Annotated in this window: 58 protein-coding genes and 1 tRNA gene (2 of these 59 only partly in view); 21 read left to right on the top strand and 38 right to left on the bottom strand. The window is 67.2% G+C overall.

Going from position 1 to position 54,035, the window contains the following annotated elements:
• Positions 1–775 carry the 5' portion of a cryptochrome/photolyase family protein gene (locus ACZK1G_RS08235; protein WP_101765283.1) on the bottom strand. 641 nt of this gene lie to the left of the window's left edge, so 775 of the gene's 1,416 nt are visible here — the first part of the coding sequence; its start codon is at positions 773–775; the stop codon falls past the left edge of the window.
• Positions 776–884: 109 nt separating this feature from the next.
• Here ACZK1G_RS08235 and ACZK1G_RS08230 point away from each other — a divergent pair, with 109 nt between their 5' ends.
• The gene (locus ACZK1G_RS08230) at positions 885–1,469 is read left to right on the top strand and encodes an SMI1/KNR4 family protein (RefSeq protein ID WP_101765282.1); all 585 of its coding nucleotides are present in this window, start codon (positions 885–887) and stop codon (positions 1,467–1,469) included.
• Positions 1,470–1,488: 19 nt separating this feature from the next.
• Here ACZK1G_RS08230 and ACZK1G_RS08225 read toward each other — a convergent pair whose 3' ends face one another.
• Genes ACZK1G_RS08225 through ACZK1G_RS08210 form a run of 4 tightly spaced genes read right to left on the bottom strand, consistent with a single transcriptional unit; the run spans position 1,489 to position 7,106 of the window.
• Positions 1,489–2,103, bottom strand: coding sequence for an inorganic diphosphatase (locus ACZK1G_RS08225; protein ID WP_101765281.1), 615 nt, complete (start codon positions 2,101–2,103; stop codon positions 1,489–1,491).
• 10 nt (positions 2,104–2,113) lie between these two features.
• On the bottom strand, positions 2,114–3,481 hold the full coding sequence (locus ACZK1G_RS08220; protein WP_101765280.1) for a purple acid phosphatase family protein: 1,368 nt from the start codon (positions 3,479–3,481) through the stop codon (positions 2,114–2,116).
• Positions 3,478–4,593, bottom strand: coding sequence for an NHL repeat-containing protein (locus ACZK1G_RS08215; RefSeq protein ID WP_101765279.1), 1,116 nt, complete (start codon positions 4,591–4,593; stop codon positions 3,478–3,480). Before ACZK1G_RS08215 ends, ACZK1G_RS08220 begins: the two co-directional genes overlap by 4 nt.
• A complete protein-coding gene (locus tag ACZK1G_RS08210; protein WP_236251813.1) occupies positions 4,593–7,106 on the bottom strand; it encodes a TonB-dependent receptor in 2,514 nt (837 codons plus the stop codon). Before ACZK1G_RS08210 ends, ACZK1G_RS08215 begins: the two co-directional genes overlap by 1 nt.
• Before the next feature lie 217 nt (positions 7,107–7,323).
• On the opposite strand from ACZK1G_RS08210, the gene upp reads away from it, so the two are divergent.
• Positions 7,324–7,956: a uracil phosphoribosyltransferase gene (gene upp / locus ACZK1G_RS08205; RefSeq protein ID WP_005409099.1), complete on the top strand. Its 633-nt coding sequence runs from the start codon at positions 7,324–7,326 to the stop codon at positions 7,954–7,956.
• A gap of 109 nt (positions 7,957–8,065) precedes the next feature.
• On the opposite strand, the gene ACZK1G_RS08200 is transcribed toward upp, so the two are convergent.
• Positions 8,066–8,545 carry an SRPBCC family protein gene (locus ACZK1G_RS08200; RefSeq protein ID WP_049445461.1) on the bottom strand — a complete coding sequence of 160 codons (480 nt, stop codon included), beginning with the start codon at positions 8,543–8,545 and terminating at the stop codon, positions 8,066–8,068.
• Complete coding sequence (locus ACZK1G_RS08195) at positions 8,526–8,885, bottom strand: ArsR/SmtB family transcription factor (RefSeq protein WP_101766392.1); 360 nt, start codon at positions 8,883–8,885, stop codon at positions 8,526–8,528. Before ACZK1G_RS08195 ends, ACZK1G_RS08200 begins: the two co-directional genes overlap by 20 nt.
• Before the next feature lie 127 nt (positions 8,886–9,012).
• On the opposite strand from ACZK1G_RS08195, the gene ACZK1G_RS08190 reads away from it, so the two are divergent.
• Entirely contained in the window at positions 9,013–9,306 is a 294-nt protein-coding gene (locus tag ACZK1G_RS08190; RefSeq protein WP_049445544.1) for a PsiF family protein, read from the top strand.
• A gap of 83 nt (positions 9,307–9,389) precedes the next feature.
• On the opposite strand, the gene ACZK1G_RS08185 is transcribed toward ACZK1G_RS08190, so the two are convergent.
• The 6 genes from ACZK1G_RS08185 to rsmD form a co-directional block, all read right to left on the bottom strand.
• The gene (locus tag ACZK1G_RS08185) at positions 9,390–10,277 is read right to left on the bottom strand and encodes an MBL fold metallo-hydrolase (protein ID WP_101765277.1); all 888 of its coding nucleotides are present in this window, start codon (positions 10,275–10,277) and stop codon (positions 9,390–9,392) included.
• A gap of 120 nt (positions 10,278–10,397) precedes the next feature.
• Positions 10,398–12,128: a gamma-glutamyltransferase gene (gene ggt / locus ACZK1G_RS08180; RefSeq protein WP_101765276.1), complete on the bottom strand. Its 1,731-nt coding sequence runs from the start codon at positions 12,126–12,128 to the stop codon at positions 10,398–10,400.
• Positions 12,125–12,406, bottom strand: coding sequence for a YfhL family 4Fe-4S dicluster ferredoxin (locus ACZK1G_RS08175; RefSeq protein ID WP_004153175.1), 282 nt, complete (start codon positions 12,404–12,406; stop codon positions 12,125–12,127). Before ACZK1G_RS08175 ends, ggt begins: the two co-directional genes overlap by 4 nt.
• Positions 12,407–12,538: 132 nt before the next feature.
• The gene (locus ACZK1G_RS08170; RefSeq protein WP_004153167.1) at positions 12,539–13,030 is read right to left on the bottom strand and encodes a hypothetical protein; all 492 of its coding nucleotides are present in this window, start codon (positions 13,028–13,030) and stop codon (positions 12,539–12,541) included.
• A gap of 60 nt (positions 13,031–13,090) precedes the next feature.
• Entirely contained in the window at positions 13,091–13,600 is a 510-nt protein-coding gene (gene coaD / locus ACZK1G_RS08165) for a pantetheine-phosphate adenylyltransferase (protein ID WP_014036814.1), read from the bottom strand.
• Between the two features lie 26 nt (positions 13,601–13,626).
• A complete protein-coding gene (gene rsmD, locus ACZK1G_RS08160; RefSeq protein ID WP_101765275.1) occupies positions 13,627–14,205 on the bottom strand; it encodes a 16S rRNA (guanine(966)-N(2))-methyltransferase RsmD in 579 nt (192 codons plus the stop codon).
• A 602-nt stretch (positions 14,206–14,807) separates the two neighbouring features.
• Between rsmD and htpG the strand changes: the two genes are divergently transcribed.
• Positions 14,808–16,700, top strand: a complete 1,893-nt coding sequence (gene htpG, locus ACZK1G_RS08155; RefSeq protein ID WP_101765274.1) for a molecular chaperone HtpG — start codon at positions 14,808–14,810, stop codon at positions 16,698–16,700.
• Positions 16,701–16,839: 139 nt separating this feature from the next.
• Here the strand turns inward: htpG and ACZK1G_RS08150 are convergent, their stop codons facing one another.
• Positions 16,840–17,139 (bottom strand): hypothetical protein, encoded by a 300-nt coding sequence (locus tag ACZK1G_RS08150; RefSeq protein WP_049445474.1) that lies wholly within the window; start codon positions 17,137–17,139, stop codon positions 16,840–16,842.
• 129 nt (positions 17,140–17,268) lie between these two features.
• On the opposite strand from ACZK1G_RS08150, the gene ftsY reads away from it, so the two are divergent.
• The 3 genes from ftsY to ACZK1G_RS08135 all read left to right on the top strand — a co-directional run bounded on the left by ftsY (position 17,269) and on the right by ACZK1G_RS08135 (position 20,088).
• On the top strand, positions 17,269–18,606 hold the full coding sequence (gene ftsY, locus ACZK1G_RS08145; RefSeq protein WP_049445476.1) for a signal recognition particle-docking protein FtsY: 1,338 nt from the start codon (positions 17,269–17,271) through the stop codon (positions 18,604–18,606).
• An 82-nt stretch (positions 18,607–18,688) separates the two neighbouring features.
• The gene (mutY, locus tag ACZK1G_RS08140; RefSeq protein WP_101765273.1) at positions 18,689–19,813 is read left to right on the top strand and encodes an A/G-specific adenine glycosylase; all 1,125 of its coding nucleotides are present in this window, start codon (positions 18,689–18,691) and stop codon (positions 19,811–19,813) included.
• A 5-nt stretch (positions 19,814–19,818) separates the two neighbouring features.
• The gene (locus tag ACZK1G_RS08135) at positions 19,819–20,088 is read left to right on the top strand and encodes an oxidative damage protection protein (RefSeq protein WP_004153160.1); all 270 of its coding nucleotides are present in this window, start codon (positions 19,819–19,821) and stop codon (positions 20,086–20,088) included.
• Between the two features lie 74 nt (positions 20,089–20,162).
• Here the strand turns inward: ACZK1G_RS08135 and ACZK1G_RS08130 are convergent, their stop codons facing one another.
• From ACZK1G_RS08130 to ACZK1G_RS08085, 10 genes are all read right to left on the bottom strand, one after another.
• The gene (locus ACZK1G_RS08130; RefSeq protein WP_101765272.1) at positions 20,163–20,615 is read right to left on the bottom strand and encodes a DUF6491 family protein; all 453 of its coding nucleotides are present in this window, start codon (positions 20,613–20,615) and stop codon (positions 20,163–20,165) included.
• Positions 20,616–20,722: 107 nt separating this feature from the next.
• Entirely contained in the window at positions 20,723–21,436 is a 714-nt protein-coding gene (gene lolD, locus ACZK1G_RS08125; protein ID WP_014036806.1) for a lipoprotein-releasing ABC transporter ATP-binding protein LolD, read from the bottom strand.
• Entirely contained in the window at positions 21,429–22,670 is a 1,242-nt protein-coding gene (locus ACZK1G_RS08120; RefSeq protein ID WP_014036805.1) for a lipoprotein-releasing ABC transporter permease subunit, read from the bottom strand. Before ACZK1G_RS08120 ends, lolD begins: the two co-directional genes overlap by 8 nt.
• Positions 22,671–22,693: 23 nt before the next feature.
• Entirely contained in the window at positions 22,694–23,143 is a 450-nt protein-coding gene (locus tag ACZK1G_RS08115) for a hypothetical protein (protein WP_049445481.1), read from the bottom strand.
• Positions 23,094–23,342, bottom strand: a complete 249-nt coding sequence (locus tag ACZK1G_RS08110; RefSeq protein WP_005409080.1) for an FAD assembly factor SdhE — start codon at positions 23,340–23,342, stop codon at positions 23,094–23,096. Before ACZK1G_RS08110 ends, ACZK1G_RS08115 begins: the two co-directional genes overlap by 50 nt.
• Before the next feature lie 98 nt (positions 23,343–23,440).
• Positions 23,441–24,226 (bottom strand): succinate dehydrogenase iron-sulfur subunit, encoded by a 786-nt coding sequence (locus ACZK1G_RS08105; RefSeq protein WP_005409079.1) that lies wholly within the window; start codon positions 24,224–24,226, stop codon positions 23,441–23,443.
• A gap of 66 nt (positions 24,227–24,292) precedes the next feature.
• Positions 24,293–26,083 (bottom strand): succinate dehydrogenase flavoprotein subunit, encoded by a 1,791-nt coding sequence (sdhA, locus tag ACZK1G_RS08100; protein WP_049445482.1) that lies wholly within the window; start codon positions 26,081–26,083, stop codon positions 24,293–24,295.
• Between the two features lie 31 nt (positions 26,084–26,114).
• Positions 26,115–26,501, bottom strand: a complete 387-nt coding sequence (sdhD, locus tag ACZK1G_RS08095; protein WP_049400952.1) for a succinate dehydrogenase, hydrophobic membrane anchor protein — start codon at positions 26,499–26,501, stop codon at positions 26,115–26,117.
• Positions 26,498–26,890 carry a succinate dehydrogenase, cytochrome b556 subunit gene (sdhC, locus tag ACZK1G_RS08090; RefSeq protein ID WP_024958620.1) on the bottom strand — a complete coding sequence of 131 codons (393 nt, stop codon included), beginning with the start codon at positions 26,888–26,890 and terminating at the stop codon, positions 26,498–26,500. Before sdhC ends, sdhD begins: the two co-directional genes overlap by 4 nt.
• 56 nt (positions 26,891–26,946) lie before the next feature.
• Complete coding sequence (locus tag ACZK1G_RS08085; protein ID WP_005409075.1) at positions 26,947–27,117, bottom strand: DUF1674 domain-containing protein; 171 nt, start codon at positions 27,115–27,117, stop codon at positions 26,947–26,949.
• A 39-nt stretch (positions 27,118–27,156) separates the two neighbouring features.
• Here ACZK1G_RS08085 and ygfZ point away from each other — a divergent pair, with 39 nt between their 5' ends.
• Positions 27,157–28,032, top strand: coding sequence for a CAF17-like 4Fe-4S cluster assembly/insertion protein YgfZ (gene ygfZ / locus ACZK1G_RS08080; protein ID WP_101765271.1), 876 nt, complete (start codon positions 27,157–27,159; stop codon positions 28,030–28,032).
• A 156-nt stretch (positions 28,033–28,188) separates the two neighbouring features.
• Here ygfZ and ACZK1G_RS08075 read toward each other — a convergent pair whose 3' ends face one another.
• The gene (locus ACZK1G_RS08075; RefSeq protein WP_014036801.1) at positions 28,189–29,271 is read right to left on the bottom strand and encodes an ABC transporter ATP-binding protein; all 1,083 of its coding nucleotides are present in this window, start codon (positions 29,269–29,271) and stop codon (positions 28,189–28,191) included.
• A gap of 352 nt (positions 29,272–29,623) precedes the next feature.
• Here ACZK1G_RS08075 and zwf point away from each other — a divergent pair, with 352 nt between their 5' ends.
• From zwf to eda, 5 genes are all read left to right on the top strand, one after another.
• Positions 29,624–31,060 (top strand): glucose-6-phosphate dehydrogenase, encoded by a 1,437-nt coding sequence (gene zwf, locus ACZK1G_RS08070; protein WP_049445486.1) that lies wholly within the window; start codon positions 29,624–29,626, stop codon positions 31,058–31,060.
• Positions 31,057–32,064 (top strand): glucokinase, encoded by a 1,008-nt coding sequence (gene glk / locus ACZK1G_RS08065; RefSeq protein WP_049445488.1) that lies wholly within the window; start codon positions 31,057–31,059, stop codon positions 32,062–32,064. The genes zwf and glk overlap by 4 nt, the downstream gene beginning before the upstream one ends.
• The gene (pgl, locus tag ACZK1G_RS08060) at positions 32,061–32,786 is read left to right on the top strand and encodes a 6-phosphogluconolactonase (RefSeq protein WP_049445490.1); all 726 of its coding nucleotides are present in this window, start codon (positions 32,061–32,063) and stop codon (positions 32,784–32,786) included. The genes glk and pgl overlap by 4 nt, the downstream gene beginning before the upstream one ends.
• A gap of 58 nt (positions 32,787–32,844) precedes the next feature.
• Complete coding sequence (gene edd / locus ACZK1G_RS08055) at positions 32,845–34,761, top strand: phosphogluconate dehydratase (protein ID WP_101765270.1); 1,917 nt, start codon at positions 32,845–32,847, stop codon at positions 34,759–34,761.
• A 238-nt stretch (positions 34,762–34,999) separates the two neighbouring features.
• Complete coding sequence (gene eda, locus ACZK1G_RS08050; RefSeq protein WP_049460644.1) at positions 35,000–35,659, top strand: bifunctional 4-hydroxy-2-oxoglutarate aldolase/2-dehydro-3-deoxy-phosphogluconate aldolase; 660 nt, start codon at positions 35,000–35,002, stop codon at positions 35,657–35,659.
• 327 nt (positions 35,660–35,986) lie between these two features.
• Here the strand turns inward: eda and ACZK1G_RS08045 are convergent, their stop codons facing one another.
• From ACZK1G_RS08045 to ispG, 3 genes are all read right to left on the bottom strand, one after another.
• Positions 35,987–36,634 carry a response regulator gene (locus ACZK1G_RS08045; RefSeq protein WP_478448158.1) on the bottom strand — a complete coding sequence of 216 codons (648 nt, stop codon included), beginning with the start codon at positions 36,632–36,634 and terminating at the stop codon, positions 35,987–35,989.
• A 201-nt stretch (positions 36,635–36,835) separates the two neighbouring features.
• A complete protein-coding gene (locus ACZK1G_RS08040; protein ID WP_101765269.1) occupies positions 36,836–37,585 on the bottom strand; it encodes a phosphatase PAP2 family protein in 750 nt (249 codons plus the stop codon).
• A complete protein-coding gene (gene ispG / locus ACZK1G_RS08035; RefSeq protein WP_087922229.1) occupies positions 37,566–38,831 on the bottom strand; it encodes a flavodoxin-dependent (E)-4-hydroxy-3-methylbut-2-enyl-diphosphate synthase in 1,266 nt (421 codons plus the stop codon). The genes ACZK1G_RS08040 and ispG overlap by 20 nt, the downstream gene beginning before the upstream one ends.
• Positions 38,832–38,945: 114 nt before the next feature.
• Here ispG and ACZK1G_RS08030 point away from each other — a divergent pair, with 114 nt between their 5' ends.
• Together ACZK1G_RS08030 and ACZK1G_RS08025 are read left to right on the top strand one after the other, a co-directional pair.
• Positions 38,946–40,172, top strand: a complete 1,227-nt coding sequence (locus tag ACZK1G_RS08030; protein WP_049447253.1) for an ATP-binding protein — start codon at positions 38,946–38,948, stop codon at positions 40,170–40,172.
• The gene (locus ACZK1G_RS08025; RefSeq protein WP_049447255.1) at positions 40,169–40,738 is read left to right on the top strand and encodes a response regulator transcription factor; all 570 of its coding nucleotides are present in this window, start codon (positions 40,169–40,171) and stop codon (positions 40,736–40,738) included. The genes ACZK1G_RS08030 and ACZK1G_RS08025 overlap by 4 nt, the downstream gene beginning before the upstream one ends.
• Before the next feature lie 129 nt (positions 40,739–40,867).
• On the opposite strand, the gene pgi is transcribed toward ACZK1G_RS08025, so the two are convergent.
• From pgi to pcnB, 7 genes are all read right to left on the bottom strand, one after another.
• On the bottom strand, positions 40,868–42,382 hold the full coding sequence (gene pgi, locus ACZK1G_RS08020) for a glucose-6-phosphate isomerase (RefSeq protein ID WP_101765268.1): 1,515 nt from the start codon (positions 42,380–42,382) through the stop codon (positions 40,868–40,870).
• Positions 42,379–42,759 carry an aspartate 1-decarboxylase gene (gene panD / locus ACZK1G_RS08015; protein WP_006432456.1) on the bottom strand — a complete coding sequence of 127 codons (381 nt, stop codon included), beginning with the start codon at positions 42,757–42,759 and terminating at the stop codon, positions 42,379–42,381. The genes pgi and panD overlap by 4 nt, the downstream gene beginning before the upstream one ends.
• Positions 42,760–42,846: 87 nt before the next feature.
• Complete coding sequence (locus ACZK1G_RS08010; protein ID WP_049447199.1) at positions 42,847–43,344, bottom strand: hypothetical protein; 498 nt, start codon at positions 43,342–43,344, stop codon at positions 42,847–42,849.
• Between the two features lie 65 nt (positions 43,345–43,409).
• Complete coding sequence (gene panC, locus ACZK1G_RS08005; RefSeq protein WP_049447197.1) at positions 43,410–44,249, bottom strand: pantoate--beta-alanine ligase; 840 nt, start codon at positions 44,247–44,249, stop codon at positions 43,410–43,412.
• A complete protein-coding gene (panB, locus tag ACZK1G_RS08000) occupies positions 44,246–45,061 on the bottom strand; it encodes a 3-methyl-2-oxobutanoate hydroxymethyltransferase (protein WP_004153072.1) in 816 nt (271 codons plus the stop codon). Before panB ends, panC begins: the two co-directional genes overlap by 4 nt.
• Before the next feature lie 34 nt (positions 45,062–45,095).
• Positions 45,096–45,581 carry a 2-amino-4-hydroxy-6-hydroxymethyldihydropteridine diphosphokinase gene (gene folK, locus ACZK1G_RS07995; protein ID WP_014036788.1) on the bottom strand — a complete coding sequence of 162 codons (486 nt, stop codon included), beginning with the start codon at positions 45,579–45,581 and terminating at the stop codon, positions 45,096–45,098.
• Between the two features lie 3 nt (positions 45,582–45,584).
• Positions 45,585–46,964: a polynucleotide adenylyltransferase PcnB gene (pcnB, locus tag ACZK1G_RS07990; protein WP_101765267.1), complete on the bottom strand. Its 1,380-nt coding sequence runs from the start codon at positions 46,962–46,964 to the stop codon at positions 45,585–45,587.
• Positions 46,965–47,016: 52 nt separating this feature from the next.
• Between pcnB and ACZK1G_RS07985 the strand changes: the two genes are divergently transcribed.
• A tRNA-Glu gene (locus tag ACZK1G_RS07985) sits at positions 47,017–47,091 on the top strand.
• 460 nt (positions 47,092–47,551) lie between these two features.
• Here ACZK1G_RS07985 and ACZK1G_RS07980 read toward each other — a convergent pair.
• Positions 47,552–48,976 (bottom strand): sugar porter family MFS transporter, encoded by a 1,425-nt coding sequence (locus ACZK1G_RS07980; RefSeq protein ID WP_049447193.1) that lies wholly within the window; start codon positions 48,974–48,976, stop codon positions 47,552–47,554.
• Between the two features lie 190 nt (positions 48,977–49,166).
• Between ACZK1G_RS07980 and fdxA the strand changes: the two genes are divergently transcribed.
• Complete coding sequence (gene fdxA, locus ACZK1G_RS07975) at positions 49,167–49,490, top strand: ferredoxin FdxA (protein ID WP_005409054.1); 324 nt, start codon at positions 49,167–49,169, stop codon at positions 49,488–49,490.
• A 119-nt stretch (positions 49,491–49,609) separates the two neighbouring features.
• Here fdxA and ACZK1G_RS07970 read toward each other — a convergent pair whose 3' ends face one another.
• Positions 49,610–50,125, bottom strand: a complete 516-nt coding sequence (locus ACZK1G_RS07970) for a hypothetical protein (protein ID WP_006432432.1) — start codon at positions 50,123–50,125, stop codon at positions 49,610–49,612.
• 32 nt (positions 50,126–50,157) lie between these two features.
• Complete coding sequence (gene dapA, locus ACZK1G_RS07965) at positions 50,158–51,051, bottom strand: 4-hydroxy-tetrahydrodipicolinate synthase (RefSeq protein ID WP_049447188.1); 894 nt, start codon at positions 51,049–51,051, stop codon at positions 50,158–50,160.
• 163 nt (positions 51,052–51,214) lie between these two features.
• Here dapA and ACZK1G_RS07960 point away from each other — a divergent pair, with 163 nt between their 5' ends.
• From ACZK1G_RS07960 to ACZK1G_RS07945, 4 genes are all read left to right on the top strand, one after another.
• Positions 51,215–51,775 (top strand): glycine cleavage system transcriptional repressor, encoded by a 561-nt coding sequence (locus tag ACZK1G_RS07960; RefSeq protein WP_005409051.1) that lies wholly within the window; start codon positions 51,215–51,217, stop codon positions 51,773–51,775.
• Positions 51,776–51,867: 92 nt separating this feature from the next.
• On the top strand, positions 51,868–52,347 hold the full coding sequence (locus tag ACZK1G_RS07955; protein ID WP_049447186.1) for a peroxiredoxin: 480 nt from the start codon (positions 51,868–51,870) through the stop codon (positions 52,345–52,347).
• Between the two features lie 84 nt (positions 52,348–52,431).
• Positions 52,432–53,832, top strand: a complete 1,401-nt coding sequence (locus ACZK1G_RS07950) for a PhoH family protein (RefSeq protein WP_010484287.1) — start codon at positions 52,432–52,434, stop codon at positions 53,830–53,832.
• Positions 53,829–54,035: the 5' end (the start) of a hypothetical protein gene (locus tag ACZK1G_RS07945; RefSeq protein ID WP_049447183.1), read on the top strand. 300 nt of this gene lie beyond the right edge of the window; the window shows 207 of its 507 coding nt (coding positions 1–207); it begins with the start codon at positions 53,829–53,831; the stop codon falls past the right edge of the window. Before ACZK1G_RS07950 ends, ACZK1G_RS07945 begins: the two co-directional genes overlap by 4 nt.

Raw genomic sequence — 54,035 nt, 5'->3', positions numbered from 1 at the left:
GCAGCCCCTCCAGCGCATGGGCGATGCGCCACGGCGCGATCTCGCCGAAATGCAGGTGCGGCGACAGCCGCGAGGTGCCCACGCGATCCGGCAGGTCGCGCTGTTCGCGGTAGCCACGCAATGCACCGTCCTCGAACACGGACAGTGCCTCCAGCGCACCGGCCTCGCCCGGCTGCCAGTGCTCCCAGAAGCCGGTATCCCAGTCCAGCGTCGGTGCCAGCTGGAGATCATCCAGTGCGAGGCTGTCGACCGTGTGTGGCGTCAGTGCCTGCGGCGCGGCCTGCAGCGCCGGCAGGCGCCAATGACTGAGTACGTTGCGCCAGTACGGCGTGAACACCTTGTACGGCTGGCCCTGCTGGGTCGCGATGTCCCAGGGCTCGAACAGCAGGCTGCCATTGCAGCTCTGCGCGTCGATGCCCTGCTCGCGCAGCGTACGCTTGATGGTCGCGTCGCGTGGCTGGGTGGCCGGTTCGTACTTGCGGTTCCAGTACACCGCCTCGGCGCCGGTCTGCTCGATCAGCAACTGCAGGATCGGCAGGCTGTCACCGCTGCGCAGCACCAACGACGAACCACGCGCGCGCAGGTCCGCATCCAATCCGCCCAGTGAACGGTGGCGCCACGCATCGGAGGCCGCACCGGGCACCCACTCGCCTTCCTCGTGCGGCGCATGGATGTAGACCGGCACCACGTCGTGGCCCGCATCCAGCGCGGCCTGCAGGGCCGGATTGTCCTGCAGCCGCAGATCACGGCGGAACCATACCAACGCTACCGACACGTGCACCGCCTTCGTTGTGGAAGGCGCACATCATAGCCAGCGGCGGTGAAGGAGATGCGCGCAGACGCCGTCTGCTAGACTGCACGGCCGCTACCCGTTGGGCTCTGACATGGATGATCTGCACGCCTCATTCGCCCGCTTCGGGCTGCTGCATGCCCAGCACGAGCGTGACTGGCAGGGCCCGTTCCCGCTGCCCCCGGCACTGGCGTGCTTCTACGCGCAGGTCGGGCCGCTGGGCGAAGAGATCAATGCCAGAGTTGGCCGCGCCGGCATCACCGTTCCCGGCCTTGATGTCTGGATACCGCCACTGCAACGCCTGTGGAGCCAGCAGGCCGGCTATCGATGGCACGGCATCAGCGGCGAACGGATCAACGACTGGCCATCGAACTGGCTGGTGATTGCCGATCGCGGCGCTGATCCGTTCATCCTCGACCTGGACGACGGCCGTGTACTGTTCAGCCACCACGGTGCCGGCCTGCTGGATGCCGGCGAGATCACTACCGATGTGCCGACCTTGATGGCGGCTCTGGCTGCTGCAGGCACGGTGTACCTCGATGCCGGCGATGACCTCTACAACGACGATGACGATGGCGGCATCCGTCCTGAATACCAGGAGGCAGCCGTACAGGCGGTGGCCCGGGTACTGGGCGACCGCATGCAGGCCGAGTCGTTCATCGAGACGTTGCTGGACTGAATCCACGCATGCCGTGGATCTACTTTTCGAAGCGCTTCATCGCTTCGATGATCAGCGTGCGCGCCTCGGCAGCATTGCCCCAGCCGTTGAGCTGCACCGGGTTGCGACCGGTCGGCAGGTCCTTGTAGACCCGGAAGAACGCCTCGATGCGCTGGCGCTCGACCTCCGGCAGATCCGCCAGGTCACGGATGCTGGCGTAGGTCGGGTCGACCTTGTCGGTCGGCACACCGATGATCTTCTCGTCGTGCTCGCCGCCATCGATCATCTTCAGGTAACCGATCGGCCGGAAGCGCACGATCACGCCGGGATGCAGCGGCTCGCGGGTCAGCACCAGCGCATCCAATGGATCGTTGTCACCGGCCAGAGTACGCGGCATCGAGCCGTAGTTGGCCGGATAGGCCACCGGCATCGACTGGAAGCGATCCACGTGGACCAGGCCGTCTTCCTTGATCTCGTACTTGGTGAAGCTGCCGGCCGGAATCTCCACCGCCAGATTCACCTCCTGCGGGGCCTGCTTCGGCTGGGCGACCAGGAACGGATGCAGCACGGTATCGGCGGCCGTCACCGCACCGGCCAGCAACAGCAGCGCGGCGCCGATGGCAGCGAGAGGAAGGATGCGTCGGAGCGTGGTCATTGGCATCTCGTCATTCCCAGCAGCGGTCGGCGCGACCCTTGGCGGTCTGCGCACGCGGGCAGTCGCGCGGTGCGATGCGGCCTTCGGTCAGTTCCGTGCGTTGCTTTGCGCCCTTGGCATCGCGGCGCAGTTCGAAGGCGTCGTACAGACGCCCGGTCACGGTGCGCGCTTCGTAGCGCAGGTGCTGCGGATCGATGTTCAGCACCTGGAACAGCTGGGTGTCCTCGGCTACCGGATCCATCGTCTTCCGTGCCTCGTCGGAAAGGCGGTACTGCTTCGGCCCGGCCACGGTCACCACGTACTGCGGCGTCGCAGCCTGCCCTTCGCCACGACGGCCATAGGTGTGATCGTGGCCCTGCAGCACCAGATCGACGTTGTGGCGGCGCACCACCGGCAGCAGCACGTCACGCAGCGCGGCGTTCTCGCGCCTTTCGCGCGGCGAGTAGAACGGCTGGTGCAGCAGCACGATGGTCCATGGCTGCGGGTTGCCGGTCAGGACCGTGTCCAGCCACTGTGCCTGCGCCTTGGCCGTGCCGAGGTCGAGTGCCGAGGTACCATCGACCACGGCCACGCGCACGCCCTGTGCATCGAACCAGTAGCTGGTCTGCTGCGCGGCGGTGGCGCCATTGCCCGGCAGCGCGAAGGTCACCGGCCAGTGCCGGCCCAGCACGCGACGCTCCTGCGGGGTGTCCTCGAATTCCTCGAAGTACTCATGGTTGCCGATCGCGGGGGCCACCAGCGTTTCCTGCGCCAGCCAGCCGGTGGCGGCAAACCACTCGCCCCATTCGCTGTCGTCCATGTTGTCGCCGCCACTGACCAGGTCACCGGCGAACAGGCTCATGCGCGCCTGCGGCGCAGCCTTCTGCGCGGCACGCACCACGCGGCTGACATGGCTGACGTTCTTGTTCTGGGTATCGCCGAAGTACAGCAGGGTCAGCGGCTGGTCGGCGCCGGCCAGCGTGCGCAGCTGGTTCCAGGCGCTCCAGCTGCCATTGCCCTGCACGCGATAGACGTACTGGGTGTCCGGCTGCAGGCCATCGATGTCGGCACGGTGATGGTGCGACAGCCCGTTCTCGGTCTGCAGCGCACGCGTCGTCGCACGCACCTGGCGGATGCCCTCGATGGCCGGCGAATCTGCGGCCAGCGCGATCTCCAGCAGCGGCGCCTGCACGCTGCCATCGGTACGCCAGGCCACGGCGAAACCGTGGCTGGGATCAGCCGAGGGCGAGGCGACGATGCGGTCCGGCACCGACGTCGCTGCGTAGTGGCGGCTACCCGCCGGCACCTGGGTATTCGGTTCGGCCGCCGCGAACGACAGCGACGGCAGCGCCAGCAGCAGGCCCAGCGCCAGCGCGCGCATCACGCACTGCCGGCTCATGCGCCACACTCCAGCGGCAGCGCGAGCTGCTTGGCGATGCTCTCCCAGTCGAAGGCCACCACGCCCTGGTCGTCATGCACCGCATACAGCGCACCGTGCGGGAAGCGCGCGCTGGGCTGCTGCATCATCCAGATGCCATCGGTGTTGGCCACGGTGTTGCCCTGGAACGCGCCGACCGGCTTCAGCGTGTGCCGGTCGAACAGGTGGAACACGCTGCGCTGCTTGCCCTGCTCGGTGGTGATCCACCAGCCGTCCTTGCCGCAGGTGCGCAGGGTCACGCCTTCGGCCTGTGCCTTGAACACGTCGCGGCCGAAGGTAGTGCCAGTGAAGCGTCCGGCCAGGGTGTAGACCTTGAACTCGCTGGCGTAGCTCTCGTCCTCTTCGGCAATCAGCAGCCGGTCGTTCTCGGGGTCGCCCCAGATCGACTCGACCACTCGCAGCGCACCGGCTTCGGTGGTATCGCCGATGCTGGCCACCAGCTTCGCCTCGACCTTGGCGCCATCGCGGGTCACGTGGTACTGGCGCACGCGCTTGTCCAGCTCGGCCAGCGGCGGCAGGATGTCACGCCCCTGCGCATCCTCGCCGTTGTCCCAGGAGTCGGTGACGTAGACGCTGTAGCCATCGGCACGGCGGTCGACCCACAGCCCGTACGGCTTGCGCAGGTCGTCCGCAGCGAACGTCGCCAGCGGCGTGAAGTCCGGCAGGCTCAGCACCTGCACGCGGTGATTGTCGCGCTCCACGATCCACAGCAGGTCGTCGGTCACCGCGATGCCGTTTGGGCGGTCGAACTGCCCCGGTGCGGTGCCGCTGCTGCCGACGTCACGCAGGTGCTGGCCGGTGCTGCCGTCGTAGACCACCAGCTTGTCGGTGGCCTTGGCGGTGGCGATCAGCCACAGCGTGCCGTCCGGCGCGCGCCAGGCCGCCGGCGAGTCGATGTTGTCGGCCGGGGTCATCGGGGAAAGGAAGGCCTCGGCGATGGTGGTCACCACGCGCCCGCCGCTGGCGGCCGGCGCGACCGCTCCCGCAACCGGATCGGTGCCGGTGGCCGGCGTGCAGCCGGCGACCAGCGTGGCCGCCAGCGCGGCGGCCAGGACAGTGACGCCACGCCCCATCACAGCGCCACCTTCAGGCCCAGCGCATAGGTGCGGCCGTACTCTTCCATCTGCAGGGTGCGCGAACGCGTGCCCTGGTACAGCTCAAGCGGCTTGTCCAGCAGGTTCTGCGCTTCGAAGTACACGCTCACGCGCGGGGTGAACTTGTAATCCAGCGAGAAATCGAGCTGGGTGTTGGGTGCCACATAGATGTCGAATGCGCGCCCCTTGCCGATGCTGTCCAGGTACTCGCTGCGGTACACCGCCGCCAGGCGCGTGCTTACACCATATTTTTCATAGCCGATGTGCGCGCTGTAGACATGCTTGGAGGCACGCGGCAGGGTGAAGTCCTCGCCCTCCCGATCCTTGATGCCGGCATCGAATTTGGTATCCAGCCAGGTGCCACTGGCACCGACCAGCAGGCCATCCAGGCCGTCCGGCAGGAAGGCCAGCTGCTGCTGCCAGTTGAATTCCGCACCACGCACGGTGGCCTTGCGGCCATTGATCGGCTGGGTCACGTCGAAACCACCGTAGGCCGGATCATTGGTACGCACGGTTTCCACGATGTAGCCATCGATCGACTTGTGGAACAGGCCCAGCGAAACGATGCCGCTGCTGCCGATGTACTTCTCCACCGACAGGTCGATGTTCTTCGACTCGTACGGATCGAGTTCCGGATTGCCCAGGCGCACTTCCTCGTCACCCCGGCTGTAACCCACGCGCGGCGAGACGTCGCCGAAGGACGGGCGCGATACGGTCTTGTTGGCCGAGGCGCGCAGCACCCAGTCATCGGCCGCGTCATAGCGCAGGTGCAGGCCCGGCAGCACGTTGGTGTAGCTGCTGTTGGCCACGCGCGGGGTGACGGTGAAGCTGCGGCCGTTGGCGGCCACGTCCACCTGGTTGCCGACCGCCTTGAAGCGGGTGTTCTCCACGCGCACGCCGCCGATGATGCGCAGTGCGCCCACGTCCCAGGTACCCATGGCATAGCTGGCGAAGATGTCCTCGCTGGCCACGTAATCCTCTTCCAGCGACGTCATTGCATTGCCGCCGACGTCCTGCGGGCGGGCACTGTATTGGCTGCCGCTGGCCGCCCAGAACGCGCGCATCGCGGCCGAGTCCATGCCATCGCCCATGTTGCCGTGGCGATGCTCCGGCGAGGAAGTGGTCCAGCTCGACAGCGCCACCTTCGGGCCGACACGCAGTTCGCGCTCATCCACATTCACGTCGCGGTCGCGCCAGCGGCCCAGCAGGCCGAACTTGATGCTGCTGCTGTCGCCGTCGAAGCGCACGTTGACCTGTGCGCTGTGTTCCTTGTCGTTCACCTGCTTGGGCGAGAGCACGAAGCGGTCGAACGCGTAGTTGCTATTGTCCAGCCACTGCGGGTTGTCGAAGCTATAGCTCGGCAGGCGGCTGCTCTGGTCCAGGGTGCCGTTGAAGACCTTGCCGTTGAGCTTGAAGCGCGCTTCCATCTCGTCGTTCACGCGCTCTTCGGTACGGGTGTAGCCGATCCGGTAATCGACCACGGCGTTGGTCAGCTTGTTCTCGCCACCGAGGCTGGCCGCAAACGTGTTTTCCTTCTTGGTGCGGTAGCGCATGCGCTTGTCGATAGAATCCTTCGGCATGCCGTCCAGGCGGTACTGGTCGGTGCCGGTCTTGACCATCTTCGCGTCGTCGAAGTTGAAAATCACGCGCTGGCGGGTCTCCGCATCATCGAACTGGCTGTACAGCGTGCGCAGGTAGTACTTGCTGTCTTCGTTGGGACGCCAGTCGAGGTTGAGGTTGGCACCGATGCGCTTGCGCTCGATCTCGTACTTGCGGTGCTGCAGGTTGATCGCAGTCACGTCACCGGGGGCGGCATCGTCCTCGCCGTCGTACTCCACTTCGGTGTTGTCCGACTCGAACTTCCGCTTCTGGTAGTTCACGCCCAGCGCCACGCCGAAGGTGTCGTTGAACACCTCGCTGTAATTGAAGGCCGCCTTGGGACTGGTCTCGCCGGACAGCTGCTGGTAGCTGCCCTCGATCTTGCCGCGCAGGCTGCGACCGTCACGGTCGAAGGCCGACGCCGATTCCACCAGCACGGCGCCACCGATGGCATCACCCGGCATGTCCGGGGTCGGCGACTTGACCACGCGCAGGCGCTCGGTGGAGTCGGAAGGAATCACGTCCAGCGGCGCGGCACGGCTGGAATCTTCCGGCGTGCCGATGGCGATGCCGTCCACGCTGACACTGTTGAGATTGGCATCCAGGCCACGAATGACCACGAAGCGGCCTTCGCCCTGGTCGCGGGTCACGCTGACGCCCGGCAGGCGCTGCAGTGATTCGGCCACGTTCTTGTCCGGGTACTGGCCCAGGGCATCGGAGGACACCGCATCCTCGATGGCATCGCTGCTGCGCTTGAGGTCGACCGCGCGGATCTGCGATTCGAGCTGGGCACGCACTTCAATGCGATCCAGGTCGACCGCGTCGGCCGCCACGGCGCCGGTGGCGGCTACCGCCTGTTGCCCGGCGGCCTGCAGCGGGGCTGCGGCCCCCATCGCCAGGGTCAGGGTGATGGCAACGGCCAACGGAGTCTTGATATGCACTGGGAATCCCCATTCCTGTTAAGAATGGGTCTGCACGGTATGTCCGCAAGGTTGCATGGCCGTGACATGCATCTGCACATTTCATGTACGGCGGCTCGGGGCCCGGTTTGGGGTTCGACACGCCAATCCGGCAAAATGGCGTCCTCTCTCCTTTTCCCCCTTCCCGACCATGAAGATCGTCGAAGTGCGCCACCCGCTGGTGCAGCACAAGATCGGCCTGATGCGCAATGCCGCGCTCAGCACCAAGGATTTCCGCGAACTGGCCAACGAGCTGGGTACGCTGCTGGCCTACGAGGCCACCGCCGACCTGGACACCGAGCCGCACACCCTGCCCGGCTGGGCCGGCCCGGTCACGGTGCAGCGCATTGCCGGCGCCAAGATCACCGTGGTGCCGATCCTGCGTGCCGGCCTGGGCATGCTCAGCGGCGTGCTGTCGCTGATCCCCGCCGCCCGCGTCAGCGTGGTCGGCCTGCAGCGCGATGAGGAAACCCTGCAGCCGGTGCCCTACTTCGAGCGCCTGACCGGCCGCCTGGAAGAGCGCGACGCGCTGATCCTGGACCCGATGCTGGCCACCGGCGGCACCCTGATCGCCACCATCGACATGCTCAAGCGTGCCGGCGCACGCCGCATCAAGGGCATCTTCCTGGTGGCCGCGCCGGAAGGCATCGAAGCGGTCAAGGCCGTGCACCCGGACGTGGAGATCTACACCGCGGCCATCGATGCCCAGCTCAACGACAAGGGTTACATCCTGCCGGGCCTGGGCGACGCCGGTGACCGCATCTTCGGTACCCGCGTCGGTTGAACCGGCGAGCCGGGGTCAGAGCCCTTTCTGTGAAAGGGATCCGACCCCCGCGATGTTGGGGTCAGAGCCCTTTCTGCGAAAGGGATCTGACCCCATCCCGCATTCCGGCCTACAGCCCGGCTGCGAAGGTTTCCAGCTGGCCGATGACGGTGTTCCAGCCGTCGAAGAAGCCCAGCTGCTCATGCTGGTCACGCAGGGCCTTGTCCGGGTGCATCACCCGCGCCGTGTAGCGGCAGCCCTGCCCCTCGTCCTCCATGGTGATGATGGCGGTGAAGCCCAGCCAGGGTGACTGCGGCCGCCAGCCTGCGCCCAGCATCGAGGTGAACACCAGGCGCTGCTGCGGCACGATCTCCAGGAAGCTGCCCGGATTGTCACTGCTGCCGCCATCCGGGCCCTGCATGAAGGTGTGGAAGGCCCCGCCGGGGCGCAGGTCGAATGCGCGCACCTCGGTGGTCCACGGCTCCGGGCACCACCACTGGCGCAGCAGTTCCGGGTCGGTCCACGCCCGCCACAAGGCAGCGCGCGGTGCGTTCAACACACGGCTGATGACCAGATCGGTATCGGGGTTGTTACCTGCGTCTACGGCCACGGGCCTGCTCCTGTCGGTGAAGGGTTTCGACGAAATCGACCATGCGGTCGGCGCGCGCCTCCCACACGGCACGCTGTTCGGCCAGCCACTGCTCGGCCTGGCCCAGCCGCGCCGGCACCAGTTCGCAGGTGCGTATGCGCCCCTGCTTGTGGCTGCGCACCACGCCGCTGCGTTCCAGCACGGCCAGATGTTTCATCAGCGAGGGCAAGGCCATCTGGAAAGGCTCGGCCAGCACCGACACCGTGCGTGGCCCCTGCCCCAGCGCGGCCACGATCGCGCAACGGGTCGGGTCGGCCAGTGCGTGGAAGACGTCCTGGATGGCGGGATCATACTTACCCATATGGCTAAGTAATACGCCGATCTGAATGCCGATGCAAGCAGGCGCGACTGGGCAATGATTTTTCACGTGGTCTTGCCATGCGGAAGCGAATGCTCCGCGCACCCGCCACCGCTTGGAGCACCCTGAGATGAAAGCCTCATTCCTGCTGGCCGCCGCCCTGCTGGTCGGCCTGCCCCTGGCTGCCAACGCCACCACCCCGCAGCAGCAGCGCATGGCCGAATGCTCGGCCAAGAACAAGGGCTTGAAGGGTGATGCCTACAAGACCGCGCAGAGTTCCTGCCTCAGCGGCCACGCTGCCGACTCCAAGCCGGCCAATGCGCAGCAGGAACGCATGCGCAAGTGCAACGCCGACGCGGGCGCCAAGAAGCTGGCCGGTGATGCGCGCAAGACCTTCATGAGCAGCTGCCTGAAGGCGTCTTGACGTCTGTCTCTTGCAGGGCGCCATCCACGCATGGCGTGGATCTGCCGCGTCAGTGGAAGGCCGGGCATTGCCCGGCCTTTTCATTACCCCAGGGCGCGCGCCTTCAGCTCGCCCTGCTCGTGCAGGGTCACGAAACGCCCCTTGTCATCGCGCCCGAGCTGCGCCAGCGCGACCTGCGGGTCATGGGTGAAGAACAGCCGTACGTTGCGCGCCAGCTTGTCTTCAAGGAACTGCCGCTTCTCGTCGATCAGCAGTTCGGCGTTGCGGTCGTAACCCATGGTGATCGGCACGTGCACCCATGAACGCCCCGGAATCAGGTCGGCACAGAACACCACGCCACCGTGCGCACCCTCGCCTGCATGCGCGTGACCGACGATCTCGGCCAGCATCAGTCCCGGCGTATGCCCGTCGCTGTAGCTGAAGCGCACGCTGCGGCCGAGGATCTTCGAGTACTCCCCGTCCACCACTTCCAGCCGGCCACTGGCCTGCAGCAGGCCAGGCAGCTCCGGAATGAAGCTGGCCCGGTCACGCGGGTGCGGATGCACAGCGCGCTGCCAATGCTGTGCGCCGACCACATAGGTTGCGTTGGGGAACAGCAACTCGGGCTCACGCCCTTCGCTCCACGCCGCCAGCAGTCCGCCGGCGTGATCGAAGTGCAGGTGGCTGAGCACCACGACATCGATGTCCTCATGCTCGAAACCCGCTTCGCGCAACGAATCGATCAGCACGTGCTGGCTTTCCTGCACGCCGTAGCGCTCACGCATGCGCGGGTCGAAGAATGCACCGATGCCGGTTTCAAACAGCACCGTCTTGCCTTCCAGCGGGCTTGCAAGCAGCGCACGGCAGGCCAGCTCGATGCGATTGAGCTCGTCCGGTGCCGCCCATTTTTCCCATAACGCACGCGGTGCGTTGCCGAACATCGCACCGCCATCAAGGCGCTGCGAGTTTCCACGAATAGACCAGAGTTTCATGCGCCGATTATCGGCGCCGGCTCGTTAAATAATCGCTAGAAAGGAAACAGAAAACCCCGCCGACAAAGGCGGGGTTTCGATGATCTGCCAGATTGCCGGCCAGCGGCCGGCGCGACCGGATCAGCGCGCCGGTACGACCTGGGCGCTGCCCACCGGGTTGCGCGGGTCGCTGCCACCGAACAGTCTGTTCGCCTTGCGGTCCCATTCCACGGTCTGCAGGTTGCCCCACACGTGGCTGGAACCGCGGCCGCCTGCGGCGACGTCACCCGGCAGATCGATCTTGTGGCCCATTGCCTGCAGCTGCTTCACCGTCGCCGCGTCGAATGCATCGTCCTCGGCCTCGATCAGGTCCGGCAGCCACTGATGGTGGTAGCGCGGCAGCGCGGCCACCTGCTGTGCGTCCAGGCCGGCGTCGTAGCCGAGGATGCCCAGCAGCACCATGGTGATGATGCGGCTGCCGCCTGGGGTGCCCAGCACCACCACCTTGTCGGCGTTCTCCATGAAGGTCGGCGTCATCGAGCTGAGCATGCGCTTGCCAGCCTTCGGCGCATTGGCCTCGTAGCCCATCACGCCAAACGCGTTGGGCGTGCCCGGCTTCAGCGCGAAGTCGTCCATCTCGTTGTTCAGCAGTACGCCGGTGCCCTTGGGAATCAGCCCCGAGCCATACAGCAGGTTGACGGTCTGGGTGGCGCCAACGCGGTTGCCATCGCGGTCGATGATCGAGAAGTGCGTGGTCTCGTCGTCTTCCAACGGCGTCGGGTTGCCCGACAGCAGGTCGCTGGGCGTGGCCTTCTCCGGATGGATGGTCGCCCGCAGGCCCTGCGCGTAGTCCTTGCTGGTCAGCACTTTCTGCGGGATCTGCACGAAGTCCGGATCACCGAGGAAGAAGGTGCGGTCGCGGTAGGCGCGGCGCATCGACTCCACCACCAGGTGGGTGCGGTGCGCCGGGTCCATCTTCCTGATATCCCAGCCTTCCAGGATCTGCAGCATGCTGGCCAGCGCGATGCCACCGGACGACGGCGGCGGCGCGGTGGTGATCTTCCAGCCGTTGTAATTGAACACGATCGGCTCGCGCTGCTTCACGCGATAGCCGGCCAGCTCTTCGGCGGTCCACTTGCCACCAGCCTGCTTCACGCCGGCCAGCAGCAGCGAACCGGTCTGGCCCTTGTAGAAGCCATCGAAGCCACCGGCGGCCAGCCGCTCCAGCGTCTGCGCCAGCTCCGGCTGCTTGAACAGGTCACCGGTGGCGATCGGCTTGCCATTGCGCAGGTAGACCTCGCGCGTGCCGGGGTAACGCTCCATCACTTCACGGCGCGAGGCATAGCCCTTGGCCATGCGGTCGTACACCGGGAAGCCTTCGCGCGCGATGCGGATCGCCGGCTGCAGCGACGCCGACAGGGGCAGCTTGCCGTACTTGGCCGACAGTTCGACCAGCGCTGCGGGCAGGCCGGGAATACCCGCCGACCAGGCACCGTTGACCGAACGATCACGGTCCAGGTTGCCCTGCTTGTCCAGGAAAGCCTGCGGGGTCGCAGCGGCCGGTGCGGTCTCGCGTGCATCCAGCATCACATCCTTGCCGGTAGCCGCGTCGTGCAGCAGGAAGAAGCCGCCGCCGCCCAGCCCGGAACTGATCGGCTCGACCACCGCCAGCGTGGACGACACCGCCACCGCGGCGTCGAAGGCGTTGCCGCCCTGCGCCAGGATGTCGATGCCGGCCTGGGTGGCCAGCGCGTGGCCGCTGGCAATGGCCGCGCCGTCGGGGCGCTCGGCACGGGCCGGACTGTCGGCCCAGGCAATCGGGCTCAGCAACAGGCCGAGCAGCAACAGCGGACGGACGATCAGCGTCTTCATTCGGATGGAGGCTCCGCGTAGAGTTCGGGGTGATCGTGCTGCAGCTGGCGCAGCTTGGCCAGCAGCTGGTCTTCCGTTTCCACGATCTCCGGGTCCGGGTCGATGCACTCGACCGGGCAGACGACCACGCACTGTGGCTCGTCGAAATGACCCACGCATTCGGTGCAGCGCGCAGGGTCGATCACGTAGATGGTTTCACCCATCGCAATGGCCTGGTTCGGGCAGGCCGGCTCGCATACGTCGCAGTTGACGCAGAGCTCGTTGATTTTCAGTGACACGGCGATACTCCTCGCCCGCGCCCTGGGACAAAGGACCGGCCAGCGCGGGCGCGCGGGCCGGTCAGGTCATCAGCGGCGCCCCTGCAGGACGCCGCCCGGGCCATGCCGGAGCATGGCCGCCATGGCTCGGTATTACTTGGCTTCGACGAAAATGTACTCGGCACCGGTCGGCTGGATCGCAGCCTGCACGCGGGCATTGTCGGCCGACTGGCCGATGAAGACGACGCGCACGCCCTTCATCGAATCCGGCGACACGTCCTTGAACACGGCCTGGATCATGTCAGCCATCTTGCCCGAGGCCGACGAACCGAAGGCCAGCATGTTGCCCGGCTGCACGCCACGGGCCACGGCCTGGGTCGCGCTCTCGGTCTGGCGCTCGTACTTGGCCTGGAAGTCCGGGTCCGATTCCGGCGAGAGGTAGTACAGGAACGGGCTGTTGGTGATGTTGCCCATGTTCTGGATCGCCACTTCCTGCAGGTACTTCTTCCAGCCTGCATCGTCGTCCTTGGACGGAGCGACCAGGGCCTGCTTGGCCTCGTCGACCGGAGCGGCCTCTTCCTTCTTGCAGGCGGTGAAGGCCAGGGCCAACGAAGCGATCAGCATCGCGCGCATGGTGGTGTTCATGGGTTTCCTCCCGGAATGGTGCGTGGTGTTGTACGTAATGGGGTGCGGGTACAGCGGGGCTTACGACTGTGCCGACTTCGCTTCGCGGACCTTGCGCAGGGCTTCGAGCACCGCGGCCGGCACGAAACCGGACACGTCGCCGCCCAGGCGCGCGATCTCGCGGACCAGCGAGGACGAAATGAAGCTGTGCTGCTCGGCCGGGGTCAGGAACAGGGTCTCGACCTCGGGGATCAGGTGACGGTTCATGCTGGCCATCTGGAACTCGTACTCGAAATCGGACACCGCGCGCAGGCCGCGCAGCAGCACCCCGCCCTGGACCGAGCGTACGAAATGGGCCAGCAGGGTATCGAAGCCGATGACCTCGACGTTGCCGTGGTGGGCCAGCGCGCCACGCGCCAGCTGCACGCGCTGCTCCAGCGGCAGCGCCGGGCCCTTGGACGGGCTCTGCGCCACGCCGACCACGACCTTTTCGAACAGCGGCGCGGCGCGGCTCACCAGGTCGATGTGACCGTTGGTGATCGGGTCGAACGTGCCGGGATAGACGGCGATGCGGCGGTTGGCCACGGTCATGGGCGGATGCAGATGTTCAGATGAGGTCAAAGTGTAGCAGTGGCGCGGCGGTACAGGGCAAAGCGCACCTCGCGGGTGCCACCCTCGCGGTGCAGCAGCCAGTCCGGCGGCAGCACCGGCACGTGGCCGGCCGGCGATTCCAGGTACAGCCAGGCATCGGCGGCCAGGTGCCGGGGCAGCTGGGCCAGCACGTCCTGCCACAGGCCATCGGCGAATGGCGGGTCGATGAAGACCAGGTCGGCCTGCTGCGCGGGTGCGCCCTGCAGCCAGCGCAGGGCATCGGCCTGCACGACGCTGATCTGGTCGCCGGCCTGCAGCTTGGCCACCGCAGCGGTCAGATTGCGCCCCAGCTGTGCATCGCGCTCGACCAGGGTGGCGTGGGCGGCACCGCGCGAGACCGCCTCCAGCCCCAGCGCACCGCTGCCGGCGAACAGGTCCAGCACGCGGGCCCCGCCGAGCCTGGGCATCAGCCAGTTGAACAGGGTTTCGCGCACGCGGTCGCTGCTGGGGCGAAGCCCCGGCAGGGTCGGCACCGGCAGGCGGGTATTGCGCCAGCGCCCACCGATGATGCGGACCTGGCCGTCATTGCCCCCACGACCGCTCATCGGCGCCCCCGGCGGCGGGAGGTATTCGAGAAATTCAGCATGAGCGGGATTGTAGTTCGGCCGGGCGGCGCCCGGGGACGCGCCAACGCATGCGCGCTGTCGCTCCCACGCTTCGCTGCGCGAAACGCGGGCCCCACCTACCAACTTCCACACCCCCGCCGCTTCGCGGCCGCCCCCTGACTCAGGGGGCTCTACCCCAGACGCGATCCGATGCCCGACATACAGGTGGGGTCAGATCCGTTTTCCTGCGGAAAGCGGATCTGACCCTGGTTTGGATTTCGATATCTGAGAGATTCCATCCACGCATGGCGTGGATCTACTGGCCGCCGGCCAACTGTCGAAGGCGGGGCGGTGTCGGATTGCGGGGTGTCCGCGGCATGGATGCCGCGGCCAAGCCCCCAAGGACGGGTTCACGGCGTCCCCGCAATCCGACACTGCCCCGCCATCCCACGGATAGCCCACTGTTGCTTCGGCTGTTGCTCTGGCCTCTGCGGGTGCAGGGCGCAGCCCTGCCCGACCAACCCCTTGATTTCGGGACAATCAGCCATACCCCTTGGCGAGGCCGCACGCGCTGGCGCGGCATTGCACACGGAGCCTTATCGATGACCGAGACCACCCAGACCGAAACCCTTGGCTTCCAGACCGAAGTCAAGCAGCTGCTGCAGCTGATGATCCACTCGCTGTACTCCAACAAGGAAATCTTCCTGCGCGAGCTGGTCTCCAACGCCGCCGACGCCGCCGACAAACTGCGCTTCGAGGCCCTGACCCAGCCGGCTCTGCTGGAAGGCGACAGCGAGCTGCGCGTGCGCGTCAGCTTCGACCCCGCCGCCCACACCATCACCATCGAAGACAACGGCATCGGCATGAGCCGCGCCGAAGCCATCGCCCACCTCGGCACGATTGCAAAGTCCGGCACCGGCGACTTCCTGCGCCAGCTGTCCGGCGACCAGAAGAAGGATTCGCAGCTGATCGGCCAGTTCGGCGTCGGCTTCTACAGCGCCTTCATCGTCGCCGACGAAGTGGAAGTGACCTCGCGCCGCGCCGGTCTGGCTGCAGGCGAAGGCGTGCGCTGGACCTCGCGCGGCGAAGGCGATTTCGACGTCGCCACCGTCGACAAGGCCGAGCGCGGCACCCGCATCGTCCTGCACCTGAAGGACGGCGAGCACGACTTCGCCGATGGCTGGCGCCTGCGCAGCATCCTCAAGAAGTACTCGGATCACATCGGCCTGCCGATCCAGATGCCCAAGGAGGGCGGTGAAGAAGGCGCCGCCGGTGAGTGGGAAACCGTCAACCGTGCCAGCGCACTGTGGACCCGTCCGCGCACCGAAATCAGTGATGCCGAGTACACCGAGTTCTACAAGCACGTCGCGCACGACCACAGCGACCCGCTGGCCTGGAGCCACAACAAGGTCGAGGGCAAGCTGGAGTACACCTCGCTGCTGTACGTGCCGGGCCGCGCGCCGTTCGACCTGTACCACCGCGATGCGCCCAAGGGCCTGAAGCTGTACGTGCAGCGCGTGTTCGTGATGGACCAGGCCGAGCAGTTCCTGCCGCTGTACCTGCGTTTCATCAAGGGCGTGGTCGACTCCAACGACCTGTCGCTGAACGTCTCGCGCGAGATCCTGCAGTCCGGCCCGGTCATCGATTCGATGAAGGCGGCGCTGACCAAGCGCTCGCTGGACATGCTGGAGAAGCTGGCCGCCGACAAGCCGGAGCAGTACGCCACGTTCTGGAAGGAATTCGGCCAGGTGCTGAAGGAAGGCCCGGCCGAGGACTACAACAACCGCGAGAAGGTGGCCGGCCTGCTGCGCTTCGCTTCCACCCGTGGCGACGGCGATGCGCAGAGCGTGTCGCTGGCCGATTACCTCGGCCGCATGACCGAAGGCCAGGACAAGATCTACTACCTGACCGGCGAGAGCTACAGCCAGGTACGCAACAGCCCGCACCTGGAAGTGTTCCGCAAGAAGGGCGTGGAAGTGCTGCTGCTGACCGACCGCATCGACGAGTGGCTGATGGGCTACCTGACCGATTTCGACGGCAAGGGCTTCGTCGACATCGCCCGCGGCGACCTCGACCTGGGCGCGCTGGAGAGCGAGGCCGACAAGCAGGAGCAGGAAGCGGCGGCGAAGGACAAGCAGGGCCTGGTCGAGCGCCTGAAGACGGTGCTGGGCGATGATGTGGCCGAAGTGCGCGTCTCGCACCGCCTGACCGATTCGCCGGCGGTGCTGGCCATCGGCGAACAGGACCTGGGCCTGCAGATGCGCCAGATCCTGGAAGCCAGCGGGCAGAAGGTGCCTGACAGCAAGCCGGTGCTGGAAATCAATCCGGGCCACCCGCTGATTGCCAAGCTCGATGCCGAAGCCGATGGCGCGCGTTTCGACGACCTCGGCCGGGTGCTGTTCGACCAGGCCGCACTGGCCGCCGGTGACAGCCTGAAGGACCCGGGTGCCTACGTGGCGCGCCTGAACAAGCTGCTGCTGGAACTGTCGGCCTGATCGACAGATCGGGTGCCGGGCAAGGCTTGGCGATGCTCTGGTAGGTGCCAACCTTGGTTGGCACTGCTGCCCTGGTAGAGGCCAACCTTGGTTGGCGCCCACCAGGGGCAGCGGTTGGCACCTGCCAAAGCGGTGTTGCTCAGGCTTCCCGATCCAACAGCGAGCCCAGCATCTGGTCGTGGCGGCGGATCACCGCAGCATTGGCAGCGAAGGCCACCACCTCGGCTTTCGCGGCCAGCAGATCACCCAGCGGCGCGGGGGCATTGGCGCCGGTGGACGTCACCGAAGCCTGCACCCCACCCTGCTCGGTGGTATTGCGCTGCAACTGCAGGCGCTGGGCGTCCGGGGTCACCAGGTTGGCCACGTTGTGCGCGGCCACCTGCACGCCCTGCTGGGCCGCACGCATCCCGCTGAGGGCGATTCCCATCACGTTGTCCATGGCGGTCTCCGGGCCGCACGACGCAGCCCTCCGGACCGGTTAACGGCCGGTGGGCCGCGACCTTGAGTCCACATCGGCCGGACAGGCCCGAGTGGTAGCATATCCCTCTGATTTCAGCGCCTTTTGCCAATGCTCAGTTTTTTCCGCCGCAAGAAGCCCCAGGATGCCCCCGCAGCGGAGGCACCCAAGACCCAGCACTACTCGGCTGAAGAGCTGGCGGCGGCATTCCCGTCGGCCGCGCCGGTCGAGGACAAGGAACCCGCGCCGGTAGCTGCGCCGGCCGCACCTGCCCCCGTTGAGCCGCCCCCGGCAGCGGTCGCCCCGGTAACGGTCGAGCCCACCCCGGCGGCTCCCGCTCCGGTGGTCCCGGCCGTCCCGGCACCCATTGCCCCGGCCCCGATCGCGCAGATCGACGTCGCCCCTGTCGCTGCGCCGGCCATCGAGCCGATGCCTGCGCCACTGCCGGAACCTGCGCCTGCACCGACCCCAGCAGCGGTCTCCGACGACCTGCCTGCCGCCGCCTCGGTCGATGCCGCCCCGGCGCCTGCCGGCAAGCCCGGCTGGCGCGAACGCTTGCGCAACAGCGTCATCGCGCGCAGCTTCGGCGGCCTGTTCTCGCGCAACCCCAAGCTCGACGACGACCTGCTGGACGAGCTGGAAACCGCACTGATCACCGCCGACGTCGGCGTGGGCGCCACCACCGATCTGGTCGAGGGCCTGCGCAAGCGCATGAAGTCGCGCGAGTTCGCCGACGCCAATGCGCTGCTGGCCGCGCTGCGCGCCGAGCTGATCGCGATCCTGCAGCCGGTCGCCAAGCCGCTGGTGATCGACCGCAACGCCAAGCCCTTCGTGGTGCTCACCGTCGGCGTCAACGGCGTTGGCAAGACCACCACCATCGGCAAGCTTGCCAAGCGCTTCAAGGACGACGGCCACAGCCTGATGCTGGCCGCCGGCGATACCTTCCGCGCCGCCGCCGTGGCCCAGCTGCAGGCCTGGGGCGAGCGCAACGGCGTGGCCGTGGTCGCGCAGGGCCAGAACGCGGACGCCGCCTCGGTGGCATTCGATGCACTGCAGGCCGGCAAGGCCCGCGGCACCTCGGTGCTGATCGCCGACACCGCCGGCCGCCTGCACACCCAGTCAGGCCTGATGAACGAGCTGGGCAAGATCCGCCGCGTGCTCGGCAAGATCGATCCCACCGCGCCGCACGAAGTGCTGATGGTGATCGACGGCACCACCGGCCAGAACGCGCTGTCGCAGCTGCGCCAGTTCAATGCCGCGGTGAACGTGACCGGCCTGGTAGTGACCAAGCTGGACGGCACGGCCAAGGGCGGCGTGGTGTTCGCGCTGGCGCGCGAGTTCGGCATTCCGATCCGCTTCGCCGGCATCGGCGAGCGCCCGGAAGACCTGCGCGTGTTCGACCCGGAAGCCTTCGTCGATGCCCTGTTGCCCGAAGCGCTGGGCGCCTGATACACCGCGCAGCCACGCATGGCGTGGCTCTACTGCAGCCTGGTAGAGCCACCCCGCGGGTGGCTGCCTCCCTGGAATTCCAATGCCCCGCCAGCCGCACGCCAGCGCCGAGACTGCAGAACGGGACGGTTTCGTCGCCCGCCTGCTGCACTGGTTCGACGACCACGGCCGCCACGACCTGCCCTGGCAGCACCCGCGCAGCCCCTATCGGGTCTGGCTGTCGGAAATCATGCTGCAGCAGACCCAGGTGGCCACGGTCATCCCGTACTTCCAGCGGTTCCTGCAGCACTTCCCGACCCTGCCCGACCTCGCCGCCGCCAGCAATGACGCGGTGATGGCGCAGTGGGCCGGGCTCGGCTACTACGCCCGCGCACGCAACCTGCACGCCGCTGCAAAGCGCTGCGTGGAACTGCACGACGGCGATCTGCCACGTGACTTCGATGCACTGCATGCACTGCCCGGCATTGGCCGCAGCACCGCAGGTGCGATCCTCAGCCAAGCCTGGAACGATCCGTTCGCGATCCTCGATGGCAACGTCAAGCGCGTGCTCAGCCGTTACCACGGCATCGACGGCTTTCCCGGCCTGCCGGCCATCGAGAAACAGTTGTGGGCCATTGCCGAGGCGCACGTGGCGCAGGTGCCGGCCGGGCGCATGGCCGACTACACCCAGGCACAGATGGACCTGGGTGCGACGGTGTGCAGCCGCGCCAGGCCAGCCTGCGTGATCTGCCCGCTGCAGGACGCGTGTGTGGCGCGCCGCGAAGGCCGCACCGCTGAACTACCCACGCCCAAGCCCAGCAAGACCCTGCCCGAGCGCGAAGCAGTGGCCCTGCTGCTGCGCGATGCCCAGCAGCGCGTACTGCTGCAGAAGCGGCCGGACACCGGCATCTGGGGGCAGCTGTGGACGCTGCCGCAGGCCGACGCCGGCAGCGAGCTGCAGGACTGGTTCGACGTGCACGTTGAAGGCTCCCTGGAAGACGCCGAAGAGCTGCCGGTGCTGCAGCACACCTTCAGCCACTACAAGCTGCACCTGCAGGTACTGTCGCGGCAGGTACACGGCCTGCGCGTGGAAGAACCCACGCTGCGCTGGGTCGCCACCGACGAGCTTCCCGCGCTGGGCCTGCCGGCCCCCATCCGCAAGCTGCTCGATGGCGCCGCGATCAAGGCGCCGAAACGAACGTCCAAGAAACCCCGCAACCACGAGTGAGTGCCATGTCCCGAACCGTCTTCTGCCAGTACGAACAACGCGATGCCGAGGGCCTGGACTTCGTGCCCTACCCCGGCGAACTGGGCCAGCGCATCTTCAACAACATCGGCAAGCAGGCCTGGGCTGCGTGGCTGGCGCACCAGACCATGCTGATCAACGAGAACCGCCTGTCACCGCGCACCCCGGAGCATCGCGCGTTCCTTGAAGGCGAACTGGTCAAGTTCCTGTTCGAGAAGGACGCGGAAAAGCCGGCCGGCTTCACCCCCGAAGCCTGACACGCAGGTAGTGCCGGCCACTGGCCGGCAACCTGGCATCTGCACGATGCCGGCCAGCGGCCGGCACTACCACGCTATTTCGCGGTTTCCGCCTCGCGCTCCTGCACCTGCGCCTGGCGCAGCTCCTGCTTGGAAGTGCGCAACGCCTTCACGTCCAGCTTGCGGATGCTGTTGATGAAGCACGGCATGCGCGGGCCACCGGTCGGGTCGCGCACCAGCACCTTGTCAAAACGCGACGACACCCGGCCCATGCTGCTGGTCAGCCCGATGGCGGTGGCGTAGGACAGGTCTGGACACGGGCCACTCAGTTCCAGCAGGTAAGCCTCGCTCGGCCGGGTCCAGACCGCCAGGGCGCTGTCACCCAGCTCGGTCCAGCCATTGAGGCTGCCGAAGAACTGCATGTCGTTCTGCGGCGCGCCGGCGTGGGCACGGTACAGATCCAGCTTCTCGGTACTGCTGAGCCGGCCGGTGGTCGCGCAGGCGGCCAGCGCCAGGCAGAGTCCGGCGATCAGGATCGGGGTCTTCATGGCGATCTCCTCGGGGAACCTGCTGCGATCATGCGCCGGCCGATGTGCGGCCGGCGCGATGGCAGGTAAACCCGTTCAGGCGCCGGGAGGCGGCCGTTGCCGGCCGCTCAGACGTCGGCGTGGGCCAGTGCGTGCAGGCGCCCTTCGCGCAGCTCCAGCACCCGGTCCAGGCGCCGCGCCAGGCTGCGGTCGTGGGTGACCAGCACCAGGCTGGTATGGCGCGCGCGGTTGAGTTCCAGCATCAGCTCGAACACGGTGCCCGCGGTGCGGTCATCCAGGTTTCCGGTGGGCTCGTCGCCGAGCACGCAGGCCGGATGATTGACCAGCGCACGTGCCACCGCGGCACGTTGGCGTTCGCCGCCGGACAGCTCGCCCGGCTTGTGGTCCAGGCGATGGCCGAGGCCGACCGCTTCCAGCAGCGTGGTGGCCCGGCTGCTCGCTTCGGCCACGGCGGTGCCGGCCAGCAGCACCGGCATCATCACGTTTTCCAGCGCGGTGAACTCAGGCAGCAGGTGGTGGAACTGGTAGACGAAGCCCAGCGCCTGGTTGCGCAGCAGGCCACGCGCGGTGTCCGACAGCGCCGACATGCGCTGGCCGGTCACGTAGACCTCGCCCGCAGTCGGAATGTCGAGGCCACCCAGCAGGTGCAGCAGCGTGCTCTTGCCGGCACCGGAAGCACCGATGATCGCCACGGTTTCGCCGGCGGTCACGGTCAGGTCCAGGCCATCGAAAACCGGGGTCTGCATGCGCCCTTCGGCGTAGGTCTTGCCCAGTGCTTCGGCGCGGATCACTTCATCGCCGCGGTTGAAGACCTTATTCATAACGCAGGGCCTCCGCCGGCTGGGTGCGTGCTGCCCGCCAGGCGGGATAGAGGGTGGCCAGGAAGCTCATCAGCAGCGCGACCACGGTGATCGCCACCACGTCGCCGGTCTGCATGTCGGTCGGCAGGCCGGTGATGTAGTAGACGTCCTCCGGCAGCAGCTTGACGTTGAACACGCTCTCGATCGCGCCGAGGATGCGTTCCAGGTTGAGGGTCAGGGTGATGCCGCCGATCAGGCCGGCCAGCGTGCCGAAGATGCCGATCAGCGAGCCCTGCACCATGAACACCTGCATCACCCCCCCCGGGGTCAGGCCCAGCGTGCGCAGGATCGCGATATCGGCCTGCTTGTCGGTCACCAGCATCACCTGCGAGGACACCAGGTTGAAGGCGCCCATGGCGATGATCAGCGACAGCAGGATGCCCATCACCACCTTCTCCATGCGCAGCGAGTGGTAGAGATTGGCGTTCTGCTGGGTCCAGTCACTCACGCGGTACGCACCGCCAAGGCTCTGCGCCAGGTCCACGCCCACTTCCAGCGAGCGGTCCATGTCGTGCAGCTTCAGCCGCACGCCGGTGGCACCGTCGCTGCGCAGCACGCGCTCCAGGTCCTGCATGTTGGCGAAGCCGACGCCGCGGTCGACCTCGTTGTAGCCCGCCTCGAAGATGCCGCTGACGGTGAAGCGTTTCATTCGTGGTACCGCGCCGGCAGGCGTGCCCTGCACTTCGGCGAAGGTCACCAGCACCTGGTCGCCCACGTCCACGCCCAGCCAGATCGCCAGTTCCTTGCCCAGCAGCAGGTTGAAGCTGCCCGGCGTGAGGCTGTCATAGCTGCCCTTGGTGACCTTCTTGTCGATCACAGACACCTTCGGCTCCAGCGCCGGATCGATGCCCTGGATGATCGCGCCCTGCACGCGCGGGCCGCTGATCATCGACTGGATCTCGATGTACGGCGCGGCACCGGCCACGCGCGGATCCTTGCGGGCGATGTCGACCACGCGCATCCAGTCCGGCATCGGCTCGCCGTCGCGGCTGATGGTGGTGTGGGCGGTCATCTGCAGCAGGCGGCTGCGGATTTCCTTCTGGAAACCGCTCATCACCGCCAGGGTGGTGATCAGCACCGTGACGCCGAGCGCGATGCCCAGGATCGATGCCATCGAGATGAAGGAGATGAAGCCGTTGCGGCGCTTGGCGCGCAGGTAGCGCAGGCCAATGGCCACGGGAATGGGTTTGAACATGCAGGCACGCCGGTCAATTCAGCTTATGGTGCCATCGTACGGGGCCGACGGGAAACGGCACGTGCGGCCACGGCCAGTCGCAGTTCACGTCGCTGCCCGGAATCGAGCACATCGGGCCAGAACAGCAGGCGCCGGCGGCGCCGTTCCTCACGCCAGAGCAACAACAGCCATGGGCCACGCACGACGAGTTGTGGTGCATCGGCGTCCTGCCCGGCCACCTGCAGCGGCTCGGGCGGTACCGGCAGAAGCACCGGCACGCGTGGCCTGCGCTGGCGCCAGGCCAGTTCGGCCAGGCCCACGCACCAGGCCAGCACCACCGCGGGCATCAGCAGCCGTGAAGGCAGATCCGATGCGCGCAGCAGCAAGGGCGCAGCCAGCAGCACCGCCAACTGGGCGGCGGCCTGCAGCCGCGAGGGGCGCCACTCAAGGCTTGAGGGCGAGGATCTTCTGCATGAGGGGGATCGCGTGCGCATGCGGGCAGGCCTCGTAGCCCATGAACCAGCGCCACAACTTATCGTCCTCGCAGTCGAGCAGGAACAGGAAAACCTCGCGCTCTTCGGTCGGCGCAGTGCTCCACTCGTGGTCCAGGTAACGGCCGAACAGCTGATCCAGCTCACGCATGCCGCGGCGGCAGCGCCAGCGCAGCTTCTTCAGCAGAACATCTTCTTCCATCGTGTTTCTCCAGATACAGCAAAGCCACGCATGGCGTGGCTCTGCTGGGGTGGCAAAGCCACGCGTGGCGTAGCTCTACCGGGTACAGCCGGGCCCGATCAGGCGCGGCGTTCCATCATCAGCTTCTTGATCTCGGCGATCGCCAGCGCCGGGTTCAGGCCCTTCGGGCAGGTCCGGGCGCAGTTCATGATGGTGTGGCAGCGGTACAGCTTGAACGGATCTTCCAGATCGTCCAGGCGCGCACCGGTGTCCTCATCGCGCGAGTCGATGATCCAGCGGTAGGCCTGCAGCAGGATCGCCGGGCCCAGGTAACGCTCGCCGTTCCACCAGTAGCTCGGGCAGCTGGTCGAGCAGCAGGCGCACAGGATGCACTCGTACAGGCCATCCAGCTTCTTGCGGTCTTCCGGCGACTGCAGGCGCTCACGGTCCGGCGGTGCCGGAGTCTGGGTGCGGATCCACGGCTTGATCGAGGCGTACTGCGCGTAGAAGTGGGTCAGGTCCGGAACCAGATCCTTGACCACGTTCATGTGCGGCAGCGGGTAGATCGGCACTTCCTTCTTGCCGCAGTCCGAGATGGCTCGGGTGCAGGCCAGGGTGTTGGTGCCGTCGATGTTCATCGCGCACGAACCACAGATACCTTCGCGGCACGAGCGGCGGAAGGTCAGGGTCGGGTCGATCTCGTTCTTGATCTTGATCAGGGCGTCCAGGACCATCGGGCCGCAGGCGTCCAGATCGACTTCATAGGTATCGGTGCGCGGGTTGCTGTCGTCGTCCGGACTCCAGCGGTAGATCTTGAAGGTGCGCACGTTCTTGCCGCCGTTCTTGACGGGGAAGTGCTTGCCCTTCGTGATCTTGGAATTCTTGGGGAGTGAAAACTCGGCCATGGCTGCTCTCGTTGGCTCAGGCGGCCCGCGCCCGTGGGCGCGGATTGCATGGTAGGCGGGGTCGGATCAGTACACGCGCGGCTTCGGCGGCACCACGGACACGTCGTCGGTCAACGTGTACATGTGCACCGGACGGTAGTCGAAGCTGCACTTGCCCTTCTCGTCGACGCTGACCAGGGTGTGCTTCTGCCAGTTGACGTCGTCGCGGTCCGGATAGTCCTCGTGCGCATGCGCGCCGCGGCTCTCCTTGCGCTGTTCGGCCGAGTTGATCGTCGCCACCGCGTTGAGCAGCAGGTTGTTCAGCTCGTAGGTCTCGATCAGGTCCGAGTTCCAGACCAGCGAACGGTCGGAGACCTTCACGTCCTGGAACGAGTCGAAGATCTTGTCCATCTTCTCGCAGCCTTCCTTCAGCGTCTGACTGGTGCGGAAGACCGCCGCGTCGGCCTGCATGGTGCGCTGCATGCGATCGCGGATGACCGAGGTCGGGGTATCGCCGTTGGCGTGGCGCAGCTTGTCCAGCAGGCCCAGCGCCTTGTCGCAGGCATCGGCCGGCAGCGGCTTGTGCGAAGCGCCCGGCTTGATGGTCTCGGCGCAGCGGTTGGCCACCGCACGGCCGAACACCACCAGGTCCAGCAGCGAGTTCGAGCCCAGGCGGTTGGCGCCGTGCACGGACACGCAGGCCGCTTCACCGATGGCGTACAGGCCCGGCACCACCGCATCCGGGTTGTCGCCGACCTTGCGCACGACTTCGCCGTGGTAGTTGGTCGGGATGCCACCCATGTTGTAGTGCACGGTCGGGATGACCGGGATCGGCTGCTTGTGCACGTCGACCCCGGCGAAGATGCGGGCGCTCTCGGCGATGCCCGGCAGCTTCTCGTCGATCACGCCCGGGCCCAGGTGGGTCAGGTCGAGCAGGATGTGGTCCTTGTGCTCGCCGACGCCGCGGCCTTCTCGGATCTCGATGGTCATCGAACGGCTGACCACGTCGCGCGAGGCCAGGTCCTTGTAGTGCGGTGCGTAGCGCTCCATGAAGCGCTCGCCGCTGCTGTTGCGCAGGATGCCGCCTTCACCGCGGACACCCTCGGTGATCAGGCAGCCGGCGCCGTAGATGCCGGTCGGGTGGAACTGCACGAACTCCATGTCCTGCATGGCGATGCCGGCACGCATGGCCAGGCCGCCACCGTCGCCGGTGCAGGTGTGCGCCGAGGTGGCGCTGAAGTAGGCACGGCCGTAACCGCCGGTGGCCAGCACCACGCCCTGGGCGCGGAACAGGTGCAGGGTGCCGTCGGACATGTCCAGCGCCAGCACACCGCGGCAGGCGCCTTCGTCATCGAAGATCAGGTCGAGTGCGAAGTACTCGATCATGAAGCGCGCATCGTGCTTCAGCGACTGCTGGTACAGGGTGTGCAGCATCGCGTGGCCGGTACGGTCAGCCGCCGCGCAGGTACGCTGCGCCGCCGGGCCTTCGCCGTACTTGGTGGTCATGCCACCGAACGGACGCTGGTAGATCTTGCCTTCGGCGGTGCGCGAGAACGGCACGCCGTAGTGTTCGAGCTCGATGATGGCCGGGATGGCCTCACGGCACATGTATTCGATGGCGTCCTGGTCGCCCAGCCAGTCCGAACCCTTGATGGTGTCGAAGAAGTGGTAGCGCCAGTCGTCCTCGCCCATGTTGGCGAGTGCGGCCGAGATACCGCCCTGGGCGGCAACGGTGTGCGAACGGGTCGGGAAGACCTTGGTCAGGCACACGGTCTGCAGGCCCTTGGCGGCCAGGCCGAACGTGGCGCGCAGGCCGGCGCCGCCGGCGCCGACCACGACCATGTCGTACTTGTGTTCGGTGATCTTGTAAGCGGACATCTAATCTGGATTCCTGTGTTGGTGCCTGGGCTCAGGCAACGCCGAGGGCGATGCGGCCCACCGCAAACACACTGACGATCATGCCGAGCACGGCGACGAACTTCACCGCGGTCTGCAGCACCAGGGCCAGCAGCGATTCGTGGATGTAGTCTTCCAGCACGACCTGCATGCCGAGCTGCGCGTGCCAGAACATGGCGATCAGCAGGCCGATCAGCGGCACGGCGTTCCACGGCTTGGCCACGGCGGCGGCGGCGGTCGCGTAGTCCGAGCCCAGCAGGCCCAGCACGAAGACCAGGAACCAGATGCCCAGTGCCACCAGGGCGGCGGCGGTCAAGCGCTGGTGCACGAAGTGCTCGGTGCCGGTCTTGGCCGAGCCAAGGCCGCGCACGTTCTTCAACGGGGTACGGAACTTGCTCACGCGGCACCTCCGAACATCACATAGGCCCACACCAGCAGGGTGATCACCAGGCTGCCGATGACCGACAGCCAGCTGCTGCGGATGAAGGCGGGGATGCTGAAGCCGATGGCGAAGTCCTGCACCACATGGCGGATGCCATTGCACAGGTGATAGGCGAACGACCATGTCCACGCGAACAGGAACACGCGGCCATACCAGGCCCCGGCATGGCCGGTGAAGCAGTTCCAGGATTCGGGCCCCATCATCAGGGCCAGCAGGCCGGCGGCGATGATGAGGGCACCAACAGACAGAAAGACGCCAGTGGCTCGATGCAGGATCGAGGTGGCCATCTGAATCTGCCAGCGATACACCTGAAGGTGCGGGGAAAGTGGGCGTTGTCTGGTCGCCATTCGCTGGGCTCGTTGTCTCGGCTGGGCGGCACGCGGCCGCGTTGGCTCAATGCTGATCAGAAATCGATGCAGCGTCCGTTTTTCTCCCAATCGCCATACCGCACCGGATCAAGTCCGCCGCGGCCGCCGAATTCTTCTGCTTTTTCCTGTTCCACGGGCACGGGTGCCGCGGGGACCAGCGGGGCTTCAGATTCGTCGTCGGGAGTGGGGGTTGTTTGGCCTATCATGTTCGGTCTCGCAACGCACAAATTTTAGACCTCGTTCACGTGCCTGACAACCTGCCCCCTGCTTTCGTCGGATATCCGCGCCTGCCCGGCCACCAGCTGCTGAGCCTGCAAGGCCCGGATGCGGCTGTCTTTGCCCACGCCCAGTTCAGCAGCGATGTCACCGCCCTGCCCCTGCAGCACTGGCAGTGGAGTGCCTGGCTGAGCGCCAAGGGCCGCACCCTGGCGGTGTTCCAGCTGCTTCGGCTGGCCGACGACCACGTGATGCTGGTACTGGCCGACGGCGATGCCGATGCGATTGCGTCGCAACTGCAGCGCTTCGTGTTCCGCCGCAAGGTGAAGGTGCAGGTGCGCAGCGATCTGGCGGTGGCCGGCGCGTTCACCGCACCCGAGGCCGCCAGCGGCGCCGCCATTGCGCAGACCGCAGGAGACGGCTGGGAGCTGGACCTGGGCAGCGATGCCCTGCCGCGCACCCTGCGTATCGGCAGCGCCGATGCCTTCGCCGCCGGCAGCGAAGCTGATGAGGCCGCCTTCACCCTGGCCTGGCGCCAGGCCGACCTGCGCTACGGCCTGCCGCGGCTGGACGAAAGCCAGCGCGAAGTGTGGACCCCGCAGCAGCTCGGCCTGGACCGCCTGAACGGCTACAGCGTGAAGAAGGGCTGCTATCCCGGCCAGGAAATCGTCGCCCGCACCCACTTCCTCGGCAAGGCCAAGCGCGCGGTGCAGCTGCTGCATACCGCCGCACCGGCACGGGCCGGCGATGGCGTGCAGCAGGACGGCGCGGCGCTGGGCACGATCGCCAGCGTGGCCGGCGACCTGGCGCTGGCGGTGCTGCCGCTGGAGGCCAGCGACGCTGATCTGCAGGTGGGCGACGCGGTGGCGCAGCGCATGCCGCTGCTGGACGGCTTGGCGCGCTGAATCCGGTGGGTTCTCATCCACGCATGGCGTGGATCTACTGAACCCGGTGGGGGCGGACCGCTGGTCCGCACGCCTTCGGTGAATGAATGGTAGTGCCGGCCGCTGGCCGGCAACCACGCATGGTTGAGGTTGCCGGCCAGCGGCCGGCACTACCGCTTACAGGCGCTCGCCGGTTTCCGGGTTGAAGAAGTGCAGGCCCTGCGGGTGGATCGCCACGCGGATCTGCTCGCCCACCGCCGGCAGCGCCTGCGGCGCCACGCGCATGGTCAGCGCATGCTGGCCACTGCTCAGGTTGACGAAGATCTCGTTGCCGACCGGTTCGATGCCTTCAATGCGTGCGACGAACGCATGCGCATCATCGGCAGCCGCCGGTTGCAGGTGTTCCGGACGCACGCCCACCGCGATCGGCTTCTGCAGCCATGCCGGATCGATCGTGGCCTGGCCCAGCGGTGCGCGCCATTCGCCGTCGACCACGGTCACGCCGCCGGCATCGCCCTGCAGCGTGCCACGCAGCACGTTCATCGCCGGGCTGCCGAGGAAACCGGCCACGAACAGATTGGCCGGGCGGTCGTACAGCGCCATCGGCGTATCGATCTGCTGGATGATGCCGTCCTTCAGCACCACGATGCGCTGGCCCAGGGTCATCGCTTCGACCTGGTCGTGCGTCACGTAGATCATGGTGGTGCCAAGCTTGCGGTGCAGCTGCGCGATCTCGGTACGCACGCTGTGGCGCAGCTTGGCATCCAGGTTGGACAGCGGCTCGTCGAGCAGGAACACCGCCGGCTCGCGCACCAGCGCACGGCCCAGCGCAACACGCTGGCGCTGGCCACCGGACATCGCCTTGGGCAGCTTGTCCATCATCTCGGTCAGGCCCAGCGTCTGCGCCGCCTCGGCGATGCGCTTGTCGATGGTCGCCTTGTCATGACCGCGCAGCTTCAGCCCAAAGGCCAGGTTCTCGGCCACGGTCATGTGCGGGTACAGCGCATAGCTCTGGAACACCATCGCGATGTCGCGGTCCTTCGGCGCAACATCGTTGACCACGCGATCACCGATGGTCAGCGTGCCGCCGCTGATCTCCTCCAGGCCAGCCACCATCCGCAGCAGGGTCGACTTGCCACAGCCGGACGGGCCGACCAGCACCATCAGCTCGCCGTCGGCGACCTCGAAGCTGGCGTCCTTCACCGCGACCTGGCCGTTGTCATAGACCTTGCGCACACCCTGCAACTGCACTTTTGCCATATCACCTATCCGGTCCGCCCGAAGCCGGGCTGTCTTTTGGGACTGCCTCGGCCCTCCCGATGGCAGTGATGATTGCGCGCCTGCCGCATGACGGCGAGCACTGCAATCGAATACAGTTGCCCATTCTGCCATGTAAACGTTTTCACGTGGCACTATCCGATGATCGGTGCGCACCGATCTGCGTCGGCGGTTGAACGAAGGTTCCGCCGAGGTAGTGGTTTCGAATGGAACGGTCTTCCGCTACCCCGGAGAACGCCCCTGACGAGCCTCGGACAGGCAGTTGCGCGGATGTCCCCCGAACCCAGCCATGAAGCGATTGACAACGATGTCACCCGGATCTGAAACTCGAGCGATGCACGACACCCTCTTCCTGTTCGGTGCCACAGGTGATCTGGCCCAGCGCTACCTGTTCCCTTCGCTGCTTCGCCTGCTTGGCGACGGCCTGCTGCCGGAGGACTTCCGCATCCGCGCACTGGCCCTGTCCGGGCATGACACCGAAGCCTTCCATGACATCCTGCGGCCGCGCCTGCAGCAGGCCATGCCGATGGCCACGCAGGACGACATCAGCGCCCTGCTGCGCCGCATCGACTACCGTTCGGTGGACCTGCGCGACGTCGACTCGGTTGCCGCCGCGGTCGCCGACCTGGTGCACCGCAAGTGCGTCAGCTACCTGGCCATCCCGCCGGGCCTGTACATCTCCACCTGCGAAGGCCTGGCCAAGGGCGGCGCCCTCGCCGCGCCGGCACGCCTGATGCTGGAAAAGCCGATCGGCAGCGACAGCGAGAGCGCCGAGGAAATCATCAGCACCATCGGCCAGTGGATCGACGAGGACCGTGTGTTCCGCCTCGACCATTACCTGGGCAAGGCGGCGGTGCAGAACCTGATCGCACTGCGCTTCGGCAACACGCTGCTGGAAGCGGTGTGGAACCGCAACTACATCGAATCGGTGCACATCCTGGTGGCCGAGAGCGAAGGCGTGGATGGCCGCGATGCCTATTACGCCCGCTCCGGCGCGCTGCGCGACATGGTGCAGAGCCACATCCTGCAGCTGCTGTGCATGGTGGCGATGGAACCGCCGGCCTCGCTGGAAGCCGACCGCATCCGCGACGAGAAGGTCAAGGTGCTGCGCGCCCTGCGTCCGCTTGATGCCAAGCACGCCGCGCGTGACAGCATCCGCGGCCGCTACACCGCCGGCACCATCAACGGCCAGCCGGCACAGGCCTACCAGCCGCCGGAAGGCAGCGACGTGGAAACCTTCGCCGGTGTCACCGCGCATATCGACAACTGGCGCTGGAGCGGCGTGCCGTTCCACCTGGTCACCGGCAAGCGCCTGCCCGAACGCACCACCCGCGTGGTGGTCACGCTGAAGCCGGTCACCCACTGGCTGTTCGAGCGCCCGCAGCGCGCACAGGCCGCACCGAACCGCCTGGTATTCCAGCTGCAGCCGCAGGAAAACATCGAACTGGGCCTGATGAGCAGCCTGGCCGGCCCGGAATGGGGCGCGCTGGAGCTGCATCCGCTGGAACTGGAACTGTCGGTGCCGACCGGCCTGCACCGCCGCATCGCCTACGAACGCCTGTTCCTGGATGCCTTCAACGGCAACCACACGCTGTTCGTGCGCGACGACGAAGTGCGTGCTGCCTGGGCCTGGATCGACAGCGTGGCCGATGCCTGGAAGGACGCCAAACTGCCGCTGGAACCCTACCCCGCCGGCCAGTGGGGCCCGGCCAACGCGGGCGAGTTCCTGCCGCAGGGCGTGGACGCGCCGGACAGCGGAGCGTCGGCATGAGTGCCAGCTCGCAGCCGGTGCTGGTCGCCGACATCGGTGGCACCAACGCCCGCTTCGCCCTGGCCGACACCTCGCTGGACGCACCGCTGCAGAAGGACAGCATCCGCGAGTACGCGGTGGCGGAGTTCCCGTCGCTGGGTGATGCCGCGCGCCACCATCTGGAACAGATCGGCGCCACGGCAAGCCGCGGCGTGTTCGCGGTGGCCGGTCGCGTGGATGGTGACGAAGCACGCATCACCAACCATCCGTGGGTGATCTCGCGCAGCCGCACCGCCGCCATGCTCGGGTTCGACGAGCTGCACCTGATCAACGACTTCGCCGCACAGGCGATGGCGATTTCACTGCTGCAGCCCGAAGACGTGGTCCAGGTCGGCGGCGCCGCCTGGGTGCCGGGCAAGCCGGGCCAGCCACGCAACTATGCGGTGATCGGGCCGGGTACGGGCCTGGGTGTCGGCGGCCTGATCCTGCGCCACGGGCGCTGCTACCCGCTGGAAACCGAAGGCGGCCATGTCAGCTTCCCGCCAGGAACCCCAGAGGAGATCCGCATCCTTGAGATCCTGTCCGAACAGTTCGGCCGCGTCTCCAATGAGCGCCTGATCTGTGGCCCCGGGCTGGTCAACATCCACCGCGCCGTATGCGAGATGGCCGGGATCGATCCGGGCCAGCTGCAGCCGGTGGACGTGACTGCCCGCGCCCTGCACGGTGATCCGCAGGCGATGCGCACCGTCGATGTGTTCTGCGCCGTGTTCGGCGCCATTGCTGGCGATCTGGTACTGACCCAGGGCGCGTGGGACGGCGTGTTCCTGACCGGCGGACTGACCCCGAAGATGCTCGATTCGCTGCAGCACTCCGGTTTCCGCCAACGCTTCGAGCACAAGGGACGCTTCTCCTCGATCATGGCGCGCGTGCCCTCGTTGGCGGTGATGCATCCCCACGCCGGATTGCTGGGCGCCGCCGCCTATGCCACCGACGCCGAACGTGACGCACCTGGAGTTGCCGCATGAGCCCCACCACCTTCCACGACGACCGCATCGAGTTCATCAACCATGGCGATGCCGATGGCTGGATCGAAGCGGTAGCCGCAGAGATGGCGCAGACCCTCAACCACGACATCAACGAAGTGGGCCGTGCCCGCATCCTGCTGTCCGGTGGCACCACGCCGGCACCGGTCTACCAGGCCCTGGCCGAACTGGACGTGCACTGGGACCGGGTGGAGGTGAGCCTGGCCGACGAGCGCTGGCTATCCCCGCAGGATCGCGACAGCAATGCCTGGCTGGTGCGCGAACACCTGCTGAAGCGCGCCGAGGGCGCCCATTTCGATCCGCTGGTGCGGATCGGCAAGCCCCTGCCCGAATGCGTGTACACCGCCAACCTGCAGGCGCAGCACAGCCAGCCGCCGAGCCTGGTGGCACTGGGCATGGGCAACGACGGCCACACCGCCTCGCTGTTCCCGGGCTCGAAGGACCTGGCCCGCGCACTGGAAAGCACCCTGCCCTACGCGGCGCTGGATGCCACCGGCTGCCCCGGCGCGAACCAGTGGCCGCTGCGCATCACCCTGACCCCGCATGGCCTGCGCCAGTGCCGCCAGCGCCTGCTGCTGCTGCGCGGCAAGCAGAAGCTGCAGGTACTGCGCCAGGCGCTGGACAGCAACGACGCCCAGCAGTACCCGATCCTCAACGCGATCAACCTGGAAGGCGCGCGCCTGCGCGTCCACTGGGCTGATTGATGTCGGCGGCGGCGCCGTGCCGCCGCTTGCCTCTCGCCACCTCGAACGCCGGTAGCCAATGAGCCTCCATCCGCAACTGCAAGCCATCACTGAGCGCGTCATCCGCCGCAGCGCCGCTTCGCGCGCCGCTTACCTGGCCGCGATCGACGCCTCCCTGCGTGAGGGCCCGTTCCGCAGCCGCCTGAGCTGCGGCAACCTCGCCCACGGGTTCGCCGCCTGTGGCGGTACCGACAAGAGCCGCCTGCGCGGCGGCGTGACGCCGAACCTCGGCATCATCACCGCCTACAACGACATGTTGTCGGCGCACCAGCCGTTCGAGACCTATCCCGAGCAGATCCGCGAGATCGCCCGCGAGCTGGGCGCCACCGCACAGGTGGCCGGCGGCGTGCCGGCGATGTGCGACGGCGTGACCCAGGGCCGTGGCGGCATGGAACTGTCGCTGTTCTCGCGCGATGTGATCGCGCAGGCCACCGCGATCGGGCTCAGCCACGACATGTTCGACACCACCGTCTACCTCGGTGTGTGCGACAAGATCGTGCCGGGCCTGCTGATCGGTGCGCTGGCCTTCGGCCATCTGCCGGCGGTGTTCGTGCCGGCCGGCCCGATGACCCCGGGCATCCCGAACAAGCAGAAGGCCGAAGTGCGCGAGCGCTACGCTGCCGGCGAAGCCACCCGCGAAGAACTGCTGGAAGCGGAGTCCGCGTCGTACCACGGCGCCGGCACCTGCACCTTCTACGGCACCGCCAATTCGAACCAGGTGCTGCTGGAAGCGATGGGCGTGCAGCTGCCGGGTGCATCGTTCGTCAATCCGGGCACGCCGTTGCGCGACGCGCTGACCCGCGAAGCGACCGAGCGCGCGCTGGACATCACGGCACTCGGCGACGACTTCCGCCCGCTGGGCCGGATCATCGACGAGCGCGCGATCATCAACGCGGTCATCGCGCTGATGGCTACCGGCGGTTCGACCAACCACACCATCCACTGGATCGCGGTGGCGCGCGCAGCCGGCATCGTGCTGACCTGGGACGACTTCGACGAACTGTCGCAGCTGATTCCGCTGCTGGCCCGCGTCTACCCGAACGGCGACGCCGACGTGAACCGTTTCGCGGCCGCAGGCGGACCGGCGTTCGTGTTCGGCGAACTGATCAAGGCGGGCCTGATGCACGGCGACCTGGTCAGCGTCGCGCGTGGCGGCATGGCCGACTATGCGCGCGAGCCCCAGTTGCGCGACGGCCAGCTGGTCTACCTGCCGGGCCTGGAACGCAGCGCCGATGACGAGGTGGTGCGCGGCGTCGACCAGCCGTTCGAACACCAGGGCGGCCTGCGTCTGCTGCGCGGCAATCTGGGCAAGTCGCTGATCAAGCTGTCGGCGGTGAAGCCGCAGTACCGCACGATCGAGGCACCGGCGGTGGTGGTCGATGCGCCGCAGGTGCTGAACAAGCTGCATGCCGGCGGCCTGTTGCCCGAGCATTTCGTGGCGGTGGTGCGTTACCAGGGCCCGCGTGCGAACGGCATGCCCGAACTGCATTCGCTGGCGCCACTTCTGGGCCTGCTGCAGAACCAGGGCCGGCGCGTGGCACTGGTCACCGACGGCCGCCTGTCCGGCGCCTCGGGCAAGATTCCGGCGGCGATCCATGTGACGCCGGAAGCGGCGCGGGGTGGTCCGCTGGCCAAGGTCCGCGAAGGTGACATGATCCGCCTCGACGGTGAGGCCGGCACGCTGGAAGTGCTGGTGGACGCGGCCGAATGGGCCGCACGCCCGTTGGCGCCGAACACGGCGCCTGCCGCGCACGACCTGGGCCGCAACCTGTTCGCGATCAACCGTCGCGTGGTGGGCCCGGCCGACCAGGGTGCGATTTCGATTTCGTGCGGGCCGGCGGCGGCCGATGGCGGGCCGTGGGAGTACGACGCGGAATACGAGCTGGGGCACGATGCCGCGGCGGCGGCGGCGCCGCATGAGGCGAAGGACGCCTGAGGGTTGAAGAGCGTTGCGGGTATGCGTTGGCGGTGAGTGTGCTGGTGGCGGCGGAGGGCAGGCCGTCGCCAGGACACGCCGTGAATACATCCCTGTAGGCTCGGTCGCGCCATCCATGGCGCGAACGGTCCTGGCGACGGCCTGCCCTCCGCCGCATCACTCTCTCCGGCGCATCGACGCCGCGAAGTGATCACTGAAAATCAAATTCAAACGCAGAAGCAAAGGCAGAAGCAGAGCTATGGGTATCGAACAACATCAGGTGAAGGCGGCGGAGCTGTTGCATGCGGCGGGCATCCTGCCGGTGGTGACGATTCATACGCTGGACCAGGCGCGTGCGGTCAGCGCGGCGCTGCTGGAAGGTGGTTTGCCGGCGATCGAGCTGACGCTGCGCACACCGGTGGCGATGGAAGCGCTGGCGATGCTCAAGCGCGAGCTGCCGGACGTGGTGGTGGGTGCCGGTACGGTGCTGACCGTTGAGCAGATGCAGCAGTCGATCGATGCGGGCGCGGATTTCCTGGTGACCCCGGGTACGCCGCCGGCGCTGGCCGATGCGCTGGCCGCCGCCCCGCTGCCGGTGGTGCCGGGCGCGGCCACGCCGACCGAACTGCTGTCGCTGTATGCGCGCGGCTTCCGCGTGTGCAAGCTGTTCCCGGCCACGGCCGTGGGCGGGCTGGCGATGATCAAGGGCCTGGCCGGCCCGGTCGCCGATCTCAAGCTGTGCCCGACCGGCGGCATCACCGAAAACACCGCCGCCGAGTACCTTGAGCAGAAGAACGTGGTCTGCATCGGCGGTTCGTGGATGGTGCCGGGCAACTGGATCGCCGACGGTGCCTGGGACAAGGTCCGCGCCAGCGCCGCCGACGCCGCCAAGATCATCAAGCGCGTACGCGGCCACTGAGCCCGACGCAACTGTAGAGCCGAGCCCACGCCCGGCTCCGCGACACGGGGTCAGAGCCCTTTCCCGCAGGGAAAGGGATCCGATCCCAGGCTATGAGCGCGCACAGCGCGCGACCCGCTCCTGCTCTTCCTTCTTCATTCCGCGGTGGACGCGCACGGAACCTGTCCGTGGCCGGGCGGATGGGTTGTGCAGGGGCGTGAGCCGCATGGATGCGGCGACCGAGCTTACATGGACGTACTTGCAGCGTCCCCTGCACAGCCCATCCGCCCGGCCAACCACCACAATCCTGCCGCACACCGCGAGGGGCTCAGCCGTTGGCCGAATCCCTCACAGCGGCCGTGCCGGATCCACCAGCCCATACTGGCTGGCCATGCGCGCCAGCTCGATGTTGTCGTGGATCCCCATCTTCTCGAACAGCCGCGCCTTGTGCGTGTTCACCGTCTTCGCGCTCAGGCTCAGGCGCCGCGCGATGTCTTCCTGGCGCAGGCCCTGGGTCAGCAGCAACGCCACTTCCAGCTCGCGCGGCGACAGGCTGTCGAACGGCGAGCCATTGCCTTCCACAGTCGACAAGGCCAGGTTCTGCGCGATGCTGGTGCCCAGATAGCGACGGCCCATGGCCACGTCGCGCACCGCACAGAGCAGCTCCTGCGCATCGCAACCCTTGCCGATGTAGCCGGCAGCCCCGGCTTCCAGCAAGCGCTTCGGCAGCGGCCCGTCTTCCAGCACCGATACGATCACCACGCGGGTGTTGCGGTGACTGCGGACGATGCGCTCGGTCACTTCCATGCCACTCACGCCGGGCAGGTGCAGGTCGCACAGCACCACGTCCGGCAGCAGCTGACGGACATCGCGCAGCGCGTCTTCACCGGTCTCGGCTTCGCCCACCACCTCGATGTCGGTCTCCCCCGACAGGATCATCTTCATCCCGGTGCGGACCAGCGCGTGGTCATCCACCAGGTAGACTCGAATCGTCATTCACGTACCTCTTCGCATGCGGCCATTGCAGGTCAAGCTAGGCAGGGCGCCGATACCCCTGCAAGCGCGTTCGAGATGCGACCCAGGCGTTCTGCCTTGCGCATCACAGTACCGCGCGTTGTGCTTGCCCCCTGTCTTGCAGAACCTGCTGCAACGAAACAACTGATCTATTACGTAGACGCCCCGAAGGGGTCATCCACGTCAATCCCCCTGTGATGATGCTTCGCTGGCCGTCGCTGGCGGCGAATCCTGACGTCGCCAAGGATGCCGGCGACTGAACATGACCAGATAGCACCCTACCACCCAAACCAGCGCGGCACACCATCCGGCCAGGATGTCGGAGGGGTAATGCACCCCCAGATAGACCCGGGAGACGCTCACCAGCAGGCTGAACGAGGGCGCCAGCACGAGCACCGGCCAGCGCCAGCGGGTGTTCCAGGCCAGCAGCACCAGGGTCACGGCCAGGGTCATCGAGCCCATCGCGTGGCCACTGGGAAAGCTGAACGTCGATTCCGGCGCGATCGATTCCCACAGGCTGGGGCGCTGGCGCTGGAAGAACTGTTTGCTGCCCATGTTCAGCAGCGCCGAGCCGACGAAGCTGACCGCCACGAAAGTGGCCTCGCGCCAACGCCGGTAGCCCAGCAGCACGCCGATGATCAGCACGTCGGCCGGAATCAGGAACCATTCGTAGCCCAGCCTGGAAATGAGCACGAAGAAGCGGTCCAGCAGCGGTGAATGCAGGCCATGCATCTGCCACAGCAGCGGCGCATCGAAATGGAACGATTCAAACTCGTGCACTTCGTCAGCCAGGGCGACGAATCCCGCCAACGGCAGCAGCACGCCACCGAACAGCAGCACCAGGCGCCAGGCATTGCGCGCCATCCAGTGGCGGAAACCGGAGGCGGACTCCGGTGCGGCGAGGATCGCGGGCTTATCCGGCGCTTCGGACATATTTGTGTTCGACGTAATCGTCGATCAGGGCGACGAACTCCTGGGCGATGTTCTCGCCACGCAGGGTCACCTTCTTCTCGCCATCGACGAACACGGGCGCGGCCGGGGTTTCACCGGTGCCCGGCAACGAAATACCGATGTTGGCGTGCCGCGACTCACCCGGCCCATTGACGATGCAGCCCATCACCGCCAGGGTCATGTTCTCCGCACCCGGGTGGTGGATCTTCCACAGCGGCATCTTCTCGCGCACATGGTTCTGCACCACCTTGGCCAGTTCCTGGAAGAACTCGGAGGTGGTGCGGCCGCAGCCCGGGCAGGCCGTGACCAGCGGCGTGAAGGCGCGCTGGCCGGTGGTCTGCAGCAGCTCCTGGGCGACGATCACTTCCTGCGTGCGCGATTGGCCCGGCTCCGGGGTCAGCGAAATGCGGATGGTGTCACCGATGCCTTCCTGCAGCAGCACGCTCAGTGCCGCCGACGAGGCGACGATGCCCTTGCTGCCGATACCGGCCTCGGTCAGGCCCAGGTGCAGGGCAAAATCGGAGCGCTGGGCCAGGTCGCGGTAAACCGCGATCAGCTCCTGCACGCCACTGACCTTGGCCGACAGCACGATGCGGTCGCGCGGCAGGCCGAGCTCCACCGCCTGCTCGGCCGAATCCAGCGCCGAACGGATCAGCGCCTCGCGCAGCACCCGACCGGCATCCCAGGGCTGCTCGCGCAGGTTGTTCTCGTCCATCAGCTTCGCCGCCAGGGCCTGGTCCAGCGAGCCCCAGTTGGCGCCGATGCGCACCGGCTTGTTGTAGCGGATCGCGAACTCGATCAACTGGGCGAACTGCAGGTCCTTCTTCTTGCCGAAGCCGACGTTGCCCGGGTTGATGCGGTACTTGGCCAGCGCTTCGGCACACGCCGGTTCGGCGGTCAGCAACTGGTGGCCGTTGTAATGGAAGTCGCCGATCAGCGGCACGTCGATGCCCATCATCGCCAGCTTGTCGACGATGCGCGGGATCGCCGCAGCGGCTTCCACGGTATTGACGGTCAAACGCACCATTTCCGAACCGGCCCGCCACAGCTCGGCCACCTGCTTCACGCTGGAGGCCACGTCGGACGTGTCGGTGTTGGTCATCGACTGCACCACCACCGGCTTGCCTCCGCCTACGGTGACCCCGCCGATCTGCACGGCATGGGTCTGGCGGCGGGGCCAGGAGGTGGCATCGGAAGGAGGAGTCGGGCGGGTGACGGCGTCGTGCATGGGCGCATTCTACCGCCCGCCCCCGCATTCCGGGTGACTCGCATTCAGCCGGTGGCACGGCTGCGGCCTATTGTCGCAGGCACGGTAGCCCGTGAACGCATACGATGAGCGTGAATGACCGGTCCCGACGCCCCGTTTCTCCGTACCCTGTGCAGCCTGCGCTGGCTTGCCGTAGGCGGCCAGGCCGCCACCATCCTGGTCGCCACCTGGGTGCTGGGCCTGCCGTTGCCGCAGCTGCCGCTATGGGCCGGCGTGGCGGTGCTGGCCCTGTTCAACATCTATACCCAGCTGCGCCCGGAAGCGGCCGACACCGCGCCGCTGACCGCGTTCGGCCACATCCTGGTGGACGTGATCATCCTGACCTGGATGGTCGGCTGGAGCGGCGGCATGGCCAACCCGTTCAGCTCGCTGTTCCTGATCCTGATCGCGCTGGCCGCGTTCGCCCTGCCCCTGCGCTGGGCACTGGCGGTGGCGTTGGCCTGCCTGCTCGGCTACGCCGCCAGCGGCATCTTCGGCCAGCCATTGCCGGACGGTTACTTCCGCGCGCAGGACCTCAATCGCTGGGGCGTGGTCGCCAACTTCCTGATTTCCGCCGCAGTGGTACTGGCCTTCTCCACCCGGCTGGCGCTGGCCCTGCGGGAGCGCGAACTGGAACTGTCGGCACTGCGCGAGCGCTTCGCCCGCAACGAGGGCATCGTCGCGCTGGCCACCCATGCCGCCTCGGTGGCGCATGAACTGAACACGCCGCTGGCGACCATGACCCTGCTCGCCGACGACGTGGCCGAGCGCAGCGAAGAGCCGGAAGTGCGCGAGGACATGGAAACCCTGCGCGAGCTGCTGGTGCAGTGCCGGGAGCGCGTGCTGGCGCTGGCTGCTCCGGCCTCGGCCGACGCACCGGGCCGCAGCCACTCCAGCGCCCAGCAGGTGCTGGAGCAATGGCGCCTGGTGCGGCCGACCATCGACCTGCACCGCAACGACGATGCGCCGCTGCGACTGCCACTCGACCCGGGCGTGGGCCATCTGCTGATGGTCCTGCTCAACAACGCCGCCGATGCCGGCGAGAAGGCCGGCCGGCCGCGCGTGGACCTGGATCTGCGCATCGAAGGCGACGACCTGATCGGCGAAGTCCGCGACTACGGCCATGGCTTCGACGCCCGTGCCGCCGTGCTGCCGGGCAAGCTGTTCGGCAGCAGCAAGAGCGAGGGCATGGGCGTCGGCCTGGCCCTGTCCCATGCCACCATCGAACGCCTCGACGGCGAGATGTGGATGCGCCCGGCCCAGGGGGCCGGCAGCCGCGTCGGCTTCCGCCTGCCGCTGGCCCCACGCGAGGACACCCCATGAGCCTTCACCATTCCACCCAAGGCCTGCTGGTCGACGACGACGAGCTGTACCTGCGTACCCTGCAACGCAGCCTCGCCCGCAAGGGGCTTGAAACGCAGACCGCACAGGATGCCGCCAGTGCGCTGGCGCTGGCCCGCCAGCATCCACCGGCGTTCGCGCTGATCGACCTGAAGCTGGGCAGCGATTCCGGCCTGGCACTGATCCAGCCGCTGCGCGCGCTGCGCGCGGACATGCGGATCCTGCTGGTGACCGGCTACGCCAGCATCGCCACTGCGGTGGAGGCGATCAAGCTGGGTGCGGATGATTACCTGCCGAAGCCGGCCACGGTGCCGATGATCCTGCGCGCCCTCGGCGAGGAAGACGACGGCCCGGCCGACGATGGCGAAATGGAAGTGCCGGACGCGATGACGCCGATCAGCCGCCTGCAATGGGAACACATCCAGCAGGCGATGCACGAAACCGGAGGGAATGTTTCGGCGGCCGCGCGCCTGCTCGGCATGCACCGGCGCTCGCTGCAGCGCAAGCTGGCCAAGCGGCCGAGCCCGGAGCGCGACCCGAGCCGGTGACGTGGTAGTGCCGGCCGCTGGCCGGCAACCTCATGAACGGTGAAGGCATCGCCAGAATGCCGGCCAGCGGCCGGCACTACGAGAAGGCAGGACCACCGGTAGTGCCGGCCGCTGGCCGGCACCAGAACCTCAGCCCTTCAGCTGCGCCAGGATCTCGCGGGTCATCGGATCGGCAATCGCCACATCCTCGCCCTGCAGCGCCGGCAGCAGGCCACTGGCCAGCTGCTTGCCCAGCTCGACACCGAACTGGTCGAACGCGTTGATGTTCCAGATCACCGACTGCACGTACACGGCGTGTTCGTACATGGCGATCAGCGCGCCCAGCGCCTGCGGGGTCAGCGCGTCGAGCAGGATCAGCGTGCTCGGGCGACCGCCCGGGTAATCACGGTGCGGATCCTCGCTGCTCTGGCCGTTGGCCAGCGCCTCGGTCTGTGCGAGCAGGTTGGCAAGCAGGGCCTGGTGATTGATCGTGTAGGGATCATCGTTGTGCACGCAGCCGATGAAATCGGCCGGAACGATGCTGGTGCCCTGGTGCAGCGCCTGGAAGAAGCTGTGCTGCACATCGGTGCCCGCCCCACCCCACCACACCGGCACGGTGTCGGTGCTGACCGGCGCACCATCACGCTGCACGCGCTTGCCCAGGCTTTCCATCACCAGCTGCTGCAGGTAGGCCGGCAGCAGCGCCAGGCGCTGGTCGTAGGTCATCACCGCATGCGTGGCATGGCCCAGCAGGTTGCGGTTCCAGATGTCGGTCAGGCCGTGCAGCACCGGCAGGTTGCGCTCCAGCGGTGCATCCAGCGCATGCGCATCCATCTGCGCGGCGCCTTCCAGCAGCTGCTCGAAGCGCTCGAAGCCGATCGCCAGCGCGATCGGGAAACCGACCGCCGACCACAGCGAATAACGGCCACCGACCCAGTCCCACATCGGCAGTACGCGATCGGCGGCGATCGCGAAGGCCTTCGCGGCACGTTCCGGATTGGCGCTGACGGCATACAGGCGCTCGCTGCCGCCCAGCCAGTCGTGCAGGATCTGGCCGTTGAGCAGCGTTTCCTGGGTGCCGAAGGTCTTGGAGATCAGGATGCCGGCGGTCTTGGCCGGATCCAGCGTGGCCAGCGTGCGCTGCATGGCGGCGCCGTCCACGTTCGACACGAAATGCACGCGCAGGCGCGCACCGGTGACCGGGCGCAGCGCGTCGGCGACCAGGCGTGGGCCAAGGTCGGAACCACCGATGCCGACACTGACCACATCGGTCACGCCACTGTCTTCCAGCGCGCGCACCAGCACGCCCATGCGCTGGCGGATCGCGCGCGCGGTGGCATAGGCCTCGGCCGCCACCGGCGCATCGACCACATCGCCACGCAGCGCGGTATGCAGCGCGGCGCGCCCTTCGGTCAGGTTGACCTGCTCGCCGCGGAACAGGCGCGTGATGGCGCCGCCGACATCACGCTCGGCAGCCAGCGCCAACAGCGCCTGCAACGCTGCGGCATCGTACTTCTGCCGGGCGAAATTGACATACAACGGACCGACCCGCAGCGCCAGGTCCTGTACACGGCCGGGTTCGGCGGCGAGCAGGCTGGGAATGCTTGCGCCCTTCAGGCGCTGGGCGTGGGAATGCAGCGAGTCGAATCCGTTGTTCGTTGTCATGCGGCCTGGGTCGGGATCGTGTCGTTGGTGTGGGTGATCTGGTTGTTGCCATCAACGTACACCAGCTTCGGCTTGAAGCTGTCAGCTTCCTGCTCGGTCATGCTGGCGAACGCGGCGATGATGATGATGTCACCGACCTGCACGTGGCGCGCGGCGCCACCGTTGAGCGAGACAACGCCGCTGCCTGCTTCGGCGCGGATGGCGTAGGTCGAGAAACGCGCACCGTTGGTCACGTCCCAGATGTGCACCTGCTCGAACTCGCGGATGCCGGTGGCAGCCAGCAGGTTGTCATCGATGGCGATCGAGCCTTCGTAGTTCAGCTCGGAATGGGTGACGGTGGCGCGGTGGATCTTGGTCTTGAGCAGGGACAGGTGCATGGGGGCGCTGCAACGGCAAAGGAAAGAGCGGATTCTAGCACCCGCTTGGCCGTCATCAGGGGGCTGCAGCAGGACGCTGAAGGCCGTTCAGGCGCCCTCGCCCGGCAGCGCTGGCGGCATGGGGCCAACGCTACCTGCCAGCGACAGGCGGAACACCGCATGGAACGCCCAGCCGGCCACCGCACCGAACCCCCCGGCAGCCAGCACTGACAGGCCATAGCTGATCACGTCGAAGGTGTCGATGTAGCGCAGGCGCTGCAGCAGCGGGCCGCTGTCGTCGCCCGGCCAGGCACAGGTGGCCATGGCCAGCGCGCCCAGGCCGAACCCCACAAGGACGAAACCGACCCGGCGCAGGCGCTGCTGAGACTGCAGGATCAGCGCCATCGGCAACAGCACGGCAATGGCATTGCAGACCGCCAGTACGAACATCAGCCCGCCACCGATCAGGGCCGGCACCGGCGTACGCCCGAGGTCCAATGCGAACAGCAGGCCGCCGAACAGCTGCGCCGGCAGCATGCCGGCAGCCAGTACAGCGAAGATCGAGGCCTGGGCAAGGCGGCCGGCGTCAGTGGTGCGGGGTGTCATGTCCAGTCTCCCGTCCGTGGGATGTGAGAGGCGCCCATTGCGGGCGCCCCGGAGCCGCATGCGGCTCAGAACTCCAGGTTGTCGATCAGGCGGGTGGTGCCCAGCCGCGCGGCAATCAGCGCCACGCGGCCACCGCCGTCGAAGGTCGGCTCGGCCAGTTCCGGAGTGCGCAGCACGGCGTAGTCGACCTGGAAACCGGCGGCCTGCAGCGCAGCGGTGGCATCGGCCTCGATGCGCTCGCGCGCCTGCCCCGCGACGTAGCCCTCGCGCATCCCCATCAGGGTGCGGTGGAGGGTGGTCGCGACCGGGCGCTGTTCGGCGCTCAGGTACTGGTTGCGCGAACTCTTGGCCAGGCCATCCTCGTCCCGCACGATCTCCGCACCGACGATCTGGATCGGGAACGACAGCTCGGCCACCATCTGCTTGATCACGGCAAGCTGCTGGTAGTCCTTGCGGCCGAACACGGCCACGTCCGGCTGCACCTGCAGGAACAGGCGCGCCACCACCGTGCACACGCCATCGAAGTGTCCCGGGCGGCTGGCGCCTTCCAGTACTTCACTGACACCCGGCGCGTGCATGCGCGTGGTCCTGTCCACGCCCAGCGGATACATCGCCTCCACGCTGGGCAGCCACACGGCATCGCAGCCGACCTGCTCCAGCCCGGCCACGTCGGCCTCGGGCGTGCGCGGGTAGCGGCTGAAATCCTCGTTGGGGCCGAACTGGGTCGGGTTGACGAAGATGCTCGCCACCACCTTGTCGGCGTACTGGCGGGCCAGGGTCACCAGCGAATGGTGGCCCCCATGCAGGTTGCCCATGGTCGGCACCAGCGCCACGCGCAGCCCCTCGCGCTTCCACTGGGCGATCTGCTCGCGCAGTGCGCCGAGCTCGTTGAAGGTCTGGATCATTGGGCGTAGGCGTGCTGTTCGTCGGGGAAGCTGCCGTCGCGCACCGCGTCGGCATAGGCGCGGGTGGCACCGGCCACCGAGCCACCTTCGGCAAGGAAATCCTTGACGAACTTGGGACGGCGATGGCCACTGTCCAGGCCAAGGAAATCGTGCAGCACCAGCACCTGGCCATCGCACTGCGGGCCCGCACCAATGCCGATGGTCGGCACATCCACCGCAGCGGTCACTTCGGCAGCGACCGGGGTCGGCACGCATTCGAGCACCATGATGCTGGCGCCGGCAGCGGCCACGGCCCTGGCATCTTCCACCAGCTGGCGCGCGGCGTCGCCACGACCCTGGATCTTGAAGCCGCCCAGGCGCAGCACCGACTGCGGGGTCAGGCCCAGATGCGCGCAGACCGGAATCTCGCGCTCCACCAGGTAGCGGATGATGTCGACCTTGAAGCCGGCACCTTCGATCTTGACCATCTCGGCACCGGCCTGCAGCAGCTGCAACGAGGCATCCAGCGCGCGCTCCGGGGTGGCGTCGGCGCCGAACGGCAGGTCGGCCACCAGCAGCGCACGCTGCAGCACGCGGGCCACGGCGCGGGTGTGGTAGACCATGTCCGCCACGGTTACCGGCAGGGTCGAATCATGGCCCTGCACGACCATGCCCAGCGAGTCGCCGATCAGGATCAGGTCAACGCCGTTGGCGTCGAAAGTGCGGGCGAAGCCGGCGTCGTAGGCGGTCAACATGACCAGCTTCTGGCCATTGCGCTTGGCCTCGGCCAGGGCGGGAACGGTCCAGGGCTTGCTGTCTGCGTGGGTGCTCATGTGCTGATAACCGGGGGAGATAACCCGGTCATTATCACCCTATCGGCGCGATCCCGCAGGCATCGACCCGCATCACTGCATCCTGCACGCGTCCATGGCCAGGAATTGTCAGTTCCGGCGCGATTTCGGCCAGCGGCACCAACACGAAGGCACGCTCGTGCAGGTACGGATGCGGCACCTGCAGGCCGGGCTGATCGAGTACCTGCATGCCATACAGCAGCAGGTCCAGGTCCAGCGCGCGCGGCCCCCAGTGCATCGCCGGATCGCGCACGCGGCCAAAACCCTGCTCCAGTGCCAGCATCGCCTGCAGCAGCTCATCGGCCGGCAGCGTCGTTTCGACCGAGGCCACCGCATTGACGAACGGCGGCTGGTCTTCATTGCCCCAGGCCGGCGTTGCATAAAGCCGCGAGGCCTGGCGCAGGCGGGTCCCGGGCAGGCCGTCCAGCGCGGCAATCGCCGCGCCGACGGTGGCGGCCGCGTCACCAAGGTTGGCGCCGAGGCCGATCCAGGCAAGGGTCATCGCTTACTCGCCCGCTGCACCGGCCGTGGCACCGGGACGGCGACGGCGACGACGGCGCTTGCGCGGCGCCCCGCTCTCGTCATCCCCTTCTTCGCTGTGCATCGCATCCAGCGATGACTCCAGCTCACGACCGGACTGCGCCTGCGCTTCGCGCCAGAACTCGACATCGGCAGCATGTTCGGACGAAGCCACCTGACGCAGGCTGAGGAAATCGAACGCGGCACGGAAGCGCGGATGGGTCAGGGTACGGAACACGCGCTTGCGCTGGCGCGAGCTGAAGCGCGACTGCAGCAGCCAGATTTCCTGCATCGGCAGCGAGAAGCGGCGCGGCAGCGCGATGGTGCTCAACTGCTGCACGGTGACGCGGTCGGCGGCGCGGCGCTGCGCCTCTTCCGGTGCCACGCCCTGCTTGAGCAGGGTCGCCTGTGCGCGGCAGAAGGCCGGCCACAGCAGCAGCGCGAACAGGAACGCCGGCGACACCGATTCGTCGTTGGCCACCCGTGCATCGGTATTGGCCAGGCCCTCGACCAGCATGCGGCGCAACGCGCCGGTGCGGTTGGCCTTCAGCGCCTTGGCGCTTTCCGGGAACAGCACGTCGAGCAGGCCGTAACGCTCAAGGCCTTCGAAGCTGGCCACGCCATGCCCGGACAGGAACAGCTTGAGCACTTCCTCGAACAGGCGCGCCGGCGCGGCTTCGTTGAGCAGGCCGGCCAGGTGCGGGATCGGTGCGGCAGTGCCCTCTTCGATCTGGAAGCCGAGCTTGGCCGCCAGGCGCACCGCACGCAGCATGCGCACCGGATCTTCGCGGTAACGCTGCTCGGGGTCGCCGATCAGCTTCATCAGGCGCGCCTGCACGTCCTCGAAGCCGCCGGTGTAGTCGCGCACCGAGAAGTCCTCGATGGCGTAGTACAGGGCGTTGCAGGTGAAGTCGCGGCGGATGGCGTCGTCTTCGATGGTGCCGTACACGTTGTCGCGCACGAGCATGCCGTTTTCCATCTCACGGTCGCCGCTGCCGTCATCGCTGTTGGCACGGAAGGTGGCGACTTCGATGATCTCGCGGCCGAACACCACATGGGCGAGGCGGAACCGGCGGCCGATCAGGCGGCAGTTGCGGAACAGCTGCTTGACCTGTTCGGGCGTGGCGTCGGTGGCCACGTCGAAATCCTTGGGTTGGCCATTGACCAGCAGATCGCGCACCGCGCCGCCGACAAGGTAGGCGCCGAAGCCGGCATCGCGCAGGCGATAAAGCACGCGCAGGGCGTTCGGGCTGATGTCCTTGCGGGAGATCGTGTGCTGGTCGCGCGGGATGACGCGCAGGCTGAACGGTGATGTAGCAGAGGAAATGATGTTGGCGCTTCCGGTTGAAGTTTCGGGATTGCCCAATGGCATCGAGGTGCATATACTAGCGCTCCTGCCTCGGCAGCGACACAGTTACGCTCCCTTCGTCTAGTGGTTAGGACGTGGCCCTCTCAAGGCTAAAACAGGGGTTCGAGTCCCCTAGGGAGCGCCAGTCGCCGCAGCAGGAACCGAAAAAGCCCGCCTCGTGCGGGCTTTTCTGTTTTCCGGGGTTTGCATTGGCATCGGTCGACCTGGTCGCAGTAGCGCCTCCCTGTTCCTGCGCGGGAGGGGGCAGGCCACCCCGGCCTGGACACGCAAAAGCCCATCCATGGTGCTCGATGGCGCCATCCATGGCGCCAACGGTCCAGGCCGGGGTGGCCCGCCCCCTCCTGACAGTTTCCCGCGACGGCGGCGCGAACAGCCTCACTCCTCCGCAGCCAATTCAATTCCGACGCGCAGACCTGCGTCCGCCACCCTCAATGTGTCGAGAGGCTGCAGGCCAGCCGATCCAGGACCGTTGGCGCCATGGATGGCGCCATCGAGCCCCCATGGATGGGTTTACGGCGTGTCCTGGATCGGCTGGCCTGCAGCCTCCCCACGGAGAAAGGAGGCGCTGAAACACAGGCCGGCCGTCAGCCTTCCATCTGCTCCAGCTCCTTGCCCTTGGTCTCGCGCACGCAGCGGACCACGAAGAAGATCGAGAGGATCGCGGCGACCGCGTAGATGCCATAGGCGCCAGCCAGGCCGATGCCGGCCAGCAGCATCGGGAAGGTCACGGTGATCGCGAAGTTCGAGGTCCACTGCGCGGCCCCCGCCACGGCCAGCGCCGGGCCGCGGATCTGGTTGGGGAACATCTCGCCCAGCATCACCCACATCACCGGGCCCCAGGACATGTTGAAGAACACCACGTAGACGTTGGCCGCAACCAGCGCCAGCCGCCCCATGCCATCGGACAGCTGCAGGCGCCCATCGACCAGGCTGCCGCTGGCAAATGCCACCACCATCAGCACCAGCGCCACCGACATGCCGACCGAGCCGACCCACAGCAGCGGCTTGCGACCAATGCGGTCGATCAGCAGCACCGTCAGCAGGCAGGCACCGATGCTCAGTGCGCCGGACAGCACATTGATCAGCAGAGCATCGCTTTCCGAGAAACCCACCGCCTGCCACAGCACCGCGCCGTAGTAGAACACCACATTGATGCCGACCAGCTGCTGGAACATGGCCAGGCCGATGCCCACCCAGAGGATCGGGCGCAGCTTGCCGGTGACCTTGTCGCGAAGATCAGTGAAGCGTGGCTTGTGCTGGTCCTGGGCCAGGCTGGCCTCGATCTCGGCCTGCTTGGCCGTGGCAGCGGCCTCGCCATACAGCCGCGACAGCACCGCCCTCGCCTGCGCCTGGCGGCCCTTGAGCACCAGGAAACGCGGGCTTTCCGGGATCACCAGCAACAGCAGCAGGAACAACCCCGACGGCAGCGCCTGCATCCAGAACATCCAGCGCCAGGCCTCATGGCCCAGCCACAAGGGCTCGGTCGAGGCGCCGGCGGCGCGGGCCAGCAGGTAATTGCTGAGGAAGGCCGCGAACAAACCGCAGATGATCGCCATCTGCTGCACCGTGGCCAATCGGCCGCGATAGCGCGCCGAGGCGACTTCGGCGATGTAGGCCGGCGACATCACGCTGGCCGCCCCCACCGCAAAGCCGCCCAGCACCCGGGCCACGATGAACAGCCAGGAAGCATGGGCCGCACCGGCGCCCAGCGCCGAGACCAGGAACATCAGCGCGGACACGATCAGGACACCCCGGCGCCCCAGGCGGTCGCCCAACCAGCCGGCCAGGAATGCACCGATCGCGCAGCCCAGCAGCATCGAGGCGACCTCGAAACCCAGCGCCGCCTCGCTGGAGTTGAAGGCCTGGCGCAGGCCATCGACCGTGCCGTTGATGACACCACTGTCGAAGCCGAACAGGAATCCACCGAGCGTGGCCACGCAACTGATCAGGACGATGAACGCCGTGTTTTCACCACCGTGGGAGGCGGTGCCGGACTGGGCTTGGGACATGGATGATCCTGCTGGGAAGGGAGCCCGGCCACCAGGACCGGTTGCCGCGCAGCGTCGCACAGGCCCTGCCGTGCCGCCAATGACCGCCACGGCCGCGCCTGCCAGACGCCCGTTTTCCGTCCCGCGCCGACACCGGGGGCCAACCTGTTCTAGAATTGGCGGGTTCAGGAATCGATCCACCCCCAAGCCCATGCCCTTTGTCGTCACCGAAAACTGCATCAAGTGCAAACACACCGATTGCGTGGAAGTGTGCCCCGTGGATTGCTTCCACGAAGGCCCGAACTTCCTGGTGATCGACCCGGATGAGTGCATCGACTGCACCCTCTGCGAGCCGGAGTGCCCGGTCAATGCAATCTTCCCGGAGGACGATGTTCCTGCGGGCCAGGAGGGCTTCGTTGCCCTCAACGCCGAGCTGGCGAAGGAGTGGCCGGTGCTGACCGTGCGCAAGGACCCGCCCGCCGACGCCGGCGAATGGGACGGCAAGCCGGACAAGCTGAAGCTGCTGGAGCGCTGAGAAGCGCCCGCTGCGGCAACGAAAAAGGGCGCCCATGGCGCCCTTTTTTGTTCTCGGCAGGTGCCAACCTTGGTTGGCACAGAAGCGCCGACCAAGGTCGGCCCCTACCCGACCCGCCCTTACTGGGCCAGCTTCGCCTTCAGTGCGGCGATCAGCTTCACCGGCGCTTCTGCAGTGGCCGGCAGGCCACGCGGGTCGACCGCGGAGATGTAGGCGCCGGCATCGACGGCGACCACGCGGACCAGGAAGTTGCTGCCTTCGTAGGCCACGTCATACGAGCCCAGCAGCTGCGCGCGGCTGGCGATGGTCACGCCTTCCACGCCTTCCAGCGCGGTGCCGACCTTGGCGAAAGCCTCGTCCTTGCCGCCGGCGATGGTGAAACCGGTGTTGCCCACGGCCGGGGCCGCAGCCACCGGGGCCGCCGGCTTGGTCGCCGAGGCAAGGGTCGGCACCTTGTTGTCACTGGTGGCGTTGGGCAGGTTCAGGTCCGGCGGCACTTCCAGCGGACGCATTTCCGGGGCCAGTGCGTAGTCGCCCTTGACGCCACGCTTGAAGCAGCCGGTGGTGCCGGCGGCAACGGCCACCGCAAGCAGGGCGTAGGACAGCACGCGGACGGTGGATACGGATTGACGCATGTGAATCTCCTGGGTCAGACCAAGACGGAAGGTCAGTGGCTGGAAAGGGCTTCGAGGGCGGCGATGTCGCCGGCAAGATGATCGGCCGCCGGATGGTGCGCCGCCGACAGCGGCAGCAGCGGCAGGCGCAGGTCGTGACCGATGCCGATACGGCGCAGCAACGCCTTGACCGGAATCGGGTTCGGCTCAACGCCGCAGAAATCATGGAACGGCTGCAGGCGCGCATCCCAGGACCCGGTGGCTTCGTGGTCGTGGGCGGCAGCCAGCTCGCACATCCGGCGGTAGGCGCCGGGCAGCACGTTGGAGCCGACCGAGATCAGGCCATCGATGCCGGCCCGGATCGAGCGCGCCGCCGTACCGTCGTCGCCACTGAACACGGCAAACTGCGGACTGCGCAGGGCGAGCAGCGCCTGCACCCGGCCGGTGTCACCCACCGCCTCCTTGATGCCGACGATGTTGGGATGGCTGGCCAGTTCGGCCACGGTCTCCGGCTGCATGTCGCAGCCGGTACGGCCGGGCACGTTGTACAGCACGACCGGCAGCCCGCCCTGGTCGGCAACCGCGCGGTAGTGCGCGATCAGCCCGGCCTGGGTCGGCCGCACGTACGGCGGGGTGACCACCAGCGCGTGGCTGGCGCCAAGGGCGGCGGCACGGCGGGTCTGTTCGATGGTCTTGGCGGTGCCCGACAGGCCGGTGCCGGCCATGACCGGAATGCGGCCGCCGATGCGTTCGACCGCGCTGGCCAGCAGCTGGTCGTACTCGGCATCGGTCAGGGTCGCCGCTTCGCCGGTCGAGCCAGCCACGACAACGCCATGGACGCCACCCTCCAGTTGCAGGTGCAGCAGGCGCTGCCAACCATCGGGATCGAGGGCGCCGTCGGCCCGGAACGGGGTCGCCAGCGCGGTGATGAGGCCGGAAAGGGACAAGGACGTGCTGCTCTTGGCTGGAAAGGGAAACGCCCGCCACGAAAGGCTGGGGGCGACCTGAATGTTACTTGCGGCGCGAAAGCACGGGCAAGTATGCTGGACACCGGTGGATCCCCGCCTCTGGCGGGCATTCAGACTAACGCATGTATTACCCGGAATCGCCTTGACCGACACCACCCCGCGCCCCGCGCCGAGCGAAAACCACCTCCTGATCAACGCCTATACGACGCATCCGGAGTCCCCCCTGCTGTCCGTCACCCGCCGCATCGCCGACAGCGGTTGCAACCTGGTGGACGCACGCCTGGCCACGGTCGGCCGCGATGTCTCGGTCACCGCCCTGGCCACCGGCTCCTGGGACTCGGTGGCCAAGCTCGAGGCGATGCTGACCCGGCTGGAGCGCGAGGAAGGACTGAAGCTGGTCTGGTACCGCACCGCCGCCAAGCAGGCGCAGTCCAACCTGCTGCCGTACATCGTCGAAGTGATCGCCGCCGACAAGCCGGGCATCCTGTTCCAGCTGGCCGACTTCTTCGACCGCCAGGGCATCACCATCGAGAACCTGCAGAGCACGCGCTACCGCGCTATGCAGACCGGTGCGGAAATGTTCAGTGCACAGGTCACCATCGGCGTGCCGGCCAACATGCACATCGCCGCGCTGCGCGACGATTTCCTTGAGTTCTGCGACCACCTGAACCTGGACGCGATCATGGACCCGATGAAGTTCTGAATGAATTCCTGATTTTTTCGCGCGCCTCTCACGGGCGCGTGGCGTTTCATGCAATTGTCTTGGAAAGAACCCAGGCTCGACAGAAGGACCTCATGAACAACGGCGATACCCTGGACAGCACCACCCTCTCCCTGCCGCTGGCGCTGTCCGGTGGCGAACAGGCCACTCTCGGCGACTACGTCGGCCACTGGCTGGTGCTGTACTTCTATCCCAAGGACAGCACCCCCGGCTGCACCACCGAAGGCATCGACTTCAACGCACTGCTGCCGAAATTCAAGAAGGCCGGCGCGGTCGTGCTGGGCGTCTCGCGCGATTCGGTGAAGTCGCACGACAACTTCTGTGCCAAGCAGGGCTTCAACTTCCCGTTGGTCAGCGATGGCGACGAAGCGCTGTGCAGCGCCTTCGACGTGATCAAGATGAAGAACATGTACGGCAAGCAGGTACGTGGCATCGAACGCAGCACCTTCCTGATTTCCCCCGACAGCCGCATCGTGCAGTCCTGGCGCAAGGTCAAGGTTGCAGGTCATGCCGATGCCGTTCTCGCCGAACTGAAGGCCTCCCAGTCCAAGTGAGTCCCACTGCCTACTGTGTCTGCCATCACCCTGCCCCGCAGCAGGCCGTGGTGGTTTTTCCCTGTCCGTAACCAGGAATCGACGATGACCCGAGGCAAGCGCATCTACGTGCTGGATACCAACGTGCTGATGCACGATCCCACCGCGCTGTTCAAATTCGAGGAGCACGACGTCTACCTGCCCATGCAGGTGATCGAGGAGCTGGACAACGGCAAGAAGGGCACCTCCGAAGCGAGCCGCAACGCCCGCCAGGTGAGCCGCTTCCTCAACGAGCTGGTGCAGGAATCCGGCCTGGACAACCTGGCCGACGGCATTCCGCTGCAGCGACCCAATGGCCTGCAGCTGCGCGGCAAGCAGAGCGCCGGCAAGCTGCGCTTCCAGACCAGCCATTTCGACGCCGGCAAGAGCTTCGGCAAGGTCATCCCGGACAACGCCATCCTCGGCGCGATCCTGGCGCTGAAGGAAGAAACCCCGGACCTGCCGGTGGTGTTCGTCTCCAAGGACATCAACCTGCGGATCAAGGCCGCCATCGCCGGCATCGTGTCCGAGGACTACGAGAACGACCGCGCGCTGGACGATTTCAGCCTGCTCTACACCGGCGCCACCGAGCTGCCGGAAGACTTCTGGAAGCGCCACGGCGATGACCTGCGCAGCTGGAGCGACAAGGGCCGCACGCATTACGAAATCCTGGCGCAGGATGGCGAGGAGTGGTACCCGAACCAGTACGTCTACCTGCCTGGCGAAGATGAAGTCGAGCTACGCGTCAGCCGCGTGGTCGGCGACGGCAAGGTGGTGCTGTCACTGGTCGATGATTTCCGCCACGGCAGCCACGCCGTGTGGGGCATCAGCGCACGCAACCGAGAACAGAACTTCGCGCTCAACGCACTGATGGATCCGGAGATCGACTTCGTCACGCTGCTGGGTACCGCCGGCACCGGCAAGACCCTGCTGGCGCTGGCCGCCGGCCTGGCGCAGACGATGGACCAGCAGCGCTACCGCGAGATCATCATGACCCGCGCCACGGTCAGCGTCGGCGAGGACATCGGCTTCCTGCCCGGCACCGAGGAAGAGAAGATGACGCCGTGGATGGGCGCACTGACCGACAACCTGGAAGTGCTCACGCACAACCAGGAAGGCGGCACGTGGGGGCGCCAGGCGACCAACGACCTGCTGGCCAGCCGCATCAAGATCCGCTCGATGAACTTCATGCGCGGCCGCACCTTCCTGTCGCGCTACCTGATCCTGGACGAGGCGCAGAACCTCACCCCCAAGCAGATGAAGACGCTGATCACCCGTGCCGGCCCCGGCACCAAGATCGTCTGCCTGGGCAACGTCGAGCAGATCGACACCCCGTACCTGACCGAGACCACCTCGGGCCTGACCTACGCGGTGGATCGCTTCAAGAACTGGCCGCATAGTGCGCACATCACCCTGCGTCGTGGCGAACGCTCGCGCCTGGCCGATTACGCCTCGGAGGTGTTGTGAACCGCTGCACCCGCCTGCTGCTGCCCACGGCTGCGATCGCGCTCGCAGCCGCCCTGGGTGCCTGCACCACCACGCGCGGCCCGGCCAGCGTGCCGACCGCCGAGCGTACCGGCCAGTCCTGGGTGGTCACCCGCCCGATCATTGCCGCGCAGGTGCTCGACACCTGCTCGCGGCCCAGCCCCGGCCGCGAGGCCGGGCGGGTC

Source organism: Stenotrophomonas sp. 109824_Sma, from assembly GCF_056480025.1.
Note: the sequence above shows the minus strand (reverse complement) of the source record. Positions and strands in the feature narration are given on the sequence as shown.

Excerpts from the sequence above, each read along its gene's own strand:
- ACZK1G_RS08230 (WP_101765282.1), top strand. The coding sequence starts at position 885 with ATGGATGATCTGCACGCCTCATTCGCCCGCTTCGGGCTGCTGCATGCC.
- ACZK1G_RS08225 (WP_101765281.1), bottom strand. The coding sequence starts at position 2,103 with ATGACCACGCTCCGACGCATCCTTCCTCTCGCTGCCATCGGCGCCGCG.
- ACZK1G_RS08220 (WP_101765280.1), bottom strand. The coding sequence starts at position 3,481 with ATGAGCCGGCAGTGCGTGATGCGCGCGCTGGCGCTGGGCCTGCTGCTG.
- ACZK1G_RS08215 (WP_101765279.1), bottom strand. The coding sequence starts at position 4,593 with ATGGGGCGTGGCGTCACTGTCCTGGCCGCCGCGCTGGCGGCCACGCTG.
- ACZK1G_RS08210 (WP_236251813.1), bottom strand. The coding sequence starts at position 7,106 with ATGGGGGCCGCAGCCCCGCTGCAGGCCGCCGGGCAACAGGCGGTAGCC.
- upp (WP_005409099.1), top strand. The coding sequence starts at position 7,324 with ATGAAGATCGTCGAAGTGCGCCACCCGCTGGTGCAGCACAAGATCGGC.
- ACZK1G_RS08195 (WP_101766392.1), bottom strand. The coding sequence starts at position 8,885 with ATGGGTAAGTATGATCCCGCCATCCAGGACGTCTTCCACGCACTGGCC.
- ACZK1G_RS08190 (WP_049445544.1), top strand. The coding sequence starts at position 9,013 with ATGAAAGCCTCATTCCTGCTGGCCGCCGCCCTGCTGGTCGGCCTGCCC.
- ACZK1G_RS08185 (WP_101765277.1), bottom strand. The coding sequence starts at position 10,277 with ATGAAACTCTGGTCTATTCGTGGAAACTCGCAGCGCCTTGATGGCGGT.
- ggt (WP_101765276.1), bottom strand. The coding sequence starts at position 12,128 with ATGAAGACGCTGATCGTCCGTCCGCTGTTGCTGCTCGGCCTGTTGCTG.
- ACZK1G_RS08170 (WP_004153167.1), bottom strand. The coding sequence starts at position 13,030 with ATGAACACCACCATGCGCGCGATGCTGATCGCTTCGTTGGCCCTGGCC.
- coaD (WP_014036814.1), bottom strand. The coding sequence starts at position 13,600 with ATGACCGTGGCCAACCGCCGCATCGCCGTCTATCCCGGCACGTTCGAC.
- rsmD (WP_101765275.1), bottom strand. The coding sequence starts at position 14,205 with ATGAGCGGTCGTGGGGGCAATGACGGCCAGGTCCGCATCATCGGTGGG.
- htpG (WP_101765274.1), top strand. The coding sequence starts at position 14,808 with ATGACCGAGACCACCCAGACCGAAACCCTTGGCTTCCAGACCGAAGTC.
- ACZK1G_RS08150 (WP_049445474.1), bottom strand. The coding sequence starts at position 17,139 with ATGGACAACGTGATGGGAATCGCCCTCAGCGGGATGCGTGCGGCCCAG.
- ftsY (WP_049445476.1), top strand. The coding sequence starts at position 17,269 with ATGCTCAGTTTTTTCCGCCGCAAGAAGCCCCAGGATGCCCCCGCAGCG.
- mutY (WP_101765273.1), top strand. The coding sequence starts at position 18,689 with ATGCCCCGCCAGCCGCACGCCAGCGCCGAGACTGCAGAACGGGACGGT.
- ACZK1G_RS08135 (WP_004153160.1), top strand. The coding sequence starts at position 19,819 with ATGTCCCGAACCGTCTTCTGCCAGTACGAACAACGCGATGCCGAGGGC.
- ACZK1G_RS08130 (WP_101765272.1), bottom strand. The coding sequence starts at position 20,615 with ATGAAGACCCCGATCCTGATCGCCGGACTCTGCCTGGCGCTGGCCGCC.
- lolD (WP_014036806.1), bottom strand. The coding sequence starts at position 21,436 with ATGAATAAGGTCTTCAACCGCGGCGATGAAGTGATCCGCGCCGAAGCA.
- ACZK1G_RS08120 (WP_014036805.1), bottom strand. The coding sequence starts at position 22,670 with ATGTTCAAACCCATTCCCGTGGCCATTGGCCTGCGCTACCTGCGCGCC.
- ACZK1G_RS08115 (WP_049445481.1), bottom strand. The coding sequence starts at position 23,143 with ATGCGCACGCGATCCCCCTCATGCAGAAGATCCTCGCCCTCAAGCCTT.
- ACZK1G_RS08110 (WP_005409080.1), bottom strand. The coding sequence starts at position 23,342 with ATGGAAGAAGATGTTCTGCTGAAGAAGCTGCGCTGGCGCTGCCGCCGC.
- ACZK1G_RS08105 (WP_005409079.1), bottom strand. The coding sequence starts at position 24,226 with ATGGCCGAGTTTTCACTCCCCAAGAATTCCAAGATCACGAAGGGCAAG.
- sdhA (WP_049445482.1), bottom strand. The coding sequence starts at position 26,083 with ATGTCCGCTTACAAGATCACCGAACACAAGTACGACATGGTCGTGGTC.
- sdhC (WP_024958620.1), bottom strand. The coding sequence starts at position 26,890 with ATGGCGACCAGACAACGCCCACTTTCCCCGCACCTTCAGGTGTATCGC.
- ACZK1G_RS08085 (WP_005409075.1), bottom strand. The coding sequence starts at position 27,117 with ATGATAGGCCAAACAACCCCCACTCCCGACGACGAATCTGAAGCCCCG.
- ACZK1G_RS08075 (WP_014036801.1), bottom strand. The coding sequence starts at position 29,271 with ATGGCAAAAGTGCAGTTGCAGGGTGTGCGCAAGGTCTATGACAACGGC.
- zwf (WP_049445486.1), top strand. The coding sequence starts at position 29,624 with ATGCACGACACCCTCTTCCTGTTCGGTGCCACAGGTGATCTGGCCCAG.
- glk (WP_049445488.1), top strand. The coding sequence starts at position 31,057 with ATGAGTGCCAGCTCGCAGCCGGTGCTGGTCGCCGACATCGGTGGCACC.
- pgl (WP_049445490.1), top strand. The coding sequence starts at position 32,061 with ATGAGCCCCACCACCTTCCACGACGACCGCATCGAGTTCATCAACCAT.
- edd (WP_101765270.1), top strand. The coding sequence starts at position 32,845 with ATGAGCCTCCATCCGCAACTGCAAGCCATCACTGAGCGCGTCATCCGC.
- eda (WP_049460644.1), top strand. The coding sequence starts at position 35,000 with ATGGGTATCGAACAACATCAGGTGAAGGCGGCGGAGCTGTTGCATGCG.
- ACZK1G_RS08045 (WP_478448158.1), bottom strand. The coding sequence starts at position 36,634 with ATGACGATTCGAGTCTACCTGGTGGATGACCACGCGCTGGTCCGCACC.
- ACZK1G_RS08040 (WP_101765269.1), bottom strand. The coding sequence starts at position 37,585 with ATGTCCGAAGCGCCGGATAAGCCCGCGATCCTCGCCGCACCGGAGTCC.
- ispG (WP_087922229.1), bottom strand. The coding sequence starts at position 38,831 with ATGCACGACGCCGTCACCCGCCCGACTCCTCCTTCCGATGCCACCTCC.
- ACZK1G_RS08030 (WP_049447253.1), top strand. The coding sequence starts at position 38,946 with ATGACCGGTCCCGACGCCCCGTTTCTCCGTACCCTGTGCAGCCTGCGC.
- ACZK1G_RS08025 (WP_049447255.1), top strand. The coding sequence starts at position 40,169 with ATGAGCCTTCACCATTCCACCCAAGGCCTGCTGGTCGACGACGACGAG.
- pgi (WP_101765268.1), bottom strand. The coding sequence starts at position 42,382 with ATGACAACGAACAACGGATTCGACTCGCTGCATTCCCACGCCCAGCGC.
- panD (WP_006432456.1), bottom strand. The coding sequence starts at position 42,759 with ATGCACCTGTCCCTGCTCAAGACCAAGATCCACCGCGCCACCGTCACC.
- ACZK1G_RS08010 (WP_049447199.1), bottom strand. The coding sequence starts at position 43,344 with ATGACACCCCGCACCACTGACGCCGGCCGCCTTGCCCAGGCCTCGATC.
- panC (WP_049447197.1), bottom strand. The coding sequence starts at position 44,249 with ATGATCCAGACCTTCAACGAGCTCGGCGCACTGCGCGAGCAGATCGCC.
- panB (WP_004153072.1), bottom strand. The coding sequence starts at position 45,061 with ATGAGCACCCACGCAGACAGCAAGCCCTGGACCGTTCCCGCCCTGGCC.
- folK (WP_014036788.1), bottom strand. The coding sequence starts at position 45,581 with ATGACCCTTGCCTGGATCGGCCTCGGCGCCAACCTTGGTGACGCGGCC.
- ACZK1G_RS07980 (WP_049447193.1), bottom strand. The coding sequence starts at position 48,976 with ATGTCCCAAGCCCAGTCCGGCACCGCCTCCCACGGTGGTGAAAACACG.
- fdxA (WP_005409054.1), top strand. The coding sequence starts at position 49,167 with ATGCCCTTTGTCGTCACCGAAAACTGCATCAAGTGCAAACACACCGAT.
- ACZK1G_RS07970 (WP_006432432.1), bottom strand. The coding sequence starts at position 50,125 with ATGCGTCAATCCGTATCCACCGTCCGCGTGCTGTCCTACGCCCTGCTT.
- ACZK1G_RS07955 (WP_049447186.1), top strand. The coding sequence starts at position 51,868 with ATGAACAACGGCGATACCCTGGACAGCACCACCCTCTCCCTGCCGCTG.
- ACZK1G_RS07950 (WP_010484287.1), top strand. The coding sequence starts at position 52,432 with ATGACCCGAGGCAAGCGCATCTACGTGCTGGATACCAACGTGCTGATG.